This is a genomic window from Microvirga medicaginis, from assembly GCF_052658925.1.
Map to the genome: position 1 here is coordinate 450,331 of NZ_JBQWEL010000001.1, position 53,343 is coordinate 503,673.

Consider the following 53,343-nt stretch of genomic DNA (forward strand, 5'->3'; position numbering starts at 1 on the left):
AGGCGTCCTGAAGCGGCGCGCATGGCGTCCGTCGGTGAGCCTCGGCTTCCCGTTTCGACGGCAGGACCTTGACTGGACGAACCCCTGTCTTCTTTGCCCTGCCTCAAACAAAACACCGATTGGACAGTCGCCGCGTTCCGGTTCTTGTCGCCGCGCAAAGAGCGTCGGCAGGGGGCCTGCTAATCGTGGGACTGCGGAAGAACGCGACATTGGAGGCGATCATGCCTGTCGAATCCACCCAGCTCGTCGACGATGTCATGCGGCAATGGCCGGCGACGATCCGGGTTTTCCTGAACCACCAGATGCGCTGCGTCGGCTGCCCGATTGCCTGCTTCCACACCGTGGACGACGCCTGCCGCGAGCACGGCTCCGACCGCGTGCGGTTCCTGGCCGACCTGCAGGCCGCCATCACGAAGGGGACCGCCCGCGCGGTCCTGATGGAGCCTGAGGTTGTGCCGGCACATTGGCCGGCCACGCGCTGATGAGGCGCGCCGGCCGCCGTCCGGCCTGAGCGGCCACCCGGCATGGAGGTGCTGCCGTCGCGGGTCGGTCCTGCGAAACAACATCGCCGTTCGGTTTGCGCCAGAGCAAAGTCGCAGGAAGCGGCCGTGGCATCATCATTGAACGGCGTGGAGGTTTCCCATGACTTTGATGACCCTCATCACGAACTGGCGGTCCGGCCGCATGGCGGGACGGGAGTTGGCCTCATTCGACGCGGACGGGCTTCAGGCGCTGGCCCGGGATGTCGGGCTCTCCCCGGACGGGCTGGCCCGACTGGCCTCGCGCGGCGCCGCCGGCGGGGAGCTGCCGCGCCTCCTGAGTGCCGTCGGCCTGGCACCGGAGAGAATGGCGCGCACCCATGCGGACGTCATGCGTGACATGAGCGTCGTCTGCTCCGGCTGCGCGGCGGCACGCCGCTGCCGGCGCGACCTCGACCGGGGATGGGTTCCCGTGGTGCAGCGGTATTGCCCGAACGCCGTGACCATCAAGGCGCTGCAGGCGGAGAGATGCCGCGCCGTCCCATGACAGGAGGCTGCCTGCCCCGGGTGGCGCCTGGAGGGTGGCACGCGGCCCGGCCCCGCGCGGAATCACCCTCTTGTTTGCTGTGCCGCAAAGCGGCGTGCCGCCAATCCGGCGACAAGCACACGTCACCCGCCCCGGAGCCTGCCCATGTCCATCCCGTCTGATCATCCCCTGTTGCGCCGTCTTGGCCAGGGTTTCGCCGTCGCGGCGCTGCTGGCCGGAATGGCGTTGATGGCCTTCGCCGCCGGGCTGGCGCTGCTGGGAGCCATGATCGGGCTTCCGATTGCCATCGGCCTCATGGCGGTGCGGCAGCGCCTTCCCGGCGGCCCGGGAGCCGTGGCCGTCGATGCCGCAACCGCGTGGCGGCGCGCCTGACACGGTCATAACCAGCGGCCGCCTCCGCGCGGTTGAACACCAGCCCCATTCTGTTGCCATCAGAGCTATCCCATGAGCCACAGCCCTCAGCCTGACTGGGATCCCCGGTCCCAGGCGGTGCTCGACAACCAGATCGCCGCCTATGACCGCATGCGCGGCCGCTGTCCCGTGGCACACAGTGAGTACCTGCACTGGTCCGTGTTCCGGCACACCGACGTTCTGCGGGTGCTGGAGGACCACGCCAGCTTCAGCAATGCCGTCTCGCGCCACCCCGCCGTGCCCAACGGCATGGACCCGCCCGGGCACACGGCGTACCGGGCGCTGATCGAGCCGTATTTCGCGCCGGAGCGGGTGCGGGCTTTTGAGCCGGCGTGCCGGGACATCGCCACCGACCTGGTGAACCGTCTGCCGGCCGGCGGCGAGGTCGAATTGATGGGCGGGTTCGCCCGGGACTTTGCCCTGCGGATCCAGTGCGCCTTCATGGGCTGGCCAGCGGGGTTGCATGAGCCGCTGCGGCAATGGACCCGTCGCAACCAGGAGGCGACGCTCTCCGGCGACCGGGCCGCGACGGCCGACGTGGCGCTGGAGTTCGACGGCTTTGTTCGGGATCTGCTGGACATGCGTCGCCAGGCCGGCGACGCCGCGCCGGACGACGTCACCACCCGTTTGCTCCGCGAGCGGATCGGGGGCAGGCCTTTGACGGACGAGGAGATCGTCAGCATCGTGCGCAACTGGACCGTGGGCGAGCTGGGCACCATCGCGGCCAGCGTCGGCATCCTGGTTCATTACCTGGCCGCGCACCCGGACCTGCAAAGCCGCCTTCGCGGGGACCGCTCGATCCTGCCCGCGGCGATTGACGAGATCCTGCGCATCCATGCCCCACTGATCGCCAACCGCCGGATCACCACCCGGGCGGTGGAGATCGGCGGCCGTCGGCTGGAGGCGGGGGCGCGCCTCAGCCTGATCTGGGCCTCGGCCAACCGCGACGAGGCCGTCTTCGGCGATCCGGACGCGTTCCGGCTCGACCGCGATCCAGCGCACAACCTGCTCTACGGCGCCGGCATCCACGTTTGCCCCGGAGCGGAACTGGCGCGGCTGGAGCTGCGCGTCGTGGTGGAGGAGCTCCTGGCCCGCACGCGCCGGATCGCGCTGGTTTTGGAAAGGCCGCCGGTGCGGGCCATGTACCCAGCCGGCGGCTTCTCCTCGCTGGCCCTGCGGATCGACCGATGCTCGTGAGCGCAGTGCCTGGCGCGGAACCATCGCCTCGGTTGAGCCGTACCCCTGTACAGGATGTCAGCAGTGACAGGGGTGGGCCCGGTTGCATGTTCGAAGAGACCGCATCGATAGGCCTGTTCAAGGGGCTGGAGCCGGACGTCACCGCCGAGCTGCTGCGGCAGGCGCAGCGTCGCACGGTCCGCACCGGCGAGGTTCTCTTCACGGCAGGGCAGCCCGCCCGCGCGGTGCACGTGCTCGCCTCTGGAGCGGCCAAGCTGATCCAAGCCACACCCAGGGGAGCGCGGGTCATCGTCAAGTACGTGAGGCCCGGCGAGATCTTCGGCAGTCCCGCCCTGCTGGACAAGTTCTACCCTGTGGACGCCGTGGCGGTCATGGACGGCGTAGAGCTGCAGTGGACCTCCGAGTTGGTCAGGACCTTCATTGATCGGTACCCGCGTGTGGCACTCAACGTCATCCATGACCTGGAGGCACGCCTGCGCGAGATGGAGGGCCGGCTGCGCGACCTCTCGAACGAGCCTGTCGAGCAACGCCTTGCGGGCGCGATCCTGAAGCTGGTCGAGACCTTCGGGCAGGAGGTGCCGGAGGGAATCGAGATCCCATTTCCGGTTAGCCGCCAGGACCTGGCGGACCTGATCGGCAGCACCCTGCCGACGGTGAGCCGGACGCTGCGGACGTGGGAGACGCAGCGCCAGATCCGGCGCCTCCGTCTTCGGCTGGTCATCGCCGACGTGGAAGCCGTGGCGCGGGTCCTGTACCAGGACGGCGCGCTGGAGATGAAACCCCGGCGGAGCCACCGCCGGGGTGCGGGGCGATGACACGCATCCCGGTGCAGGACGGCTCCGTCGGACCTGACCGGATGGGCGGCCCAGCGAAGCCACGGCCGGAACCGATCTCGTGGCGGCGTGCCGGGACGATCCCCACGCCGCCTCAAAACCTGCCGGGTGGCGACTGACGCGCCCTGGATTTGCGCCGGATCGATCTTCGCACGCGCGTCTTCCCCATGCTCGCCGGAACGCAGGGAGATGGGCATGGGTTTGGTGACGACGATCAGGCAAGGGCAATCGGGCTGGGCGCGGGCACGCCAGTCTTCCGCCTTTGGTCAGGAGCAACGGGAGGCGCTCGCCCGCGACATCGGACCGCCGCAGGACATGATGCGACCCTCGTGGCGCGACAGCCGGGCACCGGCATGCCGCGCTGCTGCGCGGCATGAGCGTCACCTGTTCCGGGTGCACCGTAGCCGCCGCTGCCGGCGGGAGCTCGACCGCGGGCGCGCCGTTTCGGTCCGCCATGGCTCCTGTTCCTGTGTGGGGACGCAGCGGGAGCTTCACGATGGAATGGGCTCCCGTACCCGGTGTGCCGATGGCGCCGCGGCGGATCAGGCCGCCTGGAGCATGTTGCGCCCCGCGGCCTTGGCGCGGTAGAGGGCCGTGTCGGCCGACTGCAGCAGGCTCTGGCTGCGCTGGCCCGGCCTCGGGACCGCGCCCGCCACGCCCACGCTCACGGTGACCACCCGGTGCGGGCTGTCCTCATGCGCCAGCCCCAGCGCCATCACGGCGGCGCGGATGGCCTCGGCCATGGCTTCCGCCCCGGCCCGGTCGGTGGCCGGCAGCAGGAGCGTGAACTCCTCGCCGCCGTAGCGCGCCCCGAAATCGTCCGGCCGCTTCAGGCTCCCCGAGATCGCCTCGGCCACCGCGCGCAGCACCCGGTCGCCCTCGCCATGGCCATAGCGGTCGTTGTAGCGCTTGAAGAAGTCCACATCGACGAACAGCAGCGACAGGGCATGGCCTGAGCGGGCGGCTTGGCTCCACTCCCGCTCGAAGGCCTCGTCGAACGCGCGCCGGTTGGGCAGTCCCGTCAGCCCGTCGGTGGTGGCCAGGCGGGCGAGCTCGTCCTCGGCCGCGGTGCGGCGCCGCAGCTCGCGCTGGAACAGCGCGGCCAACGCCACCACGGCGCAGCACAGCAGGGCGGTGATCAGGCCGAGGACGAGGGCCCGGTCCTGCCACTCGTCGAAGATGTCATCCACCGCGCGGTTGAGCGTGAACACCACGGGCAGGTTGTCCAGCGCCTTGAACGTGAACAGGCGCTCGACGTTGTCGACCGCGGACGTGCCCACGAAGGAGCCGGACGGCTCGCGCAGGAAGCGCTGCACGTTGGCCGAGGCGCTGAGATCCTGCCCCAGCTCCGGCCCGATGAGCGGCTCCCGCGTCAGCAGGACGCCGTCGGACCGGAACAGGCTGACGGCGCTGTCCCGGCCGAGCTTGAGGCTCTTAAACGCCTGCTCGATGTGCGAGAGCGACAGGGCCCCGATCACCACCCCGGCGAAGCGTCCGTCCGGGTGCGCGAGGCGGCGGCTGATCGCGATGCTGATGTCGCCGTTGCGGAACCGGCTTTTGTACGGGCGGCTGACATAAAGCCCGGCGTCCGTCCGCTCCCGGTGAACACTGAAGTAGTCGCGGTCCGCGAAGTCGCCGGTTCGGGGTTTGACCGAGGCCGCGTCGGCGACGACCTTGCCGCTCTCGTCGAGCACGAGGATGGAGCCCAGGTAGGTGGTGGTGGCGACGCGGTCGAACAGGATGAGGTGCCGCAGCTCCGGCGGCAGCTGCGCCAGGCCGGGATAGGCCAGTCCCTGCACCACGCCTTTCAAGGCGAGATCCAGGAGCTCCATGTTGGTGCTGATGTCGCGGGCGACGGCGGTGAGCAGATTGTGGGAGGCCTCCTCCGCCTCGTGCCACGTGTCCTGCCGGGCCTGCCAGAGCACGGTGCCCGAGAGGGCGAAGATGCTGGCCGCGATCACAGCCGCGACGATGTGCAGGTGCAGCCCCGACCTGATCAGCCGGAGGGCGAGCTTCGCCCCAGGCCACTGGGACCACATACGGTTTCGGATGGGCACGCGACCAACTCCTTTGGAGAGGGCCGCGGTGTAGCGGATTCGACAGAATTCCCAAAGTCTGTTCAAACCGCCGATGGCGCGGAGAGGCCGGGCTGATGTGCGGTGGGCTTCAGTCGCTGCCGCAGGATACAGGACGCTCAATGTCCCTTCCAGGCGGTGCTACTTGGATGACGACAGCGCACCGTGAATGCCGTCAAGCAGGGCGCCGTCTTCCAAGGGCTTCTCCAGCACCAGCCGGAAACCCGCGCGCAGGGCGCGTGCCCGCAGGCGCGGAGAAGCCGGGGAGGTGATCAGGATGGCGGGAAGGTCGATGTGGCGCTCCCGCAAACGGTCGAGGAGGGCAATCCCGTCCATGTCGGGCATGGCGTAGTCGATGACCAGGCACCCGTCCGACGGCAAGCTGCGCTCAGCCAGAAGCTGGGCGCCGCCCCCATAGAGACGTATGTTCAGTCCCTCCTGCTCCAGGGCGAACTTCAGTGACTGCCGGACGGCGGTGTCATCGTCGACGACGAGGACCGGTCCTGTGATCGCGGGCATGGCGGCGCCTGATGATGTGGGGACTGCAAAACCTTACGCCGCCCGCACCATGCATGGGTTGATCTGCCTCAAGCACGCGCCCACGGCCGGCTCAGGAATGACCCGTAGGCCGTCTAAAATCCCGCAGCGACCTGCACTTTCCGCTCCAGCGGGAGCCGGAGCGCCGTCCAGACCTCGACGAGAGCGGCAGCCAGCTGGTCGATCAGGGCGTCGGTGTGGAAGGGGCCGGGAGTGATGCGCAGGCGCTCCGTGCCGCGGGGCACGGTGGGATAATTGATCGGCTGGATGTAGATGCCGTGCTTTTCCAGCAGGCGGTCGGAGGCGGCCTTGCAGGCCTCCGCATCGCCCACCAGGACAGGGACGATGTGCGTCACCGTCTCCATGACCGGCAGGCCGACGCCGCTCAGGACGGCCTTGGTGCGGGCGGCCTGGCGCTGCTGTCTCTCCCGCTCCACCGAGGAGGCCTTCAGGTGGCGAATCGAGGCGGTCGCCGCCGCGGCCACGGCCGGGGGCAGGGCGGTGGTGAAGATGAAGCCGGGCGCGAAGCTGCGGATGGCGTCCATCACGGCTTTCGTGCCGGTGAGATAGCCGCCCATCACCCCGAAGGCCTTGCCCAGCGTGCCCTCGATCACGTCGACCCTGTCCATGGCGCCCTCGCGCTCGGCGATGCCGCCGCCGCGGGGCCCGTACATGCCGACCGCATGGACCTCGTCGAGATAGGTCATGGCGCCACAGCGCTCGGCCAGGTCGCAGATCGCGTGAATGGGGGAGATGTCCCCATCCATGGAGTAGACGCTCTCGAACACGATCAGCTTGGGCCGGTCGCCAGCCGCCTGGAGCAGCTCCTCCAGGTGCTTGAGGTCGTTGTGCCGGAAGATTGCCTTGTCGCAGCCGGACTGGCGCACGCCCTCGATCATGGAGTTGTGGTTGAGGGCATCCGACAGGATCAGGCAGTCCGGGATGAGCTTGGCCAGGGTCGAAATGCCGGTCTGATTCGATACGTAGCCCGAGGTGAAGACGAGGCCCGCCTCCTTGCCGTGCAGATCCGCCAGCTCCCGTTCCAGTTCAACGATGGGGTGGCTGTTGCCCGAGATATTGCGGGTGCCGCCGGCCCCCGTGCCGAGGCGCCAGGCCGTCTCGACCATGGCGCGGGTCACGTCCCGTCTCTGGCCCATGCCGAGATAGTCATTCGAGCACCAGACGGTGATCTTCCGGGTCTCTTCGGGCGTGTGCCAGAGCGCGGTCGGGAATTGACCTGCGATGCGCTCGATGTCGGCGAAAACACGGTAACGGCGCTCGGACCGAAGCTGATCGAGCGCCGAGTGGAAGTACCGGCCGTAGTCGGGCGGGGATCCCGTCAAGGCTCCTTCCGATCCGTCCATTCCGGCCTCCGGCTATCGCGCGGCGAGCTGTTGGGTCTCAGGGAGCGCCGCGGACTTGTTTCCGCTCGCGTCGAACTGCTTGAGGTAGGCGATGAGGTCCTTGATCTTCTGCTCGTCCTTGAGGCCGGCATAGACCATCTTGGTGCCGGGCACCTTGGCCTTGGGATCCTTGATGTATTCGGCAAACGTCGCCTCGTCCCAGGTCAGGCCGGAATTCTTGTTGGCCGGGGAGTAGTTGTAGCCTTCGACCGACCCGGAGTGGCGGCCGATGACGCCATTCAGCTCGGGACCGACGGCGTTCTTGGCATTCGGGCCGATCTGGTGGCAGGCCTTGCAGACAGCGAAGACCTTTTCGCCGGCGGCGGCATCCTGCGCGTGGGCGGCCGCCGGGCCGAGAAGCAACGCCAGGGGGATGAGAAGGGCAAGACGCATCGCAGGTTCCTTGATGTTCACCGTCCGGGACAAGGGCACAACAAGGGAGGGGTCCGGCTGTTCCCGGCGCCGCCGCATTTTCATCTGAGGAGCGCCTACGGATATTTCCGGAGTTGCCCTCCCGTCCCACCGCCCTAACCTGGGCAGGCTGCCGGTTCCGCCGGCACGCCCAGACAGAAGGCGATGTCTGGCCACGAATGGCGGGCGAAGCCTCGCAATGCAGGCTCGGGGGCGTCAGGAGCATCATCATGGCTGATGCGGCGCATGCCGGCACCACCGATCATGGCGACTATCCTACCTTTTGGCGACGGTGGTTCTACTCGACGAACCACAAGGACATCGGCAGCCTCTATCTGATCTTCGGCTTTACCGCCGGCATCATCGGCGGCCTGCTCTCCATCGGCATGCGCCTGGAGCTCCAGGAGCCCGGCCTGCAGTATTTTTCCAATCCGCAGGCCTACAACGTCTTCGTGACCGGCCACGGCCTGATCATGGTGTTCTTCGTCATCATGCCCACGCTGATCGGCGGCTTTGGCAACTGGTTCGTGCCGCTGATGATCGGTGCCCCCGACATGGCCTTCCCGCGCCTCAACAACATCTCCTTCTGGCTGATCGTTGCGGCGTTTGCCCTGATGATCCTGTCCCTGTTCGCGGAGGGAGCTCCAGGCTCGCTCGGCTTCGGCGGCGGCTGGACCGCCTATCCGCCGCTCTCGACCGTCGGCCACCCGGGACCTGCCTTCGATTTCGGCATCCTGGCCCTACATCTGGCTGGCGCCTCCTCGATCCTGGGTGCGATCAACTTCATCACCACGATCCTGAACATGCGCGCTCCGGGCATGACGCTGCACAAGATGCCGCTCTTCGCCTGGGGCATGCTGGTGACGGCCTTCCTGCTCCTGATCACCCTTCCCGTGCTCGCGGGCGCCATCACGATGCTGCTGACGGACCGCAACTTCGGCACCACCTTCTTCGACCCGTCGGGCGGCGGCGATCCGGTGCTCTACCAGCACCTGTTCTGGTTCTTCGGCCATCCCGAAGTGTACATCATGGTCCTGCCGGCCTTCGGCATCATCAGCCACATCGTCTCGACGTTCTCGAAGAAACCGATCTTCGGCTATCTCGGCATGGCCTACGCCATGGCCGCGATTGGGGTGGTGGGCAGCGTGGTCTGGGCGCACCACATGTACACGGTCGGCCTGTCGCTGCAGACCCAGGCCTATTTCGTGTTCGCCACCATGGTGATCGCGGTGCCCACGGGCGTGAAGGTGTTCTCGTGGATCGCCACCATGTGGGGCGGCTCCATCCGTTTCACGGCGGCCATGTGCTGGGCCATCGGTTTCATCTTCGTGTTCACGGTCGGCGGCGTCACCGGCGTGGTGCTGGCGAACGCGCCCGTCGACCGCTACCTACACGACACCTACTATGTGGTGGCCCACTTCCACTACGTGCTGTCGCTCGGCGCCGTCTTCGGCATCTTTGCCGGGATCTACTACTGGTTCCCGAAGATCACCGGCTACGTGTATTCGGAGCGCATCGGCAAGCTGCACTTCTGGATCGCCTTCATCGGCGCCAACGTGCTGTTCTTCCCGCAGCACTTCCTGGGCCTTTCAGGCATGCCGCGCCGCTACGCCGACTACCCGGATGCCTTCGCCGGCTGGAACCTGGTCTCCTCCATCGGAGCGTACATCTTCTTCATTGGCCTGTTCGTGTTCCTATACGGAGTGATCGACGCCTTCCGGCGCAAGGAGAGGGCGGCCGGCAACCCGTGGGGAGAGGGGGCAACGACGCTGGAATGGACCTTGTCCTCGCCGCCGCCGTTCCACCAATTCAACATCCTGCCGCGCATCGTCGACACGGGCCACTAGGCATCGGTATCGCCTGCCGGGCCGCCATCGCTGGGACATCCGGGGAGAACCCGCATGGGTCGTACCCGTCGATCCCGGGTGTCGCCGACGAAAGGCCTGTGATGACGCATGTGGTGCTGGAGACCTGCATCCGGTGCAAATCCACAGATTGCGTCGAGGTCTGCCCGGCCGCCTGCTTCGATGAGGGCGAGACCATGCTGGCGATCCACCCGGACGAGCGCATCGACTGCGGCGTGTGTGTGCCGGAGTGCCCGGCGGAGGCCATCGCGCCGGACTCGGAGTCCTTCGACCTGATCTGGCTCGACGCCGACCGGCGTTATGCCTTGCAGTGACCCAACATCACCGGGAAGAAGTCGCCGCCCGCCGAGGCGGATGCCATGAACAGGGCCCGGGCAAGTACGAGCAGTCCTTCAGCGCGGAGCCGAGAGAGGGCGACGAGGCGGGCGGCACGAGCCGGAGGCCCTGACTGCCGCCCGCCCGACAGGTTCAGCCGTGCGTCAGTCGGACTTCTTCTTCGGGTCGGTGACCGTTCCCGTTGACGTGGGTTGCCCGCCCGGCGTGTTGCTCGCGCTCTGGAGGATTCTTTGGGCCTCCGAGAGTTGGGCCTTCATCTCCGGCACGGCCGTATTCATCAACTCGCTGAACTGGCCCTGCTGGCCGAGCTTCTCCAGGTCGCTGATCGCCTGCGGATAGGATTGCACAACCCACTGCGCGACATTGGCGCCGAACTGCGTCGCGTCGGCATCCCGTGCCAGGCTGTCGAAGGTGCCGCGCTCCTTGTCCGGGATCTGCACGTCGCTCAGATCCGGGGCGGCGGCCGTCAGGGCACGGTTGATGCGGCTGTTCGTGAGCACCATCCGGTCGCCGAGATCATGCACCGCGCCGCTGGTGTGCCGCTTCGAGGCGAGGTTGCCGTACTGCTGCGCCGTCACCGTGTTGCGGACGAGGCTCTCGGCGGTCGGCTTCATGTCGGCCGGCAGGGCCGCGCCTTGGCCGACCTGGGGGTGTGCACGGTGCCGCCATGGCTCTCCGGCCGGCCGCCATCCTTGTGCGGGTCCGCCATCGGGCTGCTCGTCGGGTTGGTTTCGGCCCGCGAAGGGGTCGTGGAGCGGGGCTGGTCCTGCTGGGCCGCTGCGGGCAGGGCCATGAGCAGGGTGCAGAGCGCGGTTGCCGTGAGGTGTGCCTTCATCGTCGGATCTCCTGCCGTTAGAATGGGAGGTCAATGATCCGCGCATGGCCATGTTCCTGACCCCGCGCGGTCAGGCCCGGAGCAGGCTGGCCTCCCCCGATGCCGACACCAGATGGACCTGTCCCTTGCCGAGCCGTTGAAGCGTGTGCCTGATCTCCTCGGGCGGCAGCAGGCTGAATGCCGTCGACAAGGCATCGGCCGCCGTCGCCGTCGGCAGCACGACGGTGACGCTGCGATGCAGGTGGGGCGAGGCGCCCGTGCGCGGGTCGAGCAGGTGGTTGAAGCGGCCGGCCGGATCGAAGCGGAAGCCGTAGGCGCCGGATGTTGCCACGGCCTGGTCGACAGCCTCCAGCGTTTCGCTGATCCGCTCCGGATCATCTGGATCGGAGATGCCGACGCGCCACGGCTCGCCCGAGGGGCGGGTCCCCAAGGCCCGGGGCTCGCCCATGTCGACGAGGCTGCTCGCGATGCCGCCCGCACGCAGGATGTCCACGACCCGGTCGGTCATGTAGCCCTGGGCGATGCCGTTCAAGGTCAGCCCCATGCCGCGTCTTGGCAGGACGATCCGGTTCGCGTCGAACGCCACGTCGTCAAAGCCCACGCGCTCCAGCGCCTCGCGGAGCGCAGGCCCGGACGGTCCCGCAGGATCCGCGCCGGGCCGGGAGAAGTGGTCCCGGTAGAGGACCCACAGGGCCTGCACCGTCGGGTCGAAAGCGCCCCCGGTCAGCTCCCAGCAGCGGCGGCACTCCGACAGGAGCTCCACGAGCGCCGCGGGTGGCGCGACCAGGAAGCCCTGGCGGTTGAGGGTGGAGAGGGCCGAGTCATCCCGATACAGGCTGAGCACCTGTTCGAGCCGGCGCACCTCCGCGAGCGAGCGCTCGACCAGCCGCTCCGCGGCAGCCTGGTCGTGATGATGCACCTGCAGCGTGGCCACGGCGCCCATGGCCTGTCCATGCCAGGTCACGAGGTGGGCCTCGGCCCTGGCGGCACGGCCTAACGGCACGAGTCCCAGGCTCGCCGCAGCTGCCGTGATCCCAATGAAACGCCTGCGGGAGGGGAGGGGCATGGCGAACTCCTAGTGGACGTGGCCGGTCTGGGGAGCGGTGGGCGCGGCATGGCCGGAGTGACCGCCATGGCCGCCTTGTGTCTCATCCATTCCAGGCTCTTGCTCCACCGAGCCTGTCAGCTCGGCCGTGCCGCCGAGGACATAGTCCTTCGGCACCTCCGCAAAGGTCACGACGCGCCCGCCGTTCTCGGCCGCGAATTTCTCGGCCGCGGCCTTGTCGGAGAACGGCACCGCCTCCTCGCCGCCCATGCCACCCTTCAGGCGGCTGCCGATCACGAACGAGGCCTGCTTCGCATCGACCCAGTTCGTGGTCCCGGGCTCTTCCCAGTTCGGCGCCTTGGCCATGTCGGACACGTAGATCGCGCGGATGTCCTTGGGTTCCTCCGGCAGCAGGGTGAACGAGATCGCGTCGCGCGCGGACGAAAACCAGACCGGCTCCTTCTGGCTCGCCAGGATGATCTGCCCCTTGGGGCCGGGATGCTCCATCACGTTCATGCCGCAGTAGCGGCCGATGGCGGCGTCCGTCATCTCCTGCGGGGGTGGCGGGGCCTCGGCGGTCTTCTGGTCGTTGCAGCCAGCGAGCGCCAACACGCCGGCGAAGGCCGCAACGAGGAAGGACTTTCTCATAATTCTCTCCTGGAGAAGGCCAGCGCCGCGAGGCCAAGCGGAACGAGAGCCCAGGCGGCGAGCGCGGCGAGCAAGACGGAGGGGCTCAGAGAGGCGTTCTGGGCGACTCCCGCCATGCCGGAGAAGGCGCTGATGTTGCCTGAGCCCGTGAGGTTGAACAGGCGGTAGGCATCGGCGGGATTGAGCAGGAGCAGGGCGTTGAGAAGCCCGCCGGAAAGGGTCTGCCCCTGGTCGACCACGAGCAGGCCAAGCAGGGCCATGTCATAGATCAGCACGAACACCAGCCAGATGCCGATGGCGATGCCAGCGGCGGTGCCGCGCTCCCGCACCAGCGCGCTGACGAGATAGCCCACGGCGATGAAGGCGGCGCCGAGCAGGATCGAGGAGCCGATCATCGAGGCGAACGCCCTCCAGCTCTCCGCGTCGATGACCTCGCCCATGACGGCCAGAGCCCCGGCGGCAGCGCCATAGCCCAGGAGCGTCGCGAAGGCGAGGATGGCAAGATGGCCGACGAACTTGCCGAGCAGCACCTGCCAGCGCCCGACCGGGTAGCTCAGCAGCAGCAGCATGGTGCCGCGCTCCATCTCGCCGACGATAGCGTCGTGCGAGATCAGCAGCGCGATCAACGGCAGCAGAAAGATCGTGAGGCTGGACAGGCTCACGATCACCACGTCGAGGGCACGCACACCGACGGTGCCCGTCGGCGCGCTGCCGAGGAAGGTCAGCGACAGGGCGAGGCCCGCCAGCAAGAGCGTCGTCGCCAAGACCCAGCGGTTGCGCAGGCCTTCCTGGATTTCCTTGCGCGCGACGATCAGGATGTTTCTCATCGCGCGGCCTCCTGCGACAGAAGGAAGTGGGCGTAGAGCTCGTCGAGGGTCGGCGGGACCACGTCGAGATCCTCGACCGGGGCGCCCTCGCCGGTGGCGCGCCGCAGCACCCCGATCTTGCGCTCGGGCGACGCATCGATCTCGACTGTGTGCCCGTTGACCCGGCGCCAACCATCGACCGGACCGAGCCAGTTCGGCACGTTGGCCAGCCCGGCATCCGTGACCTTGAGGCGGATGCGCGTCGGCAGGCGGGCGATGCGGCGCAGCTCGTCAAGCGTGCCGTCCGCGACCTTGATGCCCCGGTTCATGATGATGACGCGCCCGGCGCGCTCCTCCAGCTCCGTCAGGGCGTGCGACGACAACAGGACCGTGGTCCCCCGCCCGCGCAGCTCCTCGACGATCTCGTAGAAGCTCTGACGCAGGGCCGGATCGAGGCCGGTGGTCGGCTCGTCGAGCAGGAGCACGCGAGGCTCGCCCAGCAGCGCCTGGGCCAGACCGAGGCGCTGGCGCATGCCCTTGGAGTAGGTGCCGACACGGCGGTTGGCGGCATGGGTGAGGCCGACGCGCTCCAGCAAAGCCGGAACCGACTTTGCCGGCTCACGCTTCAGGCGCGCGTAGAACGCCAGCGTCTCGTGGCCTGTCAGGGCGGCATTGAACGAGACGCTTTCCGGGAGGTACCCGAGCCGCTTGCGAGCCGTGAACTCGCCGGCCGCCGGATCGTCGCCCAGCACCGCGATGTGGCCGCTCGTCGGCCGAATCAGGCCGAGCATGAGCTTCATCAGGGTGGTCTTCCCGGCGCCGTTGTGGCCGACGAGGGCCACCGTCTCGCCTTCCGGCAGCGTGAACGAGACGTCGCGTACCGCCTCGACCTTGCCGAAGCGCTTCACCACGTTCCTGATCTCGACGGTCCCAGTCATGGCCGGCCTCCTTCCGCGACGGCCTTGGGACGCGCGGGTGGCGCCATGAGAGGACGGCTGTCGACCACGCCGCCTGGCAGCAGGGCCGGGAACTGGGCTTGCGCCCAGCGGATCACCTGGACGGCCGGGCTGTTCATCAGCACCTTGGCCTGGGGCGCGGTCCAGAGCACCTTGTCGACGAGGTCGTTCGGGCGGTAGGCGCTGTCGCCCAGCCCGTCGCCATTGAGGTCGAAGGCCGGGTTGTCGCTCCAGTAGTTGCCGCGCCCGTCCTTGGACCAGTCGAGATAACGCGTGCTGACGTATTTCACTTGGTTTCGGTTCCTGATGAAGGCGTTGCCGACCATCTCGTTGCGCTCGGAGCCGGCGGTGAAGTGGATGCCGATCTCGCAGCCCTCGAACCAGTTGTCACGGAAGCGGTTCTGGTTGGCGTTGTAGATGAACACGCATTTGGTGGGACCCGGCCGAGCGTCCGCGCCCGGCGCCACCTCGGCCGCATCGGTGGCAGGAAGGCCATGCTCCTTGTCGTCCTTGCCGCGCGTGCCGGCGGCCGTCCACCGCTCGGCCGGCTGAAGGCGGCCCATGACCGTGTTGCCGGTGATCTGGGAGCCGTTGGCATAGTTGAACAGGAAGCCGTGGTCGCGGTCGCCATCCGACACGTTACCGCTGATCTTCAAGCGGCTGGAAAACATCAGCGCGAAGCCAACCGCGTTGTTGACCGACACGTTGTCCGTGACCTCGCTGTCGTCGGTGTACATGTAATGAATCGCGAAGCGCAGGTCACGGAAGCGGTTGCCGGAGAACACGTTGCGTTTGCTGGTGATGACGAAGATTCCGTCCCGCCCGTACTGGACGCTGTTGTCGACCACCTTGGCGCCGGTGGCGTTCCAGACCGAGATGCCGTTGCCGGCCTCGTTCAGCCGGCCTTCCTCGATCCCGATGATGGTGTTGCCGCGGGCCATGGAATTTTCGGCGCCATGGAGATAGATGCCATACAGGTTTCCCTCGATCCGGTTGCCCTCGACCACGGCGCCGGCCGCCGGCTTCTCGACGAAGACGCCGGCATCCATTTTTTCCAGGTCCCTTCCGGAGCCGCGGATCGTCAGGCCGCGCACAACGGCCCCGGGGGCCGAGACGGTGACAACGCTTCCCGTGCCTGGCCCGACAAGAATGGCACCCTTCTCGCCTTCGACCGTCACCTTGCGGGTGATCCGGATGGGGCCGCGGTGCTCGCCGGCCTCGAACCGCACCACATCGCCGTCCACGGCCCGGTCGAGCTTGTCCTGGGGCGAGCCTTCGCCCGGAGCAATGACCCAGGTTTCCGCCCATGCGGGCAAGGCGAGGCTGGCGGCGAAGATCGCCGCCAGCCCCATGCGTACCAGTGTACGATGTCCCATCATACCGTCAGGTCGCCTGCGGCTCAACGAACATGCGGCCCTTCATCTCCATATGCATCGCGTGGCAGAACCAGGAGCAGAAGTACCAGTACACGCCGGGCCGGTCGGCCGTGAACGTGACCGAGGCTGTCGCCTGGGGCGCCACCTCCATGTTGATGCCGTAGTTGACGAGACCGAAGCCGTGCGTCAGGTCCTCGACGTCATCGATGTTGGTGACGAACACCGTCACTTGGTCGCCCTGCTTGACCTGGAAGCTCTCCAGCCCGTAGGCCGGCGCGGCCGAGGTCATGTAGACCCGCACCTTGTTGCCGTCGCGGACCACCTTGGAATCCGCCATGAGATCCACGCCGTCCGCCTTGGCCTGTTGCACCGCGTCGGCGAAGAACGGGTCGTCGCGTTTCCAGGTGTGCACCGGGTTGATCTTCGAGCGGTGCACGATGGTGGCGTCGTGCGGCTCCGCGAAGCTCGGACTGTCGTGGACGAGCACCATCCGGTCGCCGGAGATGTCGATGAGCTGGTCGTTCTCGGGCTTCAGGGGGCCGACGTTGAGATAGCGGTCCTTCGAGAACTTGTTCAGCGAGATCAGCCACTTGCCGTCCGCTTCCTTGGTCTGACCCATTGAGGTGTGGTTGTGGCCCGGCTGGTAGTGCACGTCGAGCTTCTGGATCACCGGATTGACCTTCTCGCCCTTGAAGGCGCGCTTGGCGAGGTCGATGTTCCACTTGACCACCTGGCTGTCGAGGAACAGCGTCGTGTAGGCGTTGCCCTTGCCGTCGTAGGCGGTGTGCAACGGCCCGAGGCCGAGTTCAGGTTCCGCGACGACGACGTCGCGCGGCTGGATCTTGTCGTCGAACAGGTCGTCGAGCTTGCGGGCGTCGAACACCGTGACCGTCGGCGACAGCTTGCCGTTGGCGACGAAGTGGATGCCGTCCGGGGCCGTGTTGATGCCGTGCGGGCTGTTCGCCACGGGGATGTAGCGCGTGTATGGCGACCCCTTGCGGCCGTCGAGGACGGGCACGCCGCCGATCATCTCGGCCTTGCCAGCCTTCACCGCCTCCTCGATGCGCTTGAGGTTGAACACGACAACCCAGTCCTGCTCCTTGGACATCATCTCGGCGAGCGTCACGCCTTCCTCGGAGTTGTAGCAGGTTGCCCAGGAGTACTTGCCCTGGTAGTCGGCGTCGGTGTTGTCGAGGTTGCCGTCGACCCTGATCTGCCAGGCGACCTTCATGGTGTCGCCGTCGACCGCCGTGTAGATCGAGGAATACTGCTTCGGATCGTCGAGGATCTTGCCGTCGTTCGGGATCGGCACGCGGTCCTCGCCGTTGCAGAATACGTAACCCGTGCGCGGATATTTCTGCACGCGCAGTCCGTGGACCGTGTGCTGGTTGGGCAGCTGGAGGATCTTGTCGCACTTCATCACGTCGAGGCGGATGCGCGCGACGCGGGTGTTGAGCTTGTCGTTCACGAACAGGTAGCGCCCGTCATAGGTGCCGTCCGTGAAGGACAGGTGCGGGTGGTGCAGGTCGCCTGCGGTATAGACGCCGCCCTTGTCCTTCAGATACTCGACGCTCTGGGGCGTCAGTCCCTCGGTGAGGATCTTGCGGCTCTGGTCGGTCTGCCCCCAGCCGGTGGCGCTGTCGCGGTTGAACACCGGGATGCGCATCAGCTCGCGCATGGAGGGCAGACCGACGATGCGGACCTCGCCGGTCTGACCGCTGGAGAAGAACACGTAGTACTCGTCAAGCTCGCCCGGCTTGACCTCGGTCTTGTTGGCGCCGGCGGCAGGACGCGCCGCTGGCGCTCCGGGCGCGGTCTGGGCTTCGGCGGGTGTGATCACGCCCGTCTCCTTCAGGGAGACGCCGCCGGCGACGCCGGCCGCTCCCGCAACGGCAACCGCAGCCGTCGTGCCGAGCATGTCGCGCCGGCTCAGTCCCTTTTTGGGTTCTTCGTTCGCCATGAAAGTCTCCTTCGTGCTCATGAGGATGTTGTCGGAACATCGGCCGTGGTCGGCGTGTCCGTGGGCTTTCCGACCGCCTTGCCCTTGTGGGTGATGATCGGTTTAGCGGGTCCGCTGCCGCCGTCTTTGATCCCGCGCATGGACGGCGACGAAATTGCCTCACGCTTCTCGCGCTTGAGGCGCACCTGGATCATGTGCGGGCAGCGGTGGTCGTCGTGGTACAGTTCCTGGCAATGCATGCAGTAGATGCACTCGTTGACGTTGATCTGCCCCTCAGGATGGATCGACTGCACCGGGCATTCCTTGGCGCAGCGCTGGCAGGGCGAGCCGCATTCGGGCCAGCGCTTCAGCCACTCGAACATCCTGATCCGACCCGGGATCGCCAGGGCGGCGCCCAAGGGGCAGAGGTAGCGGCAGAAGAAGCGCTCGATGAACAGCCCGACCGAGAGCAGGGCCAGCGCATAGATGACGAAGGGCCAGTCGCGCACGAACTTCAGGATGATGGAGGTCTTGAACGGCTCGACTTCGGCAAAGACCTCGGCCAGCGCGACGTTGTACAGCGAGAGACCGAACAGCCCGAGGAAGATGATGTACTTGATCGGCCACAGGCGCTCATGCAGGCCCCACGGCACGGTGATCTGGGGCACCTTCAGCCATTGCGCGATGTTGTTGGTCAGCTCCTGGAGCGCACCGAACGGGCAGAGCCAGCCACAGAAGGGGCCGCGGCCCCAGAACAGCAGCCCCGCCGCGACCGCCGCCCACAGGATGAAGATCAGCGGCGCCGCGAGGAAGAACTCCCAGTTGAAGCCGGTGATGAGCGAGTTGGTGAAGGTCAGGACATTGACGACCGACAGCTGGGCGTTGGCGTACCAGCCGAGCCAGACGAGGGTGAAGGTCAGATAAGCCCGTCGCACCCAGACGTAGACGGTGGGCCGGCGCACCAGGGCATCCTGGAAGAAGAAGATGGCGGTGAGGACCAGGAGCGCCACGGCGGCGATGCCGATGGAGACGGTGTTGGTCTTCCAGATCCTGAGCCAGAGCGGATCCTCCAGCTCGCCGGCCGCGAGCGCGTCCGCATCGTTGAGGGACGGTTCGGTCGGTGAGACAGGCGCCGGAGCCGTGGTCGGCCCCTGTCCCTGAGGCTGCTGAGCCGCAGCCGCTGCAGGGGTGCCGGCCTGGTTTTGGGCCTGTGCCTGCGGAGCGGGTGTCGGTGCCGGCGTAGGAGGCTGCTCGATCCGCAGATATTGGTCAGGCAGCGTGTATTCGAGATTGTAGGTCAGGAAGGCCTTGTCGCGTGCGCCGACATTGCGCTGCACGAGCAACTGCAACTGCCAGGGCTCCGTGAGGTCGAGCTTGAAGTCCTCCGGCACCACGAACAGGGCGATCTCGCGCAACGCGGGTGCGCCCGCCGCGGCAAGGTCGCCGAGGCGGGTGTGGTTGCGGTCGCGAAAACGCGTGCTCTGGCCCTCCTGCAAGAGCTCAATGCGGTCGAAGATGCCGCCGCGCACGTAGCCGGACCCCTTGAACGAGTAGGCGCCTTCGCCGGCCACGACGATGGCCTGCTGATCGGGCTTGAGCCGCGCCTTAAGCTGGTCGTAGCCGGCGTCGCCGAGCAGGCTGCGCCCGATGGTGGGCACGCTCACCGGGGCGACATAGAGATCAATGAACGTGTCGGCCGGATCGGCTGTCTCGGCATTGTTGGCCGCCTCCTGGTTGCCGGCCTTGGCGTAGACCTCGTTGACCTCGCCGACGGTGAGCGACAGGCGGCGGACCGAGCCGTCACCGAGAAGCGTCTGCCAGTTGCGGACCTCGCTCTTCGACAGGTCCACGGTTTTTATGGCGGCGGGTGCCGGCGCGGCCGCTCCGGCGGACGGCGCGGCGCCTGCCCCAAGGCGCCCGCTCCGGATGAGGCGTACGGCGGAGCGCACCACGCTGTCGCCCATGACGAGCACCGTCACGGTCGCGCCGCTGACGATGTCGACCTGGGGCGGACGCTCGGCCCCGGTCGCAACCGGCTTCATGTCCTTGCCGATGAGCGTGTTCATGGCGGCAACGATGCGCCGCTCCGGGATGCCGATGAGGACGATGGGCTCCTTGTGGTCGACGAGCTTGATCCCGGTGATGACGCCGTTCGGATCGATCCCGACCAGAAGGTTGATCGGCTTGCCCGAGTAACCGGTCGCGCCGGTGAAGTCGGAGTTGAGGTAGACGTAGCCGAGCAGCCGGTCGCCCTGGTGGGCCGGGACGAGCGGCGGGTCGCCCTGGGGCGGCCCGAACCGGTCGGCGCCGGGGAAGAACTCGTTGGGCTGCGCCTTCGGCAGGTATTCCTGCACGCGCCCGGCCGCCAGGGCCTGACCGGCCCACGGCAGAAGGATCATGGCGCCAAGAAGAGCCATAAACCGAAGGATCAGCGGAATGGTGATGGAGAAGGATCGGGCGGGGCGTACGGAGGTCGATCTTTCCAACAGGAACCGTCCAGTGTCAGATTGTGCTTCTGAACAGAAAACACGGAACGGTCAGCGGGCCAGAAAGGTTCCGCTTACCGTGTCGTAATTTTCCGGGGCTGGATCGGGGAGGATCGCGAAGCCCGGCACCGTATGAAACAGCCGAGCTTGTCTTGCTTTGATCTGGCGCAAATTGACGGATCATGCATCGCTCGTCAACCTTTGACACCATTGTCAGCATCGTTCGGAGAGTTCCAATGTCGCTTTTGAAGACTGAGCCGGCGGGGACCGTGACGTCCCTGGAGGAGCTGTTCGCCATCGCGGCCGCCATGGAGCACGAGGCGGCGACCCGCTACGCCGAGATCGCCGCGCGCATGCGGCAGGAGGGCAATCCCGCCTTGGCGGAGGTGTTCGAGCGCCTGTCCGCCGACGAGCAGGGCCATCTCGACGGTGTCGTGCACTGGTCGCAGAAGACCAAAGGGAAGGATCCCGATCCGGCACGGATCCGCTGGGAACTCCCGGAGACCTTCGACGACGAGGGCGCGGCGACGACCGATCCCAAGCTGGTGGGGGCCTATCGCGCGCTCTCGATGGCGGTGCGCAACGAGGAGCGCGCCTTCGCCTTCTGGAGCTACGTGGCGGCACATGCGCAAGCCCCTGAGATCCAGCGCGCGGCGGAGACGATGGCGCACGAGGAACTGGGGCATGTGGCGACCCTGCGGCGGGAGAGGCGGAAGGCCTTCCATAGTGAGCGCGGGCAACAGCGGACCGGCCTCATGGCGGAGGACGGCGGGCCAGACCTTGCCGCCTTGGAACGGCGGCTTGCCGATCTGCTCGCCCCCCTTGCAGCCAAGGCCTCGCTCCAGGAGGGCACGCGCCTGAGGGGCTTCGCCGACGAGGCGCGGCAGCATGCGCAGGAGCTTGAGCAAACTCCCATCGCCGTGCCCGGCGCCCGGCCGGTGGGCACGCCCCCGGACGACCCAGTGGCCTTGGCCGAACTGCTCACCGACCGCTACCTCGAAGCCGGCGACGTTCTGCAGGACGAGGAGGCGCTGGGGCGGGTGCAGGCGCTCGCCGGGCGCGCCATCGCCCGTCTCGCGTGGCTGCGGGCCGACTTGCCGGAGCTGCATCGACCCTGATCGGACGCTCCAAGCGCTCATGGCCGGAGCGTGACGCTCCCCTCAAGGCTGGCCTTTTCGAAGTCGTTGACGAGGATTTCGACCTTGACCTGCCAAGGCCCGGCCAACGGAAGAACCAGGCCGTCGACCTCCCAGCCCCGCTCCGCCCGCCGGGCCTGGCGTTCGATGGGCCCGATGCCAGCGTCGGGCTTGCTGAGGACGAGCGTCACCTCCTTCGGATCGACCGGCGCGGCGCGTCCGGAGGCGACCACGATCCGGGCCCGGATTGCCTCGGGCCGTCCGGGCGACAGGGTCACCTGCGCCATCAGGTTCGGCGTGTGCAGGTGTGCGCTGGCCGCCGCGGCGGCCTCGGCCGCCGGTTCCAGCGCCCGCGGCGGCGGCGTGAACCGCCACAGGCCGACCAGTCCGAGGATGGCCAGGGACAGCACAATTTCGGCCACAACCGAGCGGACAAGCCGCCTTCCGCCGGAGCCATCCGGCTTGCTCAGGGCAGAGGTGAGCCAAAGCCGGTTCAGGGCAGCCAATCCGAGCAGCCCCGCGACGAGGATGGTTTTGGCGATCAGCACTTGCCCGTAGGCAGTGCCGGTCAGGTTCGCGAGGCTTTCCACCTGAACCGCCGCCAGCACAAGTCCGGCCAGCGTGAGGGCGGCAACGGCGACCAGGGCTCCGTTGGAGAAGCGGCGCACGGCCGGCAGGGCCTGTGCGGGTGCCCGGCGAACCATGAGCGCCAGCGGGATCAGGGCTCCGATCCAGTAGGCGACACCGACGGCGTGGAGGAACACGGCGGGACGGGTCAGCCATTGCGGGGCCGCCGCGCTGGCATGGCCGCTCATCGCGAGGGAGAGCCCGACACACGCCAGGGCCAAGAGGCCGCAGGCCCGCCGCCACCTTTCCCCGCGGTCATGCAGGCCCATTCCCGCCATGAGGAGGGCTGCCACCGCGGCCGCCACGGTCAACCAGAAGGACGTCCGCCAGCCCGCCGCCCAGGGGGCGGCCTTTCCCAGGGCTGACAGCGGCAGCCCCAAGGCGTCGAGGCCTTGGAGCCCGAGCGAGAGCACCGCCGCAATGGCGCCCAAGGCAAGCAGGCCCGACAGGGGGCGCGCCACCTTGCTGGATGGCGGTCTAGGGACGACCCAGGCCGTGAAGAACACCCCGCCCACCCCGGCGAACAGGCCCAGGTAGAGGGCCACCCGCGCCAGCCAGAGGGCGCCGCGAGCGGCGGGGCTGACTTCGGCTCCCGGGATACCTCCGGACCCGCTCGGGGCGCCAATCGAGAAGATCACCGTGCCGCTGATCGGGTGGCCGTCGCCGGAGGTGACCCGGTAGCTTAAGATCTGGGTGCCACGGGGCAAGCCCGGTGGCACGGCGATGTCGAGCATCTCGTTGCGGGAGGCTGCCGCCAGGCCGCTGTGCGTCCGCCCTTGGGCGTCCGTCAGGCTGATGGTCAGGGGCGACACCGGCTCGTTGAAACGCAGGCGCACGGTGGCGGGGACCTGCTCGACCACCATGCCGTCAGCCGGATGGGCCTCGACCAGCGCCGCATGCGCGAGGGCAGACCCGCCTCCGCCCAGGAGCGCGAGCGTCAGCCAGAGCATGAGAAGGATCGCGCGCTTCATGGCGGCACGGGGAGCCGGCTTTCGGGCGGCTCCCCGCTCCCTCGTCAGTGGGTGGCCTTGGCCGGCAGGAGCTTCAGCCCCGGCGCCGGATACTGGTAGTCGTCGGCGCTTTTGCCCTCGGCCGGGATCTCGATCCAGCGGTCGGCCTTGCCGCCACCGCATTCCTGCACGACGGGGAAGTACAGCATGGCGTCCGGCTTGAGGCTGTCCGTCAGGTAGGCGCGGAACACGAACTCGTCGTAGTGCTCGTCGGGCAGCTTGCCCGTCCAAACGATCTCCCGCACGCCCTCCGCCATCGCCGTGCCGTAGTAATCGCAGGTTCTGTCATACGGCGCCTTGACGGTCTCCATCTCCCACCCCGGCTTGGGCATGGGCTTGACGCTGATGACGCCGTCCGGGATGCGCACCCGCAGCTTCAGGGTCGGCGCCCCTTCGCAGCCATGGCCGACGCGCAGCACCGCCTTGTAGGTGGAGGCCACGGGGGCCTGCTGCGTTTCAAGAGTGGTGTGGGCCAGCGCCGGGCCGGCGAGCGCGAGGAGAGCGGCGGCAAGCGCCCCGCGAAGAAGGGTCGTGGTCATAGTGTTTCCTGTCGGATGGAGGGATGTCGTGGATCGGCGGCTTCAAGCCGGCGCGGGCGGCGCCCGCGCCCCGACAGGAAGGAGCTGGGGAATTCTTGCCACCGCGATGAGACGGTCAGGGCCATAGACGGCCGCATGAGCTTCCCGCCCGGGCAGGCAAGCCAGGACGTGATCAACAGGCGGGCCGGGCAGCCCCGGGCAGACGCTGAGGATGCAGCACGGCGGCTTGTGTTCAGGGCTCTTGGCCGGGCTGTCCGCATCATGCCGGGCGGTGGATGCCGCATGGTGGGCATGAACCCGCGAGCCTCCATCACGGAGGAGAGGGGTTCCATCTCGGGGGAGCGGCGGGCCCATTGTCCCAAGGGCCATGAGGACGACATGGAGGAACAGCGCCAGGGCGGAGACAAGTGCCGTCACCTGTCGCCTCCATTTCGCGCTGTGCTCGATCCCTGTCATGGCGGGCTACCTAGGCCTGTGCTGGGGTGGATCAATGCGCTCGGGATTCGCCTTCGCACGGTTCCGCCGGGCGAGCAGTCTTGCGGTCGTTCCGCGACGCGCCGGTCAGGCTGGCGGCGAACCCGGCAAGGGCGAGGAGCGTGAGGACGCCGCTGGCCATCCGCCCAGCCTCCCAGCCGGCGAGCCCGGCCCCCGCACGAAGGGCCAAAGACGCATGCAGCAGGAGCAGCGGCGCGTAAAGGACCGGCGCGTAGCGCACCCGGATCCGCGCGACGGCGGGCAGGATGATGAGCGCGTGCCCGAACACCATCGAGAGGACGAAGCCGATCAGGACCGTATGCAGCGCGAGGTCATATCCGAAGCTGGTATCGCCCGGAGGGAACGTGACCAGCGCGAGGCCTGCCAACCCCAGCCAGGCGTAACCGGTCAGCATGCATGCCGCCATGAAGCGGGTCTGTCCCGTCCTGCGCACGTTCAGCAGGGCAATGTCATGCCGCATCAGCCACACGGTGGTGACGAGCAGCGCCAGGCCAAACAGGATGGCGCCGTTCTCGGTCATAAGGCCATTCTGGGCGCCGGCGGCGAGAAGGCCGACGGCGAACAGGAACAGGGGTTCGCTGCCGCGGCGCTGCGGCATCAGGCGGCTGAGTTCCAGCCGCTCGCCGGCGATGGTCAGCACCAGGAAGGCGAGCCACCAGCCCACCAGATCGGGCACTGAGCCGTCCATGAGCCAGAGGACGTTTCCGGCGAGCCAAGCGAGCGCGCCGAACAGCAGCGCGCCGGTGAACACGGCCGGCTGCTGCATCGTGATTTGCAGGGTCGCTCCTGCCAGGATGGCCGCCGCAAGCGTGTAGGCGCCTGCTCCCATGGCCTCCGGCGCGCCGGCGAGCAGGGCCAGCGTTCCAAGTCCGGAGAACACCGGGGCGGCATAGCTCCAGCCGCGGCCGAGGGCGACCGCGCGCTCCAGGCTGATCAGGGTCCCGAACAGCCCGGAGATCATCAGCGGGCCGTGCAGGGCGGCAAGGGAGCCGCCGGCGGGCAACGCCCAGCCGAGCCGTCCCAGCGCCCCGTACAGGCCAGCCATCAGGGCAAGGGCCCCAAGGGCCAAGAGGGCGAACCGCAGTTCCAGGCGGCGCCTGGCGCCTGTCAGGGGCAGGGTGGCCGATGAAGACATGTCAGACATTCAATCAATTCTCCTGACAACGCACTCAAGGCGCGGGACCATCGTCGCGCCGCCGCAACGCGGCTGCGGGATCAGCGGGGAGCCATCATGCGGCTTTGCGCGGGGCACGACCCAACAGGTCCTGCCCCCGTGGCGTGATGCGGTCAGGAGTCCAAAGCGGGCTCCAGACCAGACTCACCGCAACGCTCCGTGCCTCGGGAAACCGGCGCGCCAGGCGCTCGCGGACATCCTCCACGATCATCTCGCCGAGCGGGCACGCCCGGGTGGTCAGTGTGAGCGCCACGACGACGCCATCGTCACCGTGCTCCGCCGCATAGACGAGGCCCAGGTCGACCACGCTGAGGCCGATCTCGGGATCCATCACGTCCTGAAGGCAGTCGACGATGTCGGGATCGAGTTGTCGGGCCATTGCTTGCTCCTTGGGCGGGCTCCTTGGGACCCGTCATGCATACGCCGATGGGGCAGGCCGCTCTTTGACCAGGCGCAAACGGGGCCGCGAATTGCCGGAGGCCCCGCATGACGTGTGCTCTGGCGATATTTGCCCTGGCGCAAGTCGCGCCCCCGCCGCGCGCTGCTTTCCGCGCAAAAATGCCAACTCATTGCGCGAGATCAAACACAGGCGGACTCGCCCGACGTATCACCATCCGCAAGAGCTTCGGATCGGAGCTCGCGAGTTTCACAAGGCAACAGGAGTGGATCATGCGGAATGTCATCGTGCTCGGCGCCCTCGTCGCGGCCCTCGGCTTTGCAGGCGCCGCCGGCGCCGCCGAGGTCGAGGTGAAGATGCTCAACAAGGGCACCGAGGGGGTGATGGTGTTCGAGCCGGCGCTGGTGAAGATCAATCCGGGCGACACGGTGAAGTTCGTGGCTGCCGACAAGGGCCACAACGTCGAGAGCATCGAGACGATGCTGCCCGAGGGCGGCAAGGCCTTCACCGGCAAGGTCAACGAGGAGATCTCGGTCACCTTCGACAAGGCCGGCGTGTACGGCTACAAGTGCAAGCCGCACTACGGCATGGGCATGGTCGGCATGGTCGTCGTCGGCGAGCCGACCAACGCGGACCAGGCGAAGGCGGCGACCCATCCTGGGAAGGCCAAGCAGGCCTTCGCCACCCTGTTCGACAAGCTCGCCACGACAACGACGGCCGCGAAGTAACCTCGTGCTGTGAGTCCCATACGCTGCCGCGGTGAAGCTGCCGCGGCGGCGCCAAATTTTGACAGTGCGCACGGCTGGCGGCTTGGCGCCGCTCACATTCCTCGGGGTTCGCCTGATGGCGTGAACCCCAAAGACGGAGGCCCGTGATGGCTCCCATTCCCCGCCTGCGGGACTATACGGGACCCGCGCTCCTCTCCTATGGCTTCCGACCATTCTTTCTGTTCGGTTCGCTCTACGCCGGGTTGGCCATCCTTGCGTGGCTGCCACTGTTCTATGGGGAGCTCGCGCTGTCGACGGCCTTCGCGCCGCGCGACTGGCACATCCACGAGATGCTCTACGGCTATCTTCCGGCTGTGATCACCGGCTTCCTGTTGACGGCGGTGCCGAACTGGACCGGGCGCATGCCACTTCAGGGCAGGCCGCTGCTTGTCCTCGTCCTGGCCTGGGCCGCCGGCCGCGTTGCCGTCACCGCATCAGCATGGATCGGCTGGGAGGCCGCGGCCCTGATCGACAATGCGTTCCTGCTGCTGGTCGCGGCGGCCATGGGCCGGGAGATCATCAAGGGCCGGAACTGGCGCAACCTCAAGGTCCTGATCGCTCTCGGAGTCCTCCTGGCCGGCAACGTCCTCTTCCACGTCGAGGCGCATGTCCTGGGTGCAGCCGACTACGGCATCCGCTTTGGGATTGCCGCCACTATGATGCTGATCATGCTGATCGGCGGCCGCATCATCCCGAGCTTCACCCGCAACTGGCTCGCGCGCGAGAATCCCGGCCGTCTGCCGGCGCCGTTCGGCCGCTTCGACATGGTCACCATGGGCGCCGCCGGCGCAGCCCTCCTGGCATGGATCGCCGCGCCTGGCTGGAGCATAACCGGGACGATGCTGATCGCGGCTGGCGTGCTTCAAGTGGCGCGTTTGGCGCGCTGGGCCGGGGAGCGCACCTGGCGTGACCGGCTCGTCTTCATTCTCCATGTCGCCTATGCCTTCGTGCCGCTCGGCTTCGTGTTGAGCGGGCTGGCTGCCTTCGGGCTTGTGTCCGCCGCCGCCGGCGTCCACGCCTGGTCGGGCGGCGCCATGGGCATCATGACGCTGGCCGTGATGTCCCGGGCGAGCCTCGGGCACACCGGCCGGGCGCTGATCGCGTCCGCGGCCATGCAGGGGCTCTATCTGCTGCTCGTCGCCGGCGCACTCGCGCGGGTCTGTGCGGCCCTCCACCCCGTCTGGTCGGACGCCCTGCTGCATGTGGCGGGATTGGCTTGGGCCGGAGCCTTTGTGGGCTTTGCGTTGGTTTACTGGAACGTGTTCACGCGTCCGCGCGTGACGGCCTGATCACTTCCGCGGCGATGCGCGAATCCTGCGGCGGCGTGGCATCCCTGAGTGTTCGCCAGTCAATGCCGTAGGCGGCGAACAGCAGGCCGCCGATAGCGGCGAGACAGACGTAAAAGCGCGCTCGCCATCCAGGTGAGGCCCGTCGCGGCTCCAGGAAACGCCGCAGGATGGCGGCGGCCTGGAATCCCGGGCCCGCGATCACGCGCCGGGGCCGACCCAACCGAGCGGGGAGGCATCACCTTGGGTCCCGCCGACCTCCATGGCGGCGAGGGTCAGCAGGACGAGGAAGAGCCAGGTGCGGTGCTGATCGCGACCGCCGATCATAGGCTTTGACGCGCCCCCGCACCTGAGAAGGGGGCGCTGGGCTTGACCGGAACGGCGCTCGCCATCCTCATGTCCATCGGGGTCGCGACCATGCTGTTCCTGAGCCAATGATCGTCGTGCCACCGTCAGCCGCGGACCGTGCCTTCTCTGAAGGTCGGCCCGGTTGCGCGGGCGAGAAAACTCCCGCCTGTGGTGGTTGGCCGCAGCCCTTGTGGCGGCATCATCCGTTCCTGGGCGCTGCCCCAGCTCGGCCGCCATGTGTATTGCGGCCCAGCTGAAACCAGGCCAGGGCCTCGCGGGTTGCCGATAACCTAGGTTAATCGAGCCGCTGCAAGGCATGGCGCGGAAGCGGTGCCATGCCTGATGATGGATGCCAAAGATATTGTGATCCGATGAAACAGATTCCGAACAGCCTCAACCTGATCCAGGACCAGGTGAACCTCATCCTGGGGCAGATGCTGGCCAGCCTCTACCAGGACCTTGTGAACGCGCCCGTCCCCGAGCGCCTGAGGGCCCTTCTCCACCAGCTGGAGGCGCGGTGCCCGTTGGGCTGAGGTCAGGTCGCCGAACCCTCGATGGCAGGGAAGCCGGGCAGGCCCATGAACGTGGACGCTGGCTGCCCCCGGTGGCCATGCCACGGCCGGCAAAGAAACTCCCTCGCCGGGGTAGCCCCGGGAGGGAGAGGGGATCCAGAGGGAGGAAGAACTCTGAAGCCTTTCCAGGCTGCCCGATTCCAGGCGCGCCGGCCATGACCCAGGTTAAACGCGGCTGCGGATTGTGTGGGGGCGGCCCGGCGGGATGCCGGTGGGCGCATCCTGGCGGCAACGCGCCTGCGCAGGTATCATCGACGGAGGCTCTCGACCGTCAGGGAGTGACCGAATGGCAGCCCGAATGGCGCTCACGCCGCAGCACGTGGCGCGGGTCCACCGCACCCTAGAGGATCCCGGCCCGGACCCCAACCTCGCCTACCACACGGCCGGGGACTACGACGCCGTGGTGCGAAGCCTGCTTGCCGCGCATCCCGGCGGGCCGGACACTTGGCTGTTCGCCTATGGCTCCCTGATCTGGAAGCCGGAACTGGAGCATGCCGAAGCGCGGCGGGGAACGGCCCGGGGTTGGCACCGCTCGTTCTGCTTCCGGATCGAGCGCTTCCGCGGCAACCAAGGACCAGCCCGGGCTGATGATGTCCCTCGACCGGGGCGGCCAGTGCCGGGGCGTTGTGTTCAGGCTTGCGCCGGACAACCTCGGAGGGCAGCTCGGGAAGCTGGTCCGACGCGAGATGACCGTGAAGCCGCCCAACAACCTTCCGCGATGGATTGCCGTGGAGACGGCCCAAGGGCCATTGCGCGCGGTAGCGTTCGTGATGAACCGGGCGTCGCGCTTCTACACCGGCCGGCTGCCGCCGGAGCAGGTGGCGGACGTGCTGGCCACGGCCTGCGGGCATTGGGCTCCTGCGCCGAGTACCTCCACAACACCGTCGCGCACCTGCACGAGCACGGCATCCGCGACCGCAACCTCTGGCACCTGCAAGCCTTGGTGGCCGAGCGGATCAAGGCTGGATCCTCTGACATGGCGTAGGCTCCATTGGGCTTTCGGAACGGCGGCTCCCGCTGGAACCGTGCAGCCCCCTCGTTGCAACCCAGCCCACCTCTCGGGATCATGGTCTTGCCCATGGTGCGGTGGTAACGGTCGGCGATGAACCGGAAGCACCGATTTCGGCCGCGTTGGGGCCTGGTTGGCCGGTATGTCCGCTCCGCCCGGCGGGCCATCGCCCCGGGACGGTCGGGGAGAGCCGACGCCCAGCTTGGGATGGTGCTCGCGTGCGTGGCGGGGGCGGCCAATGCGGGCGGCTTCCTCGCCGTGGGCCAGTACACCTCGCACATGTCCGGGATCTTTTCGGCCCTGGCCGACAACCTTGCCCTCGGCGCCTTCAGCCTCGTGGCGGCGGGGCTGGGCGGGCTGCTGTCCTTTGTCGCCGGAGCGGCCTGCTCGGCCATCCTGATCAACTGGGGCCGCCGCCGCAACCGGCCCGACTTCTTCGCCCGGCCCCTGCTGCTGGAGGCGCTCCTGCTGCTCGGATTCGGGCTGCTCGGCGGCTTGGCCCAGGGCACCCCGGGTTCACCCCGCTGGCCGTTCTCATGCTCTGCTTCATCATGGGGCTGCAGAACGCCACCGTGACGAAGATCTCCGGCGCCCGCATCCGAACCACCCATGTGACGGGCATGGTCACCGACGTCGGCATCGAGCTGGGCAAGCTCGTGTACTGGAACAGGGATCCGACCCGTTCGGACATCCTCCGGGTCCGCGCCGACCGGCCGAAGCTACGTCTGCTGGGCCTGCTCCTGGGCTCCTTCTTCGCCGGGGGTGTGTTTGGGGCGTTCGGGTTTCAACACTGGGGCTTTGCCACGTGCCTTCCCCTGGGATCGCTCCTGCTGCTGTTGGCTTTGCCCTCACTGGCCCATGATCTGCTCAAGCGCCGCCGCGCAACCAACACGCTGTGATCCAATCGCTCTCCTGATTCCACCCATGCACTGTCGAAAACCGACTCCGATTCTGGGGGCAGAACACTCCGGTGGATGTCAGGGACGCACGCTCGGTGACGGTTGATCAGTCTTCGTCCGGGGCCGCGAGGATCAGGGCCGTCTCCACCCGGTTTCGGCCGCCAGCCTTGGCTTGATAGAGCGCGCGGTCAGCCGCGGCGAGCAGGGCGTGCGGCATCCCGGCCGAGCCTCCGGTTCGGACAACGGCCGTTGCAGCGCCAATGCTGGCGGTAACTACGCCCCCGGGCGACGACGTGGCCTCATGCGGAAGAGCCAGGGCCTCGATCACCACGCGGACGTGCTCCGCCACCGTCACCGCACGCTGCGCATCGGCCAGTGCCAGGATGATCGCAATCTCCTCTCCGCCGTAGCGTGCGATCAGGTCCCCAGGACCGAGCGGCAGGCTTTGGAGGGCGGCTGCGACCGCGCGGAGGCAGTCGTCCCCCACCAGATGCCCATAGGCGTCATTGAAGCCCTTGAAGTGATCGAGATCGAGCAGGAGGAGCGACATCTGCGTCATCTCGCGAACGGTGCGGCGCCATTCTCGGGCAAGCGTCTCATCGAATGAGCGGCGGTTGGCGAGGCCGGTCAGGCCATCCTTCGTCGCCATGGCGGTCAGCTGATCCTCCAGCGCCCTACGTTCGGTCACGTCCCGCATCACCACGGCCCGGTCGCCGGGCTGGCCAAGGGCATAATCACCGATGGGCCGCGACGTGACCTCAACCCATACCAGGGTCCCATCACCGCGAATGGCCCGGACCGTAACGGTCGAGCTGTCAACCTCCCCCGCCACCAGGCGCTCCGTCGCGGCGGCGATGACCGGCAGGTCCTCAGGATAAACGAACTCCCGCACAGGATGCCCGATCACCTCCGAGACCGGCAGGCGGAACATCCGTTCCGCCGACGGTGAAATGTAGCTGAAGGTCATGTCAGCCCCGACACGGGCGATGACATCGGTGCAGTACTCGGCCAGCAGGCGCAGCTCCACCTCCGCCGTCATGCCGTGCCGGTCCACGACCCCGCCATCCGCCATCTCTGCCCCCACCTCCCACGCTGCACAGGCGCGGGGTCATATCATGGCGCCACCGCCTCCTAAAGAGTTCAGGCTTTGCATTTGGCTGCCTTGATGAATTTGGGCGCTGTCCGCACCGGCCGTCGGATATTGGCGGACCGCCTGCCTGGCCGAGCGACGTGAGGTCGCCCGCTCTCGCGGCGGGGCGGCATCAACCATAAGCCCGCACGAAGAACGCCACCGTGGTGCCGGCGGCCAGCAGCAACGTCCCGGCCCGGACCGCCGCGGGAGGCAGGATCCGCCCGATGTGCGCTCCACACCATCCGCCTGCGACCGCCCCGAGCCCCACCGGCAGGCAGGCCGTCCACGCAACCGCGCCGGCAACGACGAAGGACAGGACGGCAATGCCGTTGGCGGCGCTCACCATCAGCGTGCGCGGCGCATTCAGCGCCTTGACCTCGGCGCCGTCGAGAATGCTCCAGGCCGCCATCATCATCAGCCCGACCGCCCCGCCGAAATAGCCTCCGTAGACGCCAAGCAGAAATTGCAGGGCCAGGATCGTCGGAAGGCCGGCCCGGAAGCGGGCGCGCAGCGCAGGCCCGATCCGCCGGCCAAAGGCCAGCATGATCGTGGCGACGAGCAGCAGCCACGGCAGCCCCTGGTCGAACAGGGCCGCCGGCGTCCACAGCAACAGCAGGCTTCCGCTGAGGCCTCCCACCAGCGTGACGACGCCAACCGGCACGAGGGGCACGCCGCATACAGCTGTCAGGCCGTCCCGGTAGACCCAGGTGCTGGCGAGGCCACCTGGGAACAAGGCGACCGTGCCGGTGGCGTTCGCGCTCACCGAAGGCACCCCGGCGCCGATCAGGGCCGGCAGGGACACAAAAGTGCCCCCGCCCGCCAAGGCGTTCATGCCGCCCGCGAGCAGGCCAGCGAGCAGGAGAAACAGCGCATCACTCATGGACCGGCCCCGCTTGCCGGTTCGGGCGCAACGGCGTCGTCCAGCGCGAAACCCGGCAGCGCGGTCGACATGCCGCCCTGTCTGCCGCCTCTTTCACCGAAGAGTGTGATGCGGTGCACGACAGATGTTCTGGGGCCATCCTGCGGTTGGGCCAAGGGAACCGGTGCCGGGCCCATCAAAATCTGTCGAAGCAGGCGCCTTCGGCCGCTGTTGGATGGCTCCGCCCGGTGCCATGTTTGTCGCCGGCCAGCGGCATAGTCCGTCCAAAGCGCGCGGCCGCAACAACGGCCAGGAGGCTCGCTCGTGGAGCGGATGCAGGCCCAACTCCTCCAGGTCATCTGCGGCCGGGCGTGCCTGATGTGCGTCCGACCGGCAGGAGCCGGGCCGAGTTGAGGATGAAGGCAAGCTCCGAACCGACGTGGATGAAGGCCGCCAGCAGCGGGTTGAGGAAACCGAACGCCGCAAGGGCGATGCCGAGCGCGTCCACCCCGATGGTGCCGGCGAAGTTCTGCCAGATGATGGTGCGCGTGCGCCGCGCGATGCGCAGGGTCTCGACCAGCTTGCCGAGATCGTTGCCGATGAGAACGACGTCAGCGCTCTCCTTGGCAATGTCGGTGCCGGATCCCATGGCGATGCCGAGGTTGGCGGCCGTGAGGGCGGGGGCGTCGTTCACACCGTCGCCCACCATGGCGACGGCATGGCCGCGGAACACGAGCTCGCGAACCGTCTTGAGCTTGTTCTCGGGCAGCATGTCGGAGACGACCTCGTCGATCCCGAGCTCCTGGGCCACGCTCCGGCCCACCGCCGCCGTGTCGCCGGTGAGCAGCATCGTGCGGACCTTCAGGCCGTGGAGGGCCTCGATGGCCTTGCGGGCCTCGGGGCGGATCGTGTCGGCAACGATGATCTCGCCGAGATAGCGTCGGTCGGCGGCCACGACGATGTCGGAGCCGATTTGGCCATCCACACGGATCGGCGTCTCGATCCCGGCTTCCGCGAGGAGCTTCCGATTGCCGACCAGAACGGTGCGCCCTTCGACGCTCGCCGTGATGCCGCGCCCGATGGTGTAACAGAAGCTGTCAGGTTCGGGGACTGGGACGGCTTGCTTCGAGGCCTCCGACACGACGGCGCGGGCGAGCGGATGCTCCGAATGCAGTTCCGCAGCCGCGGCAAAGCGGAGAAGATCCTGCGGATCGATGCCGGGAGCCGGACTGATGGCCTGCACGGCGGGCTCGCCCACCGTGAGCGTTCCGGTCTTGTCGAGCACCACCGTGTCGATGCGCCCGAGCGTTTCGAGGTGAACGCCGCCCTTGATGATGGAGCCGAGCCGCGCCGCGCGGCCGATGCCGCCGAGAATGGCAAGCGGCGTTCCGGCGGCAATGCCGCAGGCGCCGGCCACGATGACCACCGAGATGGTGTCGCGCACGTCGCGGGTCAGGACATAGGTGAGGATGGCCGCGCCAACCGCGAAATAGACGAGGTAGCCGGCAAGCTGGTCCGCCAGCCGCTGCACCGGGGCACGGGTCTGTTCGGCATGCTCAACCGCCTCGACAATGCGACCATAGCTGGTGTCGCGGCCGACGCGCTCGACCCGGATTTCCAAAGCGCCCATCTGGTTGATCGAGCCCGCGTAGACATTGGCGCCCTCAACCTTTTCGACCGGCATGGACTCGCCGGTGATGCGCGACTGGTCGACATAGGAGTGGCCGCTCACCACCGTTCCGTCGACCGGCACCTTCTCGCCGGGGCTGACCAGCACCGTGTCGCCAGCGACGATGCTGTCGACGGGGACGGTCAGGACGTCTCCGTTGCGCCGCACCCGTGCTTCGCGGGGCACGAAGTCGATCAGGTCCTTGATGGCGAGGCGGCCGCGGGCGACAGTCAGGTGCTCCAGTTCCTCCGCGACGAGGACGAACAGCATGACAACGACAGCCGTGAAGAACTCGGAGATCGCCGCTGCCGCCAGGATGGCGATGGTCATGGAGAGTTCCATGGTCATGCGCCGGGCCAAGAGGTTCTCGAAGGCCTCCTTGAACATCGGCCAGCCGGCGAAGGCGAGGGTGGCGATGCCGATCACACTCGCTGGGGCAAGGGGTTCGTGAAGCCGGAACCACAGGATCGCCGCTCCCAACAGCGCCACCGCCATCCGGCCGATGGCCCAGGGCTCGAAAGGGGCGTGGTCATGCACGCTGTCCTCGTGGGAACGGGCATGATCCTCCAGCGGCACGGTGCGGTTGGCGGCCTGCGGGATGGAAAGCGGCGGCATGGACGGCTCCTTGAAGCGCCGGCGGGATGGATCCCAATGAATCGTTGGGGATAGTTTAGAACTCTTCTAAAATATTTTGGAGCAAATCCAAACCGCAAAGTCCGCGGCCGGCCAGTGTTCCCGGTGGCGGTGCAAGACCGCACCTAGACCGGGTTCATGCGTTCCATCGTCCCGTCTCGGAGCACGAACTGGTGCCACAGGGCGATCACGGCATGCAGACCAGCAAGAACGAGAATGACAGTGCCGCCTGCCTCATGGAGTTCCGCGATGGTCCCGGGGGCGCCCTGCACGGACGCGGCAAGGGCGGGCACGGGAAGGCCGAAGAACGACACCGGCACGCCCAGCCGCGAGGCGGCATAACAGCCGGTGAGCGGCAGGCCGATCATGAAGGCATAGAGCACAGCATGTCCGGTCTTAGCCGCCAGATTGAGCCAGGGGCTCTGCGGATCCTCGATGCGGGGTTGGCTGCCCCACCAGCGGGCGATGAGCCGCGGCACGATGAGAAGGAGCACGGCAAGCCCGAGCGAGAAGTGCAGAAGAGGCGGGTTGAGTCGGACCTGCCGTCCGCCCTCGGCGGTGAACTAGGCCGCCAGGATCAGCAGGGCCATGGCCCAATGGAGAATGATGAGGGTTTTCGAGTAACGCGGCATCGGCGACATCCTTCCGTACAGGCCGGCAACAGTTCTGCGCCGGAGAACTCGGCCCACTATGGATCCCGGGAGCTCCCCAGCCATGCGCTGGATCGAATCCGCCCCTGGAGCCGGGCAGGACCAGACCGGATCCTTCGGCAGAGATGCTCTCTAACCCGTCCAACCTGTCACCTCGCTGACAGCCTTCCACAGCAGCCTGACAGCAGACTTTCGCCACTCTCCCGGCATTCCAGGCGCCTCCACCGGCGCTGGACGCAACAGGAGAAACCCATGCGCTATACCACCATCGCCCTTGCAACTGCTGCCGTCATCGCCAGCGCCTTCTCAGCCCAAGCGAGCAGCCTCGGGCGGCCCTGCACCACGGCGCCCCAGAGCCAATGGCTCTCGGTCGATGCCCTCAAGGCCAAAGCCGAGGCCCAGGGCTACAAGGTCCAGAAGGCCAAAATCGCCAAGGCCTGCGGCGAGATCTACGCCCTCGACCCCAACAATGCCCGTACGGAGCTGTTCGTCGATCCCACCTCCGGCGAGATCGTCGCCAAGGAGTGACGCCATGACCGCGAGCAAACATGCGGTCGAGGCCGCCGGCGCCATGCCGGCGACCACCGCCTCCTCACCCCGGGGAAAGACCGTCCGCGTCTGGGACCCCTTCGTCCGGATCTTCCACTGGGGCCTCGTGGGCCTGTTTGTCCTCGCCTTCACAACCGGAGACGAGAGCGAGTGGCTGCATATCCGCGTCGGCTATGCCATTGCCGCTCTCGTTGCACTGCGGATCGTCTGGGGCTTCGTCGGATCCAGGCACGCCCGGTTCAGCGACTTCGTTCGCTCACCACGGGAGATCGCGACCTACGCAGGTCAGGCGCTTCGGTTCAGGGCACCGCGGTTTCTCGGGCACAACCCGGCAGGCGGCGCCATGGTCGTGGCGCTGCTCGTCATGATCGGCGGCATCGCGGCCACCGGTTTCGCCATGACCACCGATGCGTTTTGGGGTTCCCAGTGGGTCGAGGACCTTCACGAGGGACTTGTTTACACGACCATCGGCCTGATCGTCCTGCATGTGGCGGGTGTCGTCTTCTCCGGCCTGGAGCACGGCGAGAACCTGGTGAAGGCGATGATCACGGGCCGCAAGCGCGCATCTTGAGGCTGCCGCTCAGCCCCCGCTCGGCAGCCGGACCTCCGCAAGAAGGCCGCCGAGCGGTGAGCGCCGCAAGGCGAGCGAGCCGCCGTAGGCCTCGACCAGATCGCCGACGATGGCGAGACCAAGCCCAGTCCCGGGGCGGGTCTCATCCAGACGGCCGCCGCGGGCGAGCACGGTGTCGATCTGCTCCTCGGGCACGCCGGGACCATCGTCCTCGACCAGGAGGAGGACCGCCTTGTGTTCCTGCTGGCCCTTGATCCGCACCATGCCGGCCGCCCAGGCGGCCGCGTTCTCGGCCAGGTTGCCGAGGATCTCGGTCAGATCCTGGGCATCGATTTGGACACCCAGATTGTTCACGGCGTCGATCTCCCATGTCAGCTTCCGACCCTGCGGAGTTCTCCGGAGCACGCCGACCACCTGCTCGACCACGGGACGGACCGGCTGGACCGGGCCCGACCGCGCCCGGAGGCCGATCCGGGCCCGCACCAGCTCGCGCTCGACATGCCGGCGCATCCCGGCGGTGATGGCTTCGATCTCGCCGGCAAGGCGGGTGTCTCCGCGTGTTCGCAGTTCCTCCGCATCGGCGCTCAGGACCGTCAATGGCGTCTTCAGGCCATGCGCCAAGTCGGCGGCCCGTGCCCGTGCGCGGGCGATGGCCTGTTCCTGTTCGTCGAGCAGGTGGTCGACCTCGGCGGCAAGCGGCCTGACTTCCTCCGGGAAGGCCTCACCCAGCCGGGCTGTCTTGCCGGAGCGGACCTGCGCCAATCGGCGGCGCACGGCATCGAGCGGGCGCAGGCCGACACTGACCTGGATCCACGCGGCGGCGATCAGGACCGCAGCCAGAAGAGCCAGGGACGGGAGGAGATCGGAGGCAAACGCGAGGCCGGCGGCATGGACCTCCGCCCGGTCGAGGGCGACCGCGACGCGGATCGTTCCGCCCCCGAGGTTTGCCGGCAGGGCGATCCGACGCTCGACGGCCAGCAGAGAGGCGCCGCCGGGACCGGGGATCGCGTGTTGGTGGATCTCCCCGGCGGCAGGCACATCGGACGGCAGGGGCAGCGTGGCATCCCAGAGCGAGCGCGACCGCAGCACGGTTCCGGCTCCCTCCTCAGTGACTTGCCAGTAGAGCCCACTCAGGGGTTGGAGGAATCGCGGCTCAGCCGGCGGCACGCCGATGTCGAGCGCGCCGTCCGCGGTCCGGGCGAGGCTGCCCACCAGCTGGTTGAGCTGTGAGCCGAGTTCGGCTGCCATGCGCCGCTCCACATGCCGCTCGAACAGCAGCAGCAGGCCGAGGCCTGCCAGCGCGAGGGCGAGGATGACAGAGGCCGTACCGGCCGCGAGAAGGCGCAGCCTGAGGGAGCCCTGCTTCATGTGGGGGCGGGCTCCGGCACGAGGTAGCCGAAGCCGCGGCGGGTTTCGATCAGGTCGACGCCGAGCTTGCGGCGCAGGCGCCCGACGAGCACTTCCAGCGCGTTCGGATCGCGGTCGTGGTCGTGCGCATAGAGGTGCTCCATCAGCTCCGTGGGCGGGATCACCCGCCCGGCATGGTGCATGAGGTAGCTCAGGCAGCGGTATTCGAGCGGCGAGAGGTTGAGCGGCACGTCGTCGACCGTGACCCGCATCTTGCGGGTGTCGAGCACAACCCGGCCAGACGAGAAAACGGGCGTGGACCGGCCGGCCGCCCGGCGCAGGAGGGCGCGCACGCGGGCGAGCAGCTCCTCCATGGCGAACGGCTTGGCGAGGTAGTCGTCGGCGCCGGCATCGATGCCCTCGACCCGCTCGGCCCAGGCGCCCCGTGCGGTCAGGATCAGCACTGGCAGGTCCCGTCCGGCCGCCCGCCATTTCCTGAGAACGGTGAGTCCGTCCATTTTTGGAAGGCCGAGGTCGAGGACGGCCAGATCGTAGTCCTCCGTGTCGCCGCGGAACCAGGCTTCTTCACCGTCAGCAACCTGATCGACGGCGTAGCCCGCGTCCGTCAGGACGGCCGCAACCTTGCGCGCGATGCGGGCATCGTCCTCGACAAGCAGAATGCGCATCAGTGGCCCTCCCGCCTGACGATGTCTGCGGTGGCGGCGTCGACGTAGACCTCCCACAGGCGCCCGCCCGGGTCGATCACCTTGAACTCGTAGACCCATCGCTCGCGCTTGCGCTCGAACTCCACGCCGACGATTTCGCCCCCAAGATCGGAACGCACCCGCGTCAGGATGTCGGCCAGCGCAAGTGCTTCGCCCCGCTCAACGGCATGGCGGGCCCGGTCGGAGTCGCGCTCGCGATCAGCCAAGACGGCGGTCGGCAGCAGGGCTGCGGTAAGGCCGAGGAATACCATTTCGCGGCGGGTTCTGTTCATGAGCTGATGATGCCTCCGCGGACCTGACAATTCGCTGACATGGATCAACAGCAGGCCGAAAGCGGCAGGCCGCTAATGTCATCCCCATCGATCCGGACATGCCCGTTCGGATCAGGACACCAGGAGACCGACATGCGCACGATCATCATGACGACTGCCCTTCTCGCGGCGGGGCTCGCCGGTCCGGCATTGGCCGACGATTCCGACAGCCGCTGCGCACCTAGCGCCGACGGCCGGACCTTCGCCGCAAGCGCGGTGAGCAAGGGGCTGGAGGATTCAGGTTACCGCGTGAGCCGGATCAAGGCCGAGCACGGCTGCTACGAGGTCCGGGCCGTGAACGACAGCGGCTTCCCGATCAAGGCCGTGTACGCCCAGGCCACAGGCGAACTCGTTCGGGCACGGCTTCGCTGAACGGTAACACAAACCAGCCCATCGAACGACGAAACAGGAGATCCGATCATGGTCATGAACAAATCCATTGCCGCTGCGCTGGTCGCACTCGGCCTGACGGCGGGCTTTTCCGGGGTGGCCCTCGCGGCCGCCCCGCAGGGGCACGAGAGCCACGGTGTGTCCACCGTGGAGCTGACCCTCAACAACGGCCAGAAGTGGCAGACCGACGAGGCCTTGCGGACCGGCATGAGCCAGATTCGAGAGGTGATCGACGCCTCCCTGCCGTTGATCCATTCGGGCCGCTACAGCGCGGCCGACCTGTCCACGCTCGGCGACTGGGTGCAGGAGCAGGTCGACTTCGTGGTGGCGAACTGCCGGCTGCCGGGGGACGCCGACCTCCAGCTCCATCTGGCGCTGACCCAACTCCTCGACGGCGTCAACGCCTTGAAGGGCGAGGGCGGCCAGCAGCAAGGCGCGGCGGCCATCGTTCAGGCGCTGAACGCCTATGGCGACCACTTCGACCACCCGGGCTGGAAGCCGCTGGCCCGTTGAGAGCAGGTTGAGCGCCGGCAGACCTTGGCATCCACGCACAGAGGCCGTTGCCGCAGGTTGACGCCGATCAACGACAGAAGGCGGCGGGGCTCCGAGAGTGCCCGCCGCTTGGACGCTTGAATGTTCAAAAACCGTTCTGCCACGGAGCAGACGAAGGAGTGTCGGATGGGGCACATCAAGATCGCATTCTGGGGCGCGTTGGCCCTGCTCGCCGCCTTGTGGCTGCTGGCCGACCCTCTCGCGCTGCAGCCTGCCGGCTTCTTTGCCCTGCGCGGATCGATGGTCCAGCTGAGCGGTGTGCTGGCCATGGGCTGCATGAGCCTGGCGATGATCCTGGCTCTGCGCCCGCGCTGGCCGGAGCGGTGGCTCGGCGGCCTCGACAAGATGTACCGCCTGCACAAGTGGCTTGGCATCGGCGGCTTGGTTCTCGCGGTGGCCCACTGGCTCTGGTCACAAGGGCCGAAATGGGCGGTCGGGCTCGGCTGGCTGGAGCGGCCGGCCCGCGGCGCCAAGCCGGTGGTCGACAATGCGCTCCAGCAGCTCCTGTTGACACAGCGCGGCACTGCGGAGGGTGTCGGCGAGTGGGCCTTCTATGCCACCGTGCTGCTCATTGTCGTGGCCCTCGTCCGCTGGATTCCCTACCGGCTGTTCTACAAGACCCACCGCCTCATCGCCGTGGCCTATCTGGTGCTGGTCTTCCACTCGGTCGTGCTGATGCAGTTCAGCTCCTGGGCGACGCCGCTGGGCCTGCTCACGGCCGGCCTGCTGGCCTGGGGGACGGTCGCGGCCGTGCTGGTCCTGTTCCGCCGGATCGGCACCGGCCGCAAGGTCGAGGGCCGGATCAGCCGCCTTCGCTACTACCCGGAGCTTCGGGTCCTTGAGGGCGAGATCGACATCCCTGAGGGCTGGCCGGGGCACAAAGCCGGCCAATTCGCCTTCCTGAGCGGGGATCCTTCGGACGGGCCTCACCCCTACACCATCGCCTCGGCCTGGGACCCGGCCGAGCACCGGCTCACCTTCATCACCAAGGAGCTGGGCGACTTCACCCGCACCCTGCGCGCCAAGCGCTACGTCGGCGAGCCGGTGACGGTGGAGGGGCCGTATGGCTGCCTCACCTTCGCGGACGACTGCCCGCGCCAGATCTGGGTCGGGGGCGGGATTGGCATCACGCCCTTCATCGCCCGCATGAAGCAGATTGCCCGGGAACGGCAGGCGAAGCCGGACCCGTCCCGGACACGGGAGATCCACCTGTTCCATCCGACAGCCGACTACAGCGACGAGGCCATCACGAAGCTGCGGGCCGACGCCGAGGCCGCCGGCGTCCATCTGCACGTCCTCCACGACAAGCGTGACGGACGATTGACCGGCGAGCGCATCCGCGCCGCCGTTCCCGGCTGGCGCGAGGCCAGCCTCTGGTTCTGCGGCCCGGCCGGGTTCGGGGAGGCGCTGCGCCGGGACTTCGCACGCCAGGGGCTGAAGGTGGCCAAGCGGTTCCATCAGGAGCTCTTCGCCATGCGCTGAGGCCAGCCCCAGGGGCGGCCGGCGCCCCGGATCCAGGCTGCCTCTGGCGGAACTTCGACCGGCGCCCGGAACATGGGCGCCCGCATGAGGTTGGGACCCATGTCGCGTGGGCCGCCTGTTTTCGGTGCCGCGGATTGCGCCGCAGGACTGTCACCGGACCGCTGTTGGCCCGGGAGTTCCTGCCTTGTTGCGCTCCTCAAGCCGCTTTCATGGAGATGGTGATGGGACAGGCGATCCGGCGAAAGGTGCTGGTGGTCGAGGACGAGCCGGAGCTCCGTCATCTGGCCGCGACGGTGATCGAGGAGACCGACCTGGATGTCGTCGAGGTCGAGACCGCCGATGCGGCCCTGGCCTTCCTGCAGGACCATGCCGACGCGGTGGTGATGGTCTTCACCGACGTGACGCTGCCGGGGAGGGCGGACGGCGTCGACCTCTCGCTCGCCTGCGCGGCGCGCTGGCCCCACATCCGGGTGCTCATCACCTCCGGGCGGGTGCGGTTGCCGCAGGACGGGTTGCCGAAGACGGCGCGCTTCCTGCCCAAGCCCTGGCGGGCGCTGGACGTCCTGGTGGCCGTCGAGAGGGCAGCCTGTAGCGCCGAGATCCCGACCACGGTCCCGCGGCGTCAGTGACCGGGGTGCCGTCCTGCGAGCATCGGTGATCAGGGCAATCCCTTAGTTTCGACACCAGCCCCGACGGCGTAACGCCTGGAGCAGAACGGCGGACCTCCCGCATGCCGGACTGGTCCGTCAGTACCTTTTCCGTGATGCTGCATCCCAGGAGACCATCCCGTGACGGACACATTGAGCGACACCACCATTCATCTCGTGAAGGCCACCGTTCCGGCCCTCCAGGAGCACGGGCTCGCGGTCACAAAGCGCATGTACGAGCGCATGTTCCAGAACGAGGAGATCCGTGACCTGTTCAACCAGTCGCACCATGGCGAGACCGGCTCGCAGCCCAAGGCGCTGGCCTCCGCCATCCTCGCGTACGCGCAGAACATCGACAATCTCGGCGCGCTCGCGCCCGCCGTCGAGCGCATCGCCCAGAAGCATGTCGGCCTGAACATCCTGCCCGAACACTATCCGCATGTGGCCGAGGCGCTGCTTGGCGCGATCAAGGACGTGCTCGGCGATGCCGCCACCGACGAGATCCTGGCGGCCTGGGGCGAAGCGTACTGGTTCCTGGCGCACGTGCTGATCGGCCGCGAGAAGGCGATCTACACCAGTCTCGCCACCGCACCCGGCGGCTGGAACGGCTGGCGCGACTTCCGGATCGAGGCCAAGCAGCGCGAGAGCGAGATCATCACCTCGTTCGTGCTGCGGCCTGAGGACGGCGGACCGGTCCTGCTTCACCGTCCCGGCCAGTACCTGACCTTCTGGATCGAGGTGCCGGGCCAGCATCCGCTCAAGCGCAATTACAGCATCTCCAGCGTGCCGAACGGCGAGACCTACCGCATCTCGGTCAAGCGCGAGCCGCACGGCATTGCCTCTCGTTGGCTGCATGATCAGACCGAAGTCGGGCAGGTGCTGAAGGTGGCGCCGCCGGCGGGCGAGTTCTTCCTCAATGAGGAGTCGCCCCGGCCCGTGGTGCTGCTGAGCGGCGGGGTTGGCCTGACCCCGATGATGAGCATGCTGGAGACAGTTGCCGCCCGCTACCCCCACAAGGCCGTCCATTACGTGCATGGCACGCTGAACGGTTCGACCCATGCGATGAAGGACCGCGTCCGATCCCTGGCCCAAGCCTTCTCGAACGTCAAGGCCACTACCTTCTATGTCGAGCCGCGGCCCGAGGACCGCCAGGGCGAGGATTTCGACCACGTTGGGCTGATCACCATCGACTGGCTGCGCGCCAATACGCCGCTGGACGAGGCGGGCTACTATCTCTGCGGGCCGCGGCCGTTCCTGAAGGCGTTCGTGGGCGGGTTGGCCCTGGCAGGTGTGCGGTCGAACCGCATTCACTACGAGTTCTTCGGACCGGCCGACGAGATCCTGGCGGCGGCTTGACCCTCGCGGCGTCCCTCCCAACTTGGGACGGAGGGGAGTCCAGCCATCGACCGACCAGCCCCTGGAAGGCCATGCCCCGCTTTTTCTTTCATGTCCGATGCCGCGGCGAGACCCTGAGCTACGATGACTTGGGTCTCGACTTTCCCGATGCTGTGACAGCTCACAACGGGGCCTTGCGCGCGGCCCGGGATCTCGATGGCGTGTTCGTTACATGGGATCGAAACCCTCACGATTGCACCATCGAGGTCGAGAACGCCGCAGGTGAGCTTGTCTTCAGCGTGTCGTTTGGCGCGATCTTCGCGGGGCATGCCAAGCCATTCGATCCCCACGTCTAGGCCAAGCAGCGAGAGAAACCGTCAGTGGGCCCTCCCGCTGGTGAGCCCAAGCCGCCGTCGTGCGCCAGGAGGCGCCCAGGTCCCTGTTCTAGGCGGTCCTACTGGGAAGCCGCCAGCGCTCCGGTGATGCCGTCAAGCAGGGCATTGTCCTCCAGGGGCTTTTCCAGCACCAGAAGAAAGCCTGTCCTCATGGCGCGCTCCCGCAGCCAGGGGGAACCTGGGGTGGTGATCAGGATCGCAGGGAGGTCAAAGTGCTGCTCCCGAAGCCTGCTCACAAGGTGGATGCCGTCCATCCCGGGCATCGTGAGGTCGACGACAAGGCAGCCGGTCGAAGGCAGCTCACCATCGGCGAGGAGCCGAGCGCCATCCTCGTAGAGGCGCACCTCCAGGCCCTCCTGCTCCAAGGCAAACTTCAATGACTGCCGGACGGCGGCGCCATCGTCGACGACGAAGACCGGTCCTGTGATCGCGGGCATGGCGGCGCCTGATGGTTTGAGAACCGCACAACCTTACGCCAGCACAAGGCAAGGGGTTGATCTGCCTCAAGCGCGGAGCCTGTGGTGGCTCAGGTATTTCCCGTAGGCTTCCAAGACTGCTGCGGGTCCGGTAGGCTGCTCCTCCTGCTCCAGGTGTCCTTTCGGATTCGTCGATGCCTGCATCCCAACCTGCCGGCCAGAGACCGTGATCGCACTCCCGGCTTCCGTGCTCTTTGGGCCGGAGACATCGAACGGTTTGAGGCGGCCGCTGGAACGGAGGCAGTTTGGGATTCGTTGGATGGAAATCGGGCAAGGAGGGCCAGACCGTGCCTCGCTTCGTTGACAAGCCGTTCGATTGGGTGGCGATCCTCGCCCTGGCTTCGGGGGCCGCCGTGCTGGTGCCGAGTCTCGCGGCACTTGGCATGACGCTGGTGGCGGTGATCCGCGACCTCGTCTGACAGACGCTGCGCCGCGCCCGGTGCCGAACGGGCCCGGCGATGCAGGGAATATCACCTTTACGGACGGGCCTGACCTTCGTCGCCCGGATCCTCTTCGAGAAGGACCCGTTCCGCCGCTCCATCCAGATCGTCGTATTGCCCGTTGCGGAGGGACCACAGGAAGGCGGCGAGGCCGGCCAGTCCCATGCCCAGGGCGATGAGGATCAACCACCACATGGAACCCATCCGATCCTCCTCCGGGTCCTTGGCCTCATGCGGCCTTGCGGGCCGGTGACAGCCTCATGGCGTTGGCGACGACGATGATCGAGGACAACGACATCGCGACCGCCGCGACGAGGGGCGTCACATAGCCGAGCACCGCCACGGGCACCGCCAGCGCATTGTAGCCGACTGCCAGAACGAAGTTCTGGAGGATCAACCGCCGGGACCGGCGTGAGATCCCAAGGGCGTCGCCGACAGCGGACAGGCTTTCGTTCAGGAACACGAAATCCGCAGCATTGCGGCCGATGTCGGCCGCGGTGGCGGGAGCCATGGACACGTAGGCGGCCGACAGGGCGGGCGCGTCGTTCAGGCCGTCCCCGACCATCAAGGCCTTCCGGCCTGCGGCCTCATGCGCCGCGACCCGTGCCGCCTTTTCCGCCGGCAGGAGCCCCGCCGCGAAGTCCCGGATCCCGAGCTTCGTCGCCAGATCCTCGACCACCGCCGCCCGGTCGCCGGAGAGGATCTCCACCGTCAAGCCCTGGCGCCTCATCCCGTCCACGGTCTCCCGCGCGTCACGGCGGACGCGGTCCTCCAGCACGAAGGTCGCCAGCAGTTCGCCATCTCGGGCCAGGACCGAGATCGAGGCGGCTGTAGAGGCGTCGTCCCGAACCCATTGCCCTGTCGCCCAGCCCAGCCGGCCGAGCCGGTACGTGGCGTCGCCGAGCCGGCCTTCGAGCCCCAGGCCGGGGACCTCCTCGATCCGGTCGAACGCCGGGACCTGAGACACGCGCTGCGCCGCAGCCGCGGCAATCGCCTGTGCCGCCGGATGGCGCGAGCCCATGGTCATCGCCGAGACGATCCGCATCGCCGACGGAGCGACCTCGTCCGCGTTGACCAAGGTAGGCCTGCCCAGCGTCAGGGTGCCGGTCTTGTCGAAGGCCACGCCGTCGATCTCGGCCAGACGCTCCAGGGCGGAGCCGTCCTTGACCATGATCCCCCGTTCGAACAGGCGGCGCGCGGCGACCACCTGCACGATGGGCACCGCCAGCCCCAGGGCGCAGGGGCAGGTGATGATCAGCACGGCGATGGCAATGGTGATGGACACGTGCCAGTCCCCGGTGGCGATCAGCCACCCTAGGAAGGAGAGCAGGGCCAGCGTGTGAACGACCGGCGAGTAGAGCGCCGCGGCGCGGTCGGCCAGCCGCCGGTAGCGGGCCCGCCCGCCCTCGGCGGCTTCCATCATCCGGACCATCTCCGCCAGGAACGAGTCGTCGGCCCGCGCGGTGGCCCGGACTGTCAACGGCCCGGTGAGGTTCATCACGCCCGCGTGGACCACTTCGCCCAGCGCTGCCTTCCGGGGCGCGGACTCGCCAGAAACGAGCGAGCAGTCGAGCTCGGATGTGCCCTGGTCGATTACGCCGTCGACGGGGATGCGCTCGCCCGCGGCGACGAGCACCGCCGCACCGGGCTCGATCTCCGACACCGGGATGTAGAGCGGCCGCCCGTCCCGGATGATTGTGGCGCCGGCGGGGGCGAGCCGCGCCAGACCCGCGACGGCGGAGCGCGCCCGCTCGCGCATCACGTGGTCGAGCGTGCGGCCGATGAGCAGGAAGAACAGCAGCGAGGTCGCCGCGTCGAAGTAGGCATGCGGCGCGTTGTGGAGCGTATCGTAGAGGCTGAGGGCGAAGGCGAGTGACACGCCGATGGAAATCGGAACGTCCATATTGGTGCGGCCATGGCGCAGGGCCGACCAGGCCGAGGCATAGAAGATCCGACCGGAGTAGAGGAGGGCCGGCAGGGCGAGCAGGGCGGAGATGAGGTGGAAGGCCTGCCGGGAGCTGGCGTCGGCCCCCGCCCAGACCGACACCGACAGCATCATGATGTTCATGGCGCAGAAGCCCGCGAGAGCGAGAGCCTTGACGAGGCGGGCCAGCTCCGGATCCCTCGCGTCCCGCTCGATGGCGAACAGGTGCGCCTCGTAGCCGATCCCGCGCAGGGTGCCAATCAAGTCGGGGGGCGTGCCGTCGGCGGTGCGCCAGGTGACGGCGACCCGCCTCATGGACAGGTTAACCCGGGCGGCCTCGATGCCCGGCAACTTCCTCAGCGTCCGCTCGATCGCCGCTATGCAGGCGGCGCAATGGACCCCCGGCACGGAAAGGTCTGTCTGGCGCGTGCCGTTGCCGAGATCACGGCTGGCCAGCCGGATCTCCTCCAGCGCGGCCTCAGGGTGACCTAAGCTCTGAACGTCGGAAGGAACGGCGATGGGCGCGCAACAGGTCATCGCTATCCTCCCGAAGGCATGGCGCTCCGCCTGCGCATCAGCGCATGGCCCGGTAGGCGTGCCAGGTGGCATGACCCAGCAGCGGGAAGATGACAATGAAGCCGAGGAAGCCCGTCACGGCGCTGACCGCGAACAGCGCCAGCACGACGGCGCCCCAGGCGATCATCGGGGTGAGGTTGTTCCAGACCATGGCCATGCTTGTGCCCATGGCCGTCAGGGCGTCCGTGCGCTGGTCGAGCAGCATCGGGATCGAGAACACGCTGATCGCGAACCCGAAGGCGGCGAACAGGCCGCCGATGAGCGTCCCGACGATCAGCATCGCCCAGCCGACCGGCGTCGTGAGGAGCATGGCGACGACCCCGTCAAGTCCGGGGAAGGCTCGGACGCCGAAGAACAGGGCGTACACCAGGACCGCGGCCCGGTTCCAGAGCAGCATCAGCAGGCAGAGCAGCAGTCCGGTGTAGAAGATCTGCGCCCCGGCCCGGGGCCGCACGAGCAGCATGGTGCCCAGCGTCGGGTGCTCGCCGGCCTCCAGGGCACGGCTCTTCTCGTAGAGGCCGATGGCCAGCACGGGCGCGACGATCATGTAGCCGGCGATGGCGGGGAACAGGATGTAGTCTCGACCCGAGGCGATCAGGGCCCAGGCGAGGAGGGCAGTGATCACGAAGACCGCAACGCCATAGGCGAGGCTGAGGCCCGGCCGGACCAGAAGGTCGCGCCAGCCCGCCCGCAGCCAGTTGAGCGCCGCCTGCGCCGGGAGGTGGCGCTGCCGCGCCGGGTTGCGCGTCTCGTCAATGCTGGAGGTCTCGCTCAAAAGTCCGTAGGACTCGTCTGCTTCGCTCATCTGCCTTCCCCAAAATCGTGCATCGCTCGATCTTTCTCTCAGCAGGCGGGCTTCGCCGCCCGGTACGCGCCCGCCTGGGTGCCCGGTTCCTTCAGGTGGGCGACGCAGTCGGGCTGGGAGGCCACCGCAACGTAGACAAGATGCGCGTTGGCGGCCGCCACGACGAGCAGCACAGCGGCCGCCAGGAGCCAGGCCAGCAAGGGCCACCTGGCCCGCTTTGCCACGGGACCGGCCGTCATCGCTTCGCGTCCCTCAGCGAGTTGACGTACAGCGCCAGGATCTTGATCTCCGCCGGGGTCAGACGCTCATCCCAGGTCGGCATGTGACCCTGCCGCCCGCCGTGGATCGTGTTGATAATGGTCTGCAGGTCGCCGCCGTAAAGCCAGAACTGATCGGTCAGGTTGGGGGCCCCGACCTCCCGGTTGCCCTTGCCGTCCTCGCCGTGGCACGCGGCGCAGGTGGTGAGAAAGATCTCCCGCCCGGCATGGATCTGGGGGCCGTTCTGTGGCGTCGACACGGCCGGATTGGACAGGGATTGCACGTAAGTCGCGACATTCGCGACTTGGGTGCGGTCCAGGATCGCGTCGCGTCCGAAGGCCGGCATCTGCGCGACCCGGGTGTTCTGATGGCGCGAGTTGATGCCGATCCGCATGGTCTCGGCGATCTTCTCCACCTCACCGCCCCAGAGCCAGTCGTCGTCCGTCAGGTCGGGATAGTTGGCGCGGCCCCTGCCGTCGGCCCCGTGGCAGGCGGCGCAGTTGTCGCCGAACAGCTGGCGCCCCGTCGAGCGGACGACCCTCATCAGGTCCGCGTTGGCCTGGATCTGCTCGTAGCTGTCCGTCTCGATGGCCTTCATCCAGGCCGCGCGCTCGGCCTGTGCGGTGACCAGATCCTGCTGCACGGCCTGGCGCTGGTCGATCCCCAGGATGCCCTTGGTGTAGGTGGTGACCATCGGCCAGGTCGGCATCAGGATCCACCAGAGCAGCGCCCACACGTGCGTGACGATGATGAACATCAGCACGCCGCGCGGCACCGGCGTGTCGAGCTCCTTGATGCCATTCCATTCGTGTCCCGTCGTCGGGCGGCCGCTGACGGGATCGCGTTCCTCTACTGCCATGGCCGGTCGTCCCCATCGAGAATGTTGCGTTTGGCGTCATCGAAACGCTTCCGGTTCGACGGCCAGAACGCGTAGGCCGCCACGCAGATGCTGAAGGCGATGAAATAAAACAGGCCCCAGCTCTTGGCGAAGCCGACGAGGGTGTCGTGGTCGATGTCCATCAGCCGTCCTCCTTCGCCCTCGTCAGTTGGTGGGATTGGGCGCCTGTTCCGGCGCCGCGGTGTTGGAATAGGCGGCATCGGTCAGCCGCCCGAGCACCTGCAGGTAGGCAACCAGCGCATCCATCTCGGTAAGTTGGGTGACCACCCCGTCGAAGGCGCTGACCTGGGTCTTGTCGCCGTAGCGCTCGGTGACGCCAGCGGCGAACGGGCTGTCGGGCGCCGCCTGCCCGAAGGCGTCGCCGGCGGCATTGGCGATCATCTCGTCCGTGTAGGGCACGCCGAGCGACCGCTGCGCCCGCAGATGCCGCCCGAGGTCCTCCGTGTCCAGGGCGGTGCGGGCGAGGAAGCCGTAGGCCGGCATGTTTGATTCCGGCACCACGCTACGCGGGTTGGTGAGGTGCGCGACATGCCAGAAGTCGGAGTACTTGCCGCCGATGCGGGCGAGGTCCGGGCCGGTGCGCTTCGAACCCCACAGCATCGGGTGGTCGTACTTGGACTCCACGGCCAGCGAGTACGGGCCGTAGCGCTCGACCTCGTCGCGCAGGGTGCGGATCATCTGGCTGTGGCAGGCGTAGCAGCCCTCGCGGACGTAGATGTTGCGCCCGGCCAGTTCCAGCGGCGTGTAGAGACGCATATCCGGCGCCTCCTCGACGGTCGTGTGGATGGTGAAGAGCGGCGCGATCTCGACGAGGCCGCCGACGCTGGCGGCGGCGATGATCGCGACGACGAAGCCGATGGCGGTGCGCTCCAGCTTGCGGTGAAACAGTTCGGCCATGATGTCACTCCGCCGGGGTCGCTGCGGCGCCAGGCGCCAGTCCCGTGTCGGGCACATCCGCCCGGCGGTCCAGGGTGGCGGGCACCGCACGCACGGTCATCCAGATGTTGAAGGCGGCGATCATGGCGCCGAGCAGGAACAGCAGGCCGCCGAAGGCGCGCGCGATGTAGTACGGGTACATGGCGACGAGCGAGTCGAGGAAGGAATAGGCGAGGGTTCCCTCCTGCGTGTAGGTGCGCCACATCAGCCCCTGGAGGATGCCCGAGTTCCACATGGCGAACACGTAGATGAGGGTGCCTGCGACGGCGAGCCAGAAGTGGACTTCCACCAGCACCGGCGAATACATCCGCTCGCGCTTCCAGAGCGAGGGCACCAGGGTGTAGATCGACCCGAAGGTGATGAACGCCACCCAGCCCAGCGCCCCCGCATGAACGTGGCCGACGGTCCAGTCGGTGTAGTGGGACAGCGCGTTGACCGGCCGGATGGCCAGGAACGAGCCCTCGAAGGTCGACAGCCCGTAGAAGACCACCGCCACGAAGATGAAGCGCAGGGTCGCGTCATCCCTGACCTTCTGCCAAGCGCCATTGAGGGTGAGCAGCGCATTGCCGGCCGAGGCCCAGGAGGGAACAAGCAGCATCACCGAGAACGTCATACCGAGGTTCTGCACCCAGTGCGGCAGGGCGGTGTAGTGCAGGTGGTGGGAGCCGGCCCACATGTAGAAGAACGTGATGCCCCAGAAGCTGAGGATCGAGAGCCGGTAGGAGAAGATCGGGCGCTGCGCCCGGACCGGCAGGTAGTAGTAGAGCATCGCCAAGAAGCCGGCCGTGAGGAAGAAGGCGACGGCGTTGTGGCCGTACCACCACTGCACCATCGAATCCTGCACGCCGGCCCAGATGGTGTAGCTCTTGGCCTGGCCGAACGAGATCGGGACGGCGAGGTTGTTGACGATGTGGAGGATCGCCACCACGACGATGAACGCCATGTAGTACCAGTTGGCGACATAGATGTGCGGCTCCTTGCGCCGGGCGATGGTGCGCAGGAAAAGCACGAAGTAGGTGACCCAGACGACCACCAGCCACAGGTCGGCGTACCATTCGGCTTCCGCGTACTCCTTCGATTGGGTCACGCCCATGAAGTACCCGGTGACAGCAAGGACGCAGAACAGGTTGAAGCCGAGCAGCACGAACCACGGGCTGACCTGGCCTGCAAGGCGAGCACGGGAGGTGCGCTGCACGACGTGGAAGGAGGTGGCGATCAGGGCGTTGCCCCCGAAGCCGAAGATCACGCCGGTCGTGTGGGTCGGGCGCAGGCGCCCGAAGGTCGACCAGCCCGCGTCGAAGGCGAGGTCAGGCCAGGCCAGCTGGGCGGCGGTCCAGACACCCATGAACATGCCGAAGATCGCCCAGGCCAGCGTCAGGGCGATGCCGACCTTGGTCGGGTCGTCATAGTAGTGCGAGAGACGATCCTGGGCTGGCTCGGCCTCGTAGTACGACCGCATGACCAGGGCAGCGAGGCCGGCGCCGAAGAGCAGAACGATCACCCCGTGCACGCCAAGCGCATCGGAGCCGCCGGCTGCCGCCATGGCCACCCCGACGGCGACGATGCATACAAGGATCACCAGGGCGTTCTGGCGTTCGCCGGTGGTTAGCTGCTGAACCATGCCGATTCCTCTGTGTGAGCCCCAAGCGGCCGGGCAAGGCAGCCAAGGCGGGGCCGATCCGAGCCTGTCGTCCTGGGACCATTAACTGGCAGCCGTGGGCGGGACGTCAACCACTAGCCAAGCTTCGGGTGCAAAGTGTTCGGGAACTTGAAGAACGGTTCGCCCGTGTCGCGGCCGCGACATGCGCAAGGGTGGCGAAAATCGTTGATGCCGGCATGGGATGTCCGGAGCGTGGCCATGTTCGAGGTGCCACGGCGGTCAGTGGACGGGAGCCAGTTGCTCCTCGTGCACGCGCCGCTGCATCCCATCGCGCTCCGACCGCACGTGGTACTGCGCCCCGGTGCCGTCGGGCGGCAGCAGGCGCATCACCTCCCACGCGTCGGAGGTAAACTTGCGCACGCCAGCCGGGACCATGAGGTCGAGAAAGGCTTCGGCGGTGTTCGCGCTGGAGAGGCTACGAAGCTTAACGCGATCACCGGGACGAAACTGATGCATTGCCATGAACCTGTCCGTTGTCGTTGTTAACCCATGTTAATGCCCATGGCCGGCCAAGGTTTCGCGGCGGGGCGGCAACGGGCCAGGCGCGGCATCAGACGCTCACGCGGGCGGTGGGGAGTGAAGTGGCGATCATCGAGGCCCATGGGGCAGCGCCTGCAACCGCAGCGCGTCGGGGCGCGCTTGGTTGCCTTGGCAGGAGGGAACCCTCGGCTCGCAGTTCCGGTTGGTTTCACAGCCAAGCCTGAACGGCAGGCAGCACCACCCGAGGTTCACGCCACGTTATGACTGCCACGATGCCCTTGCCCAAGTCTCACCAGCGGGGCCAGGTCCCCTCCGCAACGGCCACCATGCTGGCCATCGTGGCGGGCTGGGCCCTGGTCCGGTTCGTTGTCAGGCGGAGCGGGCGCCCCGTTGCCGTGCCGGGCGACGGACGAGGCCTGACGCCGGGATCGTCCGGGCCCACGCCTGCGGGCGTGGGCGGGCAGTGGCATGCCCCTCCCGGGGCGGCGGAGGAAAAAGGGCGCGGACGCCGTGCCGACACGCCCACCGCAATTCCGGCCCTCGGCTGGAAGGACATTCTCTGGCGCACCTGGGAGGAGTTCAGCCAGGACCGGCTCATGGCGGTGGCCGCCGGCGTGACCTACTACGCCCTGCTGGCCATCTTCCCGGCTATCGCGGCGCTGGTGTCGATCTACGGCCTCTTCGCCGATCCGGCCACGATCCAGGATCATCTCAATGCTCTCGCGGGCGTGCTGCCGGGCGGCGCGCTCGACGTCATCGGCGAGCAGGTCAAGCGCATCACTTCGAAGGGCGGCGGCACCTTGGGGTTCAGCTTCATCATCGGGCTGGCGATCTCGCTGTGGAGCGCCAATGCCGGCATGAAGGCGGTCTTTGACGCCCTCAACATCGTCTACGAGGAGGACGAGAAGCGGAGCTTCGTGCAGCTGAACCTTCAGTCGCTTGCCTTCACGCTGGGCGCGCTGGCCTTCGTCCTCTTCGCGCTGGCCGGCATCGTCGTGCTGCCGCTCGTGCTCGACTTCGTCGGGCTCGGCAGCGGCGTCGAATGGCTGCTGTCGCTCGCCCGCTGGCCGATCCTCCTGGCCGTCGTGGTTCTCGGGCTGGCGGTGATCTACCGCTACGGCCAGAGCCGCGACAAGGCGGAGTGGAAATGGGTCACGCCGGGCAGTCTCGTGGCCGCCGTGTTGTGGCTGGTCGGCTCG

General features: G+C 67.7%; 57 protein-coding genes and 3 pseudogenes (1 of these 60 only partly in view). 25 read left to right on the top strand and 35 right to left on the bottom strand.

Annotated features, from left to right (window positions below; all coding sequences use genetic code 11):
• Positions 1-221 precede the first annotated feature (221 nt).
• From ACUXUR_RS02180 to ACUXUR_RS02205, 6 genes are all read left to right on the top strand, one after another.
• Positions 222-482 carry a DUF1858 domain-containing protein gene (locus ACUXUR_RS02180; protein WP_445500680.1) on the top strand — a complete coding sequence of 87 codons (261 nt, stop codon included), beginning with the start codon at positions 222-224 and terminating at the stop codon, positions 480-482.
• Positions 483-642: 160 nt separating this feature from the next.
• On the top strand, positions 643-1,026 hold the full coding sequence (locus ACUXUR_RS02185) for a hypothetical protein (RefSeq protein ID WP_445500681.1): 384 nt from the start codon (positions 643-645) through the stop codon (positions 1,024-1,026).
• Positions 1,027-1,170: 144 nt separating this feature from the next.
• The gene (locus ACUXUR_RS02190; protein ID WP_445500682.1) at positions 1,171-1,398 is read left to right on the top strand and encodes a hypothetical protein; all 228 of its coding nucleotides are present in this window, start codon (positions 1,171-1,173) and stop codon (positions 1,396-1,398) included.
• Between the two features lie 72 nt (positions 1,399-1,470).
• Positions 1,471-2,634, top strand: coding sequence for a cytochrome P450 (locus ACUXUR_RS02195; RefSeq protein ID WP_445500683.1), 1,164 nt, complete (start codon positions 1,471-1,473; stop codon positions 2,632-2,634).
• Positions 2,625-3,449, top strand: coding sequence for a Crp/Fnr family transcriptional regulator (locus tag ACUXUR_RS02200; protein ID WP_445500684.1), 825 nt, complete (start codon positions 2,625-2,627; stop codon positions 3,447-3,449). The genes ACUXUR_RS02195 and ACUXUR_RS02200 overlap by 10 nt, the downstream gene beginning before the upstream one ends.
• Positions 3,446-3,586 carry a hypothetical protein gene (locus ACUXUR_RS02205; protein WP_445500685.1) on the top strand — a complete coding sequence of 47 codons (141 nt, stop codon included), beginning with the start codon at positions 3,446-3,448 and terminating at the stop codon, positions 3,584-3,586. The genes ACUXUR_RS02200 and ACUXUR_RS02205 overlap by 4 nt, the downstream gene beginning before the upstream one ends.
• 423 nt (positions 3,587-4,009) lie before the next feature.
• On the opposite strand, the gene ACUXUR_RS02210 is transcribed toward ACUXUR_RS02205, so the two are convergent.
• From ACUXUR_RS02210 to ACUXUR_RS02225, 4 genes are all read right to left on the bottom strand, one after another.
• Complete coding sequence (locus ACUXUR_RS02210; protein ID WP_445500686.1) at positions 4,010-5,524, bottom strand: GGDEF domain-containing protein; 1,515 nt, start codon at positions 5,522-5,524, stop codon at positions 4,010-4,012.
• A 159-nt stretch (positions 5,525-5,683) separates the two neighbouring features.
• Positions 5,684-6,061, bottom strand: coding sequence for a response regulator transcription factor (locus ACUXUR_RS02215; RefSeq protein WP_445500687.1), 378 nt, complete (start codon positions 6,059-6,061; stop codon positions 5,684-5,686).
• A 113-nt stretch (positions 6,062-6,174) separates the two neighbouring features.
• Positions 6,175-7,443, bottom strand: coding sequence for a 5-aminolevulinate synthase (gene hemA, locus ACUXUR_RS02220; RefSeq protein ID WP_445500688.1), 1,269 nt, complete (start codon positions 7,441-7,443; stop codon positions 6,175-6,177).
• Between the two features lie 12 nt (positions 7,444-7,455).
• The gene (locus tag ACUXUR_RS02225) at positions 7,456-7,875 is read right to left on the bottom strand and encodes a c-type cytochrome (RefSeq protein ID WP_445500689.1); all 420 of its coding nucleotides are present in this window, start codon (positions 7,873-7,875) and stop codon (positions 7,456-7,458) included.
• A 248-nt stretch (positions 7,876-8,123) separates the two neighbouring features.
• On the opposite strand from ACUXUR_RS02225, the gene ctaD reads away from it, so the two are divergent.
• Together ctaD and ACUXUR_RS02235 are read left to right on the top strand one after the other, a co-directional pair.
• On the top strand, positions 8,124-9,740 hold the full coding sequence (gene ctaD / locus ACUXUR_RS02230; RefSeq protein ID WP_445500690.1) for a cytochrome c oxidase subunit I: 1,617 nt from the start codon (positions 8,124-8,126) through the stop codon (positions 9,738-9,740).
• 101 nt (positions 9,741-9,841) lie between these two features.
• Positions 9,842-10,206, top strand: a pseudogene (locus ACUXUR_RS02235) (ferredoxin family protein).
• 31 nt (positions 10,207-10,237) lie between these two features.
• Here the strand turns inward: ACUXUR_RS02235 and ACUXUR_RS02240 are convergent.
• The 8 genes from ACUXUR_RS02240 to ACUXUR_RS02275 are packed head-to-tail and all read right to left on the bottom strand — an operon-like array spanning position 10,238 to position 20,116.
• Complete coding sequence (locus tag ACUXUR_RS02240) at positions 10,238-10,975, bottom strand: DUF305 domain-containing protein (RefSeq protein ID WP_445500691.1); 738 nt, start codon at positions 10,973-10,975, stop codon at positions 10,238-10,240.
• A gap of 24 nt (positions 10,976-10,999) precedes the next feature.
• Entirely contained in the window at positions 11,000-11,995 is a 996-nt protein-coding gene (locus tag ACUXUR_RS02245; protein ID WP_445500692.1) for an FAD:protein FMN transferase, read from the bottom strand.
• Positions 11,996-12,004: 9 nt separating this feature from the next.
• Positions 12,005-12,622 carry a nitrous oxide reductase accessory protein NosL gene (locus ACUXUR_RS02250; RefSeq protein WP_445500693.1) on the bottom strand — a complete coding sequence of 206 codons (618 nt, stop codon included), beginning with the start codon at positions 12,620-12,622 and terminating at the stop codon, positions 12,005-12,007.
• Positions 12,619-13,449, bottom strand: coding sequence for an ABC transporter permease (locus ACUXUR_RS02255; RefSeq protein WP_445500694.1), 831 nt, complete (start codon positions 13,447-13,449; stop codon positions 12,619-12,621). Before ACUXUR_RS02255 ends, ACUXUR_RS02250 begins: the two co-directional genes overlap by 4 nt.
• Complete coding sequence (locus tag ACUXUR_RS02260; protein ID WP_445500695.1) at positions 13,446-14,366, bottom strand: ABC transporter ATP-binding protein; 921 nt, start codon at positions 14,364-14,366, stop codon at positions 13,446-13,448. The genes ACUXUR_RS02255 and ACUXUR_RS02260 overlap by 4 nt, the downstream gene beginning before the upstream one ends.
• On the bottom strand, positions 14,363-15,763 hold the full coding sequence (locus ACUXUR_RS02265) for a nitrous oxide reductase family maturation protein NosD (protein ID WP_445500696.1): 1,401 nt from the start codon (positions 15,761-15,763) through the stop codon (positions 14,363-14,365). Before ACUXUR_RS02265 ends, ACUXUR_RS02260 begins: the two co-directional genes overlap by 4 nt.
• A 4-nt stretch (positions 15,764-15,767) precedes the next feature.
• The gene (nosZ, locus tag ACUXUR_RS02270) at positions 15,768-17,720 is read right to left on the bottom strand and encodes a TAT-dependent nitrous-oxide reductase (RefSeq protein WP_445500697.1); all 1,953 of its coding nucleotides are present in this window, start codon (positions 17,718-17,720) and stop codon (positions 15,768-15,770) included.
• A gap of 17 nt (positions 17,721-17,737) precedes the next feature.
• Positions 17,738-20,116, bottom strand: a complete 2,379-nt coding sequence (locus ACUXUR_RS02275) for a 4Fe-4S binding protein (protein WP_445500876.1) — start codon at positions 20,114-20,116, stop codon at positions 17,738-17,740.
• 305 nt (positions 20,117-20,421) lie between these two features.
• Here ACUXUR_RS02275 and ACUXUR_RS02280 point away from each other — a divergent pair, with 305 nt between their 5' ends.
• Positions 20,422-21,303 carry a ferritin-like domain-containing protein gene (locus ACUXUR_RS02280; protein WP_445500698.1) on the top strand — a complete coding sequence of 294 codons (882 nt, stop codon included), beginning with the start codon at positions 20,422-20,424 and terminating at the stop codon, positions 21,301-21,303.
• 17 nt (positions 21,304-21,320) lie between these two features.
• Here ACUXUR_RS02280 and ACUXUR_RS02285 read toward each other — a convergent pair whose 3' ends face one another.
• From ACUXUR_RS02285 to ACUXUR_RS02305, 5 genes are all read right to left on the bottom strand, one after another.
• The gene (locus ACUXUR_RS02285; RefSeq protein ID WP_445500699.1) at positions 21,321-22,919 is read right to left on the bottom strand and encodes a copper resistance CopC/CopD family protein; all 1,599 of its coding nucleotides are present in this window, start codon (positions 22,917-22,919) and stop codon (positions 21,321-21,323) included.
• Between the two features lie 44 nt (positions 22,920-22,963).
• Entirely contained in the window at positions 22,964-23,497 is a 534-nt protein-coding gene (locus tag ACUXUR_RS02290; protein WP_445500700.1) for a YcnI family copper-binding membrane protein, read from the bottom strand.
• A gap of 42 nt (positions 23,498-23,539) precedes the next feature.
• Positions 23,540-23,914: a hypothetical protein gene (locus ACUXUR_RS02295; RefSeq protein ID WP_445500701.1), complete on the bottom strand. Its 375-nt coding sequence runs from the start codon at positions 23,912-23,914 to the stop codon at positions 23,540-23,542.
• 70 nt (positions 23,915-23,984) lie between these two features.
• Positions 23,985-25,136: a hypothetical protein gene (locus ACUXUR_RS02300; RefSeq protein WP_445500702.1), complete on the bottom strand. Its 1,152-nt coding sequence runs from the start codon at positions 25,134-25,136 to the stop codon at positions 23,985-23,987.
• Positions 25,137-25,221: 85 nt separating this feature from the next.
• The gene (locus ACUXUR_RS02305) at positions 25,222-25,545 is read right to left on the bottom strand and encodes a metal-sulfur cluster assembly factor (protein WP_445500703.1); all 324 of its coding nucleotides are present in this window, start codon (positions 25,543-25,545) and stop codon (positions 25,222-25,224) included.
• Between the two features lie 290 nt (positions 25,546-25,835).
• Between ACUXUR_RS02305 and ACUXUR_RS02310 the strand changes: the two genes are divergently transcribed.
• Both ACUXUR_RS02310 and ACUXUR_RS02315 read left to right on the top strand, forming a co-directional pair.
• A complete protein-coding gene (locus ACUXUR_RS02310) occupies positions 25,836-26,291 on the top strand; it encodes a pseudoazurin (RefSeq protein ID WP_445500704.1) in 456 nt (151 codons plus the stop codon).
• Positions 26,292-26,437: 146 nt separating this feature from the next.
• Positions 26,438-27,619: an NnrS family protein gene (locus ACUXUR_RS02315; RefSeq protein ID WP_445500705.1), complete on the top strand. Its 1,182-nt coding sequence runs from the start codon at positions 26,438-26,440 to the stop codon at positions 27,617-27,619.
• 198 nt (positions 27,620-27,817) lie between these two features.
• On the opposite strand, the gene ACUXUR_RS02320 is transcribed toward ACUXUR_RS02315, so the two are convergent.
• The gene (locus ACUXUR_RS02320) at positions 27,818-28,201 is read right to left on the bottom strand and encodes a hypothetical protein (RefSeq protein WP_445500706.1); all 384 of its coding nucleotides are present in this window, start codon (positions 28,199-28,201) and stop codon (positions 27,818-27,820) included.
• A 134-nt stretch (positions 28,202-28,335) separates the two neighbouring features.
• Here ACUXUR_RS02320 and ACUXUR_RS02325 point away from each other — a divergent pair, with 134 nt between their 5' ends.
• The 4 genes and pseudogenes from ACUXUR_RS02325 to ACUXUR_RS02340 all read left to right on the top strand — a co-directional run.
• Positions 28,336-28,497 carry a NepR family anti-sigma factor gene (locus ACUXUR_RS02325; protein ID WP_445500707.1) on the top strand — a complete coding sequence of 54 codons (162 nt, stop codon included), beginning with the start codon at positions 28,336-28,338 and terminating at the stop codon, positions 28,495-28,497.
• 337 nt (positions 28,498-28,834) lie between these two features.
• Positions 28,835-29,080, top strand: a pseudogene (locus tag ACUXUR_RS02330) (gamma-glutamylcyclotransferase); the annotation flags it as partial.
• A gap of 46 nt (positions 29,081-29,126) precedes the next feature.
• A complete protein-coding gene (locus ACUXUR_RS02335; protein ID WP_445500877.1) occupies positions 29,127-29,642 on the top strand; it encodes a gamma-glutamylcyclotransferase in 516 nt (171 codons plus the stop codon).
• Positions 29,643-29,674: 32 nt separating this feature from the next.
• Positions 29,675-30,420 (top strand): annotated as a pseudogene (locus tag ACUXUR_RS02340) (YoaK family protein); the annotation flags it as partial.
• A gap of 130 nt (positions 30,421-30,550) precedes the next feature.
• Here the strand turns inward: ACUXUR_RS02340 and ACUXUR_RS02345 are convergent.
• From ACUXUR_RS02345 to ACUXUR_RS02360, 4 genes are all read right to left on the bottom strand, one after another.
• Entirely contained in the window at positions 30,551-31,516 is a 966-nt protein-coding gene (locus tag ACUXUR_RS02345) for a GGDEF domain-containing protein (RefSeq protein ID WP_445500708.1), read from the bottom strand.
• 190 nt (positions 31,517-31,706) lie between these two features.
• On the bottom strand, positions 31,707-32,456 hold the full coding sequence (locus tag ACUXUR_RS02350) for a sulfite exporter TauE/SafE family protein (RefSeq protein WP_445500709.1): 750 nt from the start codon (positions 32,454-32,456) through the stop codon (positions 31,707-31,709).
• A 334-nt stretch (positions 32,457-32,790) separates the two neighbouring features.
• Complete coding sequence (locus ACUXUR_RS02355; RefSeq protein WP_445500710.1) at positions 32,791-34,719, bottom strand: heavy metal translocating P-type ATPase; 1,929 nt, start codon at positions 34,717-34,719, stop codon at positions 32,791-32,793.
• A 143-nt stretch (positions 34,720-34,862) separates the two neighbouring features.
• Complete coding sequence (locus ACUXUR_RS02360; RefSeq protein WP_445500878.1) at positions 34,863-35,255, bottom strand: cytochrome b; 393 nt, start codon at positions 35,253-35,255, stop codon at positions 34,863-34,865.
• Between the two features lie 384 nt (positions 35,256-35,639).
• Between ACUXUR_RS02360 and ACUXUR_RS02365 the strand changes: the two genes are divergently transcribed.
• Positions 35,640-35,915 carry a PepSY domain-containing protein gene (locus ACUXUR_RS02365; protein ID WP_445500711.1) on the top strand — a complete coding sequence of 92 codons (276 nt, stop codon included), beginning with the start codon at positions 35,640-35,642 and terminating at the stop codon, positions 35,913-35,915.
• 4 nt (positions 35,916-35,919) lie between these two features.
• Complete coding sequence (locus ACUXUR_RS02370; RefSeq protein WP_445500712.1) at positions 35,920-36,507, top strand: cytochrome b/b6 domain-containing protein; 588 nt, start codon at positions 35,920-35,922, stop codon at positions 36,505-36,507.
• 9 nt (positions 36,508-36,516) lie between these two features.
• Here the strand turns inward: ACUXUR_RS02370 and ACUXUR_RS02375 are convergent, their stop codons facing one another.
• From ACUXUR_RS02375 to ACUXUR_RS02385, 3 genes are read right to left on the bottom strand one after another with little or no spacing between them, the layout of a single operon-like run.
• The gene (locus ACUXUR_RS02375; RefSeq protein WP_445500713.1) at positions 36,517-37,875 is read right to left on the bottom strand and encodes a sensor histidine kinase; all 1,359 of its coding nucleotides are present in this window, start codon (positions 37,873-37,875) and stop codon (positions 36,517-36,519) included.
• Positions 37,872-38,540 carry a response regulator transcription factor gene (locus ACUXUR_RS02380; RefSeq protein ID WP_445500714.1) on the bottom strand — a complete coding sequence of 223 codons (669 nt, stop codon included), beginning with the start codon at positions 38,538-38,540 and terminating at the stop codon, positions 37,872-37,874. Before ACUXUR_RS02380 ends, ACUXUR_RS02375 begins: the two co-directional genes overlap by 4 nt.
• The gene (locus ACUXUR_RS02385) at positions 38,540-38,851 is read right to left on the bottom strand and encodes a PepSY domain-containing protein (RefSeq protein ID WP_445500715.1); all 312 of its coding nucleotides are present in this window, start codon (positions 38,849-38,851) and stop codon (positions 38,540-38,542) included. The genes ACUXUR_RS02380 and ACUXUR_RS02385 overlap by 1 nt, the downstream gene beginning before the upstream one ends.
• A gap of 132 nt (positions 38,852-38,983) precedes the next feature.
• On the opposite strand from ACUXUR_RS02385, the gene ACUXUR_RS02390 reads away from it, so the two are divergent.
• From ACUXUR_RS02390 to ACUXUR_RS02415, 6 genes are all read left to right on the top strand, one after another.
• The gene (locus ACUXUR_RS02390; RefSeq protein WP_445500716.1) at positions 38,984-39,262 is read left to right on the top strand and encodes a PepSY domain-containing protein; all 279 of its coding nucleotides are present in this window, start codon (positions 38,984-38,986) and stop codon (positions 39,260-39,262) included.
• 48 nt (positions 39,263-39,310) lie between these two features.
• On the top strand, positions 39,311-39,793 hold the full coding sequence (locus tag ACUXUR_RS02395; RefSeq protein WP_445500717.1) for a hypothetical protein: 483 nt from the start codon (positions 39,311-39,313) through the stop codon (positions 39,791-39,793).
• Between the two features lie 165 nt (positions 39,794-39,958).
• Positions 39,959-41,314, top strand: coding sequence for a ferredoxin reductase family protein (locus tag ACUXUR_RS02400; RefSeq protein WP_445500718.1), 1,356 nt, complete (start codon positions 39,959-39,961; stop codon positions 41,312-41,314).
• Positions 41,315-41,535: 221 nt separating this feature from the next.
• Positions 41,536-41,943, top strand: coding sequence for a response regulator (locus ACUXUR_RS02405; protein WP_445500719.1), 408 nt, complete (start codon positions 41,536-41,538; stop codon positions 41,941-41,943).
• A 159-nt stretch (positions 41,944-42,102) separates the two neighbouring features.
• Positions 42,103-43,317, top strand: coding sequence for an NO-inducible flavohemoprotein (gene hmpA / locus ACUXUR_RS02410; protein ID WP_445500720.1), 1,215 nt, complete (start codon positions 42,103-42,105; stop codon positions 43,315-43,317).
• A 71-nt stretch (positions 43,318-43,388) separates the two neighbouring features.
• On the top strand, positions 43,389-43,652 hold the full coding sequence (locus ACUXUR_RS02415) for a DUF6894 family protein (protein ID WP_445500721.1): 264 nt from the start codon (positions 43,389-43,391) through the stop codon (positions 43,650-43,652).
• Between the two features lie 98 nt (positions 43,653-43,750).
• On the opposite strand, the gene ACUXUR_RS02420 is transcribed toward ACUXUR_RS02415, so the two are convergent.
• Complete coding sequence (locus tag ACUXUR_RS02420) at positions 43,751-44,128, bottom strand: response regulator transcription factor (protein WP_445500722.1); 378 nt, start codon at positions 44,126-44,128, stop codon at positions 43,751-43,753.
• Between the two features lie 326 nt (positions 44,129-44,454).
• On the opposite strand from ACUXUR_RS02420, the gene ACUXUR_RS02425 reads away from it, so the two are divergent.
• A complete protein-coding gene (locus ACUXUR_RS02425; RefSeq protein WP_262031272.1) occupies positions 44,455-44,586 on the top strand; it encodes a hypothetical protein in 132 nt (43 codons plus the stop codon).
• Between the two features lie 57 nt (positions 44,587-44,643).
• Here ACUXUR_RS02425 and ccoS read toward each other — a convergent pair whose 3' ends face one another.
• The 9 genes from ccoS to ACUXUR_RS02470 form a co-directional block, all read right to left on the bottom strand.
• Positions 44,644-44,811, bottom strand: coding sequence for a cbb3-type cytochrome oxidase assembly protein CcoS (ccoS, locus tag ACUXUR_RS02430; protein ID WP_445500723.1), 168 nt, complete (start codon positions 44,809-44,811; stop codon positions 44,644-44,646).
• Positions 44,812-44,836: 25 nt separating this feature from the next.
• Positions 44,837-47,068 carry a heavy metal translocating P-type ATPase gene (locus ACUXUR_RS02435; RefSeq protein WP_445500724.1) on the bottom strand — a complete coding sequence of 744 codons (2,232 nt, stop codon included), beginning with the start codon at positions 47,066-47,068 and terminating at the stop codon, positions 44,837-44,839.
• Between the two features lie 37 nt (positions 47,069-47,105).
• On the bottom strand, positions 47,106-47,912 hold the full coding sequence (locus ACUXUR_RS02440; RefSeq protein ID WP_445500725.1) for a DUF2189 domain-containing protein: 807 nt from the start codon (positions 47,910-47,912) through the stop codon (positions 47,106-47,108).
• 38 nt (positions 47,913-47,950) lie between these two features.
• Positions 47,951-48,151 carry a hypothetical protein gene (locus tag ACUXUR_RS02445; protein ID WP_445500726.1) on the bottom strand — a complete coding sequence of 67 codons (201 nt, stop codon included), beginning with the start codon at positions 48,149-48,151 and terminating at the stop codon, positions 47,951-47,953.
• On the bottom strand, positions 48,148-49,029 hold the full coding sequence (gene ccoP / locus ACUXUR_RS02450; RefSeq protein ID WP_445500727.1) for a cytochrome-c oxidase, cbb3-type subunit III: 882 nt from the start codon (positions 49,027-49,029) through the stop codon (positions 48,148-48,150). The genes ACUXUR_RS02445 and ccoP overlap by 4 nt, the downstream gene beginning before the upstream one ends.
• Entirely contained in the window at positions 49,020-49,190 is a 171-nt protein-coding gene (locus ACUXUR_RS02455; protein WP_445500728.1) for a cbb3-type cytochrome c oxidase subunit 3, read from the bottom strand. Before ACUXUR_RS02455 ends, ccoP begins: the two co-directional genes overlap by 10 nt.
• A 22-nt stretch (positions 49,191-49,212) precedes the next feature.
• Positions 49,213-49,965: a cytochrome-c oxidase, cbb3-type subunit II gene (gene ccoO, locus ACUXUR_RS02460; RefSeq protein ID WP_445500729.1), complete on the bottom strand. Its 753-nt coding sequence runs from the start codon at positions 49,963-49,965 to the stop codon at positions 49,213-49,215.
• Positions 49,966-49,969: 4 nt separating this feature from the next.
• Positions 49,970-51,625 (bottom strand): cytochrome-c oxidase, cbb3-type subunit I, encoded by a 1,656-nt coding sequence (gene ccoN / locus ACUXUR_RS02465; protein WP_445500730.1) that lies wholly within the window; start codon positions 51,623-51,625, stop codon positions 49,970-49,972.
• A gap of 258 nt (positions 51,626-51,883) precedes the next feature.
• Positions 51,884-52,126 (bottom strand): hypothetical protein, encoded by a 243-nt coding sequence (locus ACUXUR_RS02470; protein ID WP_445500731.1) that lies wholly within the window; start codon positions 52,124-52,126, stop codon positions 51,884-51,886.
• Between the two features lie 278 nt (positions 52,127-52,404).
• Here ACUXUR_RS02470 and ACUXUR_RS02475 point away from each other — a divergent pair, with 278 nt between their 5' ends.
• Positions 52,405-53,343: the 5' portion of a YihY/virulence factor BrkB family protein gene (locus ACUXUR_RS02475; RefSeq protein WP_445500732.1), read on the top strand. The gene runs 240 nt beyond the window's last position; the window shows 939 of its 1,179 coding nt (coding positions 1-939); the start codon lies at positions 52,405-52,407; its stop codon lies off the right edge, out of view.

What these genes read in the sequence shown, in the direction of transcription:
- ccoP (WP_445500727.1), bottom strand. Translation starts at nt 49,029, where the DNA reads ATGGCAGTAGAGGAACGCGATCCCGTCAGCGGCCGCCCGACGACGGGA.
- ACUXUR_RS02225 (WP_445500689.1), bottom strand. Translation starts at nt 7,875, where the DNA reads ATGCGTCTTGCCCTTCTCATCCCCCTGGCGTTGCTTCTCGGCCCGGCG.
- ACUXUR_RS02195 (WP_445500683.1), top strand. Translation starts at nt 1,471, where the DNA reads ATGAGCCACAGCCCTCAGCCTGACTGGGATCCCCGGTCCCAGGCGGTG.
- ACUXUR_RS02405 (WP_445500719.1), top strand. Translation starts at nt 41,536, where the DNA reads ATGGGACAGGCGATCCGGCGAAAGGTGCTGGTGGTCGAGGACGAGCCG.
- ACUXUR_RS02470 (WP_445500731.1), bottom strand. Translation starts at nt 52,126, where the DNA reads ATGGCAATGCATCAGTTTCGTCCCGGTGATCGCGTTAAGCTTCGTAGC.
- ACUXUR_RS02440 (WP_445500725.1), bottom strand. Translation starts at nt 47,912, where the DNA reads ATGAGCGAAGCAGACGAGTCCTACGGACTTTTGAGCGAGACCTCCAGC.
- ACUXUR_RS02370 (WP_445500712.1), top strand. Translation starts at nt 35,920, where the DNA reads ATGACCGCGAGCAAACATGCGGTCGAGGCCGCCGGCGCCATGCCGGCG.
- ACUXUR_RS02255 (WP_445500694.1), bottom strand. Translation starts at nt 13,449, where the DNA reads ATGAGAAACATCCTGATCGTCGCGCGCAAGGAAATCCAGGAAGGCCTG.
- ACUXUR_RS02260 (WP_445500695.1), bottom strand. Translation starts at nt 14,366, where the DNA reads ATGACTGGGACCGTCGAGATCAGGAACGTGGTGAAGCGCTTCGGCAAG.
- ACUXUR_RS02335 (WP_445500877.1), top strand. Translation starts at nt 29,127, where the DNA reads ATGTCCCTCGACCGGGGCGGCCAGTGCCGGGGCGTTGTGTTCAGGCTT.
- ACUXUR_RS02400 (WP_445500718.1), top strand. Translation starts at nt 39,959, where the DNA reads ATGGGGCACATCAAGATCGCATTCTGGGGCGCGTTGGCCCTGCTCGCC.
- ACUXUR_RS02365 (WP_445500711.1), top strand. Translation starts at nt 35,640, where the DNA reads ATGCGCTATACCACCATCGCCCTTGCAACTGCTGCCGTCATCGCCAGC.
- ACUXUR_RS02350 (WP_445500709.1), bottom strand. Translation starts at nt 32,456, where the DNA reads ATGAGTGATGCGCTGTTTCTCCTGCTCGCTGGCCTGCTCGCGGGCGGC.
- ACUXUR_RS02380 (WP_445500714.1), bottom strand. Translation starts at nt 38,540, where the DNA reads ATGCGCATTCTGCTTGTCGAGGACGATGCCCGCATCGCGCGCAAGGTT.
- ACUXUR_RS02435 (WP_445500724.1), bottom strand. Translation starts at nt 47,068, where the DNA reads ATGACCTGTTGCGCGCCCATCGCCGTTCCTTCCGACGTTCAGAGCTTA.
- ACUXUR_RS02190 (WP_445500682.1), top strand. Translation starts at nt 1,171, where the DNA reads ATGTCCATCCCGTCTGATCATCCCCTGTTGCGCCGTCTTGGCCAGGGT.
- ACUXUR_RS02250 (WP_445500693.1), bottom strand. Translation starts at nt 12,622, where the DNA reads ATGAGAAAGTCCTTCCTCGTTGCGGCCTTCGCCGGCGTGTTGGCGCTC.
- ACUXUR_RS02315 (WP_445500705.1), top strand. Translation starts at nt 26,438, where the DNA reads ATGGCTCCCATTCCCCGCCTGCGGGACTATACGGGACCCGCGCTCCTC.
- ACUXUR_RS02215 (WP_445500687.1), bottom strand. Translation starts at nt 6,061, where the DNA reads ATGCCCGCGATCACAGGACCGGTCCTCGTCGTCGACGATGACACCGCC.
- ACUXUR_RS02265 (WP_445500696.1), bottom strand. Translation starts at nt 15,763, where the DNA reads ATGATGGGACATCGTACACTGGTACGCATGGGGCTGGCGGCGATCTTC.
- ACUXUR_RS02455 (WP_445500728.1), bottom strand. Translation starts at nt 49,190, where the DNA reads ATGGACATCGACCACGACACCCTCGTCGGCTTCGCCAAGAGCTGGGGC.
- ccoN (WP_445500730.1), bottom strand. Translation starts at nt 51,625, where the DNA reads ATGGTTCAGCAGCTAACCACCGGCGAACGCCAGAACGCCCTGGTGATC.
- ACUXUR_RS02280 (WP_445500698.1), top strand. Translation starts at nt 20,422, where the DNA reads ATGTCGCTTTTGAAGACTGAGCCGGCGGGGACCGTGACGTCCCTGGAG.
- ACUXUR_RS02385 (WP_445500715.1), bottom strand. Translation starts at nt 38,851, where the DNA reads ATGAACAGAACCCGCCGCGAAATGGTATTCCTCGGCCTTACCGCAGCC.
- ACUXUR_RS02390 (WP_445500716.1), top strand. Translation starts at nt 38,984, where the DNA reads ATGCGCACGATCATCATGACGACTGCCCTTCTCGCGGCGGGGCTCGCC.
- ACUXUR_RS02305 (WP_445500703.1), bottom strand. Translation starts at nt 25,545, where the DNA reads ATGGCCCGACAACTCGATCCCGACATCGTCGACTGCCTTCAGGACGTG.
- ACUXUR_RS02240 (WP_445500691.1), bottom strand. Translation starts at nt 10,975, where the DNA reads ATGCGCGGATCATTGACCTCCCATTCTAACGGCAGGAGATCCGACGAT.
- ACUXUR_RS02310 (WP_445500704.1), top strand. Translation starts at nt 25,836, where the DNA reads ATGCGGAATGTCATCGTGCTCGGCGCCCTCGTCGCGGCCCTCGGCTTT.
- ACUXUR_RS02205 (WP_445500685.1), top strand. Translation starts at nt 3,446, where the DNA reads ATGACACGCATCCCGGTGCAGGACGGCTCCGTCGGACCTGACCGGATG.
- ACUXUR_RS02345 (WP_445500708.1), bottom strand. Translation starts at nt 31,516, where the DNA reads ATGGCGGATGGCGGGGTCGTGGACCGGCACGGCATGACGGCGGAGGTG.
- ACUXUR_RS02395 (WP_445500717.1), top strand. Translation starts at nt 39,311, where the DNA reads ATGGTCATGAACAAATCCATTGCCGCTGCGCTGGTCGCACTCGGCCTG.
- ACUXUR_RS02185 (WP_445500681.1), top strand. Translation starts at nt 643, where the DNA reads ATGACTTTGATGACCCTCATCACGAACTGGCGGTCCGGCCGCATGGCG.
- ACUXUR_RS02200 (WP_445500684.1), top strand. Translation starts at nt 2,625, where the DNA reads ATGCTCGTGAGCGCAGTGCCTGGCGCGGAACCATCGCCTCGGTTGAGC.
- ACUXUR_RS02325 (WP_445500707.1), top strand. Translation starts at nt 28,336, where the DNA reads ATGAAACAGATTCCGAACAGCCTCAACCTGATCCAGGACCAGGTGAAC.
- ccoO (WP_445500729.1), bottom strand. Translation starts at nt 49,965, where the DNA reads ATGGCCGAACTGTTTCACCGCAAGCTGGAGCGCACCGCCATCGGCTTC.
- ACUXUR_RS02420 (WP_445500722.1), bottom strand. Translation starts at nt 44,128, where the DNA reads ATGCCCGCGATCACAGGACCGGTCTTCGTCGTCGACGATGGCGCCGCC.
- ACUXUR_RS02445 (WP_445500726.1), bottom strand. Translation starts at nt 48,151, where the DNA reads ATGACGGCCGGTCCCGTGGCAAAGCGGGCCAGGTGGCCCTTGCTGGCC.
- ACUXUR_RS02245 (WP_445500692.1), bottom strand. Translation starts at nt 11,995, where the DNA reads ATGCCCCTCCCCTCCCGCAGGCGTTTCATTGGGATCACGGCAGCTGCG.
- ACUXUR_RS02290 (WP_445500700.1), bottom strand. Translation starts at nt 23,497, where the DNA reads ATGACCACGACCCTTCTTCGCGGGGCGCTTGCCGCCGCTCTCCTCGCG.
- hemA (WP_445500688.1), bottom strand. Translation starts at nt 7,443, where the DNA reads ATGGACGGATCGGAAGGAGCCTTGACGGGATCCCCGCCCGACTACGGC.
- ACUXUR_RS02375 (WP_445500713.1), bottom strand. Translation starts at nt 37,875, where the DNA reads ATGAAGCAGGGCTCCCTCAGGCTGCGCCTTCTCGCGGCCGGTACGGCC.
- nosZ (WP_445500697.1), bottom strand. Translation starts at nt 17,720, where the DNA reads ATGGCGAACGAAGAACCCAAAAAGGGACTGAGCCGGCGCGACATGCTC.
- ACUXUR_RS02320 (WP_445500706.1), bottom strand. Translation starts at nt 28,201, where the DNA reads ATGGCGGCCGAGCTGGGGCAGCGCCCAGGAACGGATGATGCCGCCACA.
- ccoS (WP_445500723.1), bottom strand. Translation starts at nt 44,811, where the DNA reads ATGGGTTCCATGTGGTGGTTGATCCTCATCGCCCTGGGCATGGGACTG.
- ACUXUR_RS02300 (WP_445500702.1), bottom strand. Translation starts at nt 25,136, where the DNA reads ATGTCTGACATGTCTTCATCGGCCACCCTGCCCCTGACAGGCGCCAGG.
- ACUXUR_RS02415 (WP_445500721.1), top strand. Translation starts at nt 43,389, where the DNA reads ATGCCCCGCTTTTTCTTTCATGTCCGATGCCGCGGCGAGACCCTGAGC.
- ACUXUR_RS02275 (WP_445500876.1), bottom strand. Translation starts at nt 20,116, where the DNA reads ATGGCTCTTCTTGGCGCCATGATCCTTCTGCCGTGGGCCGGTCAGGCC.
- ACUXUR_RS02355 (WP_445500710.1), bottom strand. Translation starts at nt 34,719, where the DNA reads ATGCCGCCGCTTTCCATCCCGCAGGCCGCCAACCGCACCGTGCCGCTG.
- ACUXUR_RS02180 (WP_445500680.1), top strand. Translation starts at nt 222, where the DNA reads ATGCCTGTCGAATCCACCCAGCTCGTCGACGATGTCATGCGGCAATGG.
- ctaD (WP_445500690.1), top strand. Translation starts at nt 8,124, where the DNA reads ATGGCTGATGCGGCGCATGCCGGCACCACCGATCATGGCGACTATCCT.
- ACUXUR_RS02285 (WP_445500699.1), bottom strand. Translation starts at nt 22,919, where the DNA reads ATGAAGCGCGCGATCCTTCTCATGCTCTGGCTGACGCTCGCGCTCCTG.